The following is a 50,263-nucleotide window of genomic DNA, read 5'->3' on the forward strand; positions in this document are numbered from 1 at the left end:
CGAGTGATGAGACGAAAATTATTCGTGAGGCGTTGCAACGGGGGCAGCTTACCGGAACTGCTCGTTTCATTGAAGAAGTTGAGAGGATTGCAGGCGTTCGTATTGAGCGCCGAGGGCAAGGGCGGCCGAGGTTGGATGGTGGTAAATAAATCTGTCCCCTTTTTGGTCTTTTGCTTTTTGGTCGTCACCCCCTTTTTGGTCGCCCTTTTTGCTCGTCCTGAACGTAACCTACAGGTATCCAATCAAGTGTGTTCAGAAAACCCGAGAGCCTTACACAGGTAAGGTTCTCGGGTTTTTTTTGCCCGTCAGAAATGTTTTCCCTGGCTCCCTCAGCCCGTTCATCCAAGCGATAGGTTCTTTTTTACTGATTTTGCCGGTAACTCCTGACTTCCGGTCTTTGATTGTTGGTTTTTATTTCTTTGCGCAATATTTTTTCGGTTTTTTTGAGCTTTTTGGATTTTTCTTTGGATTTTTTCATTCCGCAAACTCAACAACGCAATTTGTATCAAACTATGTTCGTTTAGTATTGGATCCAATCAGTCGGCATTGCCGGTGGTGTGTCTGACACAAACAAACTGCTGAAAAAGGAGAAACGCCATGATGCTCAAGGACCCTTCCCGCAAATATCGCCACTTCACCACGGTCAACCTGCCGGATCGCACATGGCCCAGCACTGTCCAGGCTGCTGCTCCCACCTGGTGCAGTGTGGATATGCGTGATGGCAACCAGGCTTTGATCGAGCCGATGAATGCCGAGCGCAAGCGGCGTTTCTTCGATTTGCTGGTGAAGGTCGGTTTCAAGCAGATCGAGGTGGGCTTTCCTGCCGCTTCGCAGACCGACTTTGACTATGTCCGTGAGCTGATTGAAAGCGGTTCGATTCCTGATGATGTGACGATTCAGGTCATGACCCAGGCGCGCAGCCACCTCATCGCACGCACGTTTGAGGCGTTGAAGGGCGCGCCTCGCGCCATCGTGCATGTTTACAATGCGACGGCGCCGGTGTTTCGGGACGTTGTCTTCAATGTGGACAAGGCGGGCTGCATCGAGATTGCTACCCAGGCAACACGAGAGATCAAGCAGCACATGGACGCGAACCCCGATACGCAGTGGACGTTCCAGTACTCCCCGGAAACCTTTTGCTTCACCGAGCTGGATTTTGCATTGCAGGTGTGTGAAGCGGTGACGGATACGTTCGGGCCGACCCCGAGCAACAAGATGATCCTGAATCTGCCCACCACCGTGGAGGTGTCTACCGCCAATGTCTTCGCCGACCAGATCGAATGGTTCTGCCGGCACTTCAGTCGCCGTGACAGTGTGGTCATCAGCGTGCATCCGCACAATGATCGGGGCACTGGAGTTTCCACCGCGGAGCAGGCGTGCCTGGCCGGTGCCGAGCGTGTCGAGGGCACGTTGTTCGGTAACGGTGAGCGTACCGGCAACGTCGATATCCTCACGTTGGCGATGAACCTCTACACCAGCGGCATCGATCCGCAGTTGGATTTCTCCGACATCCTGCACGTCCAGCGTGAGGTGGAGTTCTGCAATCAGTTGCCGACCCATCCTCGTCACCCTTACGCCGGTGAGTTGGTGTTTACCGCGTTCTCCGGCTCGCATCAGGACGCGATCAAGAAAGGCTTTGCGGCGCGCCAGGCCAATCCGCAGGGCATGTGGGAAGTGCCGTATCTGCCTATCGATCCTGCCGATATGGGCCGTAGCTATGAAGCGGTGATTCGCGTGAACAGCCAGTCGGGCAAGGGGGGCGTGGCCTATCTGTTGGAGCAGCACGGCATTGTGATGCCGCGTCGCTTGCAGATGGAGTTCAGCAGCCTGGTACAACAGGAAGCCGATGGCTCCGGCCAGGAAATCAGTGGCGAGATGATCCTTGCCTGCTTCACCCGGCATTACCTGGAGCAGGGCAAGCCTTACGCGTTACGAGCCCCCAAACTGGTGAGCGAGGGCGATGTGACTTACCTGGAGGCCACCCTTGAACAAGGTACACAGCGTATCGACTTGAGTGGCGAGGGCAACGGCCCGCTTGCGGCGCTGGTCGATGCGTTTGCCCAGCGTGGCATTCATTTTGATATCGCCGATTACCACGAACATGCCACCCGTGACGGTGCCCAGGCTGAGGCGTTGGCCTATGTGGAAATTCGCGTGGGCAACCAGTTGCTGTTCGGCGCCGCTCGCGATGGCAGTAGCCTGCTCGCTTCCCTCGAAGCGGTCACCAGTGCGGTCAATCGTGCATCGCGCCTGGGCCTGCTCAGCGTGGTGAATGCTGCGGTGCCGTCCTGAGATGAACGCGCATACCGCATTGGCGGCACTTGCCGGTAATTATGGCCACGGTGACATCGTCGCCTCGCATCGACATGACGAAGGCCAACTGGTCTACGCCATCAACGGCGTGATGCTTGTGTCGGTGGAGGAGACCACCTGGGTGGTACCTTCCGGGCATGCCCTGTGGGTGCCTTCAGGTTTGGAACATCAGATCCGCATGACCGGCGAAGTGCGCATGCGCACTTTGTTGATCTCACCGGGAGCGCACCGTCGTTTGACGGAGGAGTGCGAGGTCATCAGGGTTTCACCCTTGCTGCGCGAGCTGATTGTGGCCGCCGGCGATGAGCCTGACAGCCACCCGGCGTCGTTGCGGCATGTACAGATTGTCGAGCTGATTTTCTCGGAACTTGACCGTGCGCAAAGGGTGCTGGCTCACGTGCCGATACCGGACGAGCCGAGGCTCAAGTCACTGTGTGCGGACTTTATCGACAACCCTTCTCAGGAGTCGAAACTTGAGAGTTGGGCGGTGCAACTCAATATGAGTTCACGCACCTTGGCTCGGCTGTTCCAGAAAGAGTTGGGCATGAGTTACGGCGAGTGGCGCAAGCGCACGCGGCTGCTGCTCAGCATGCAGCGGCTGGCCAGTGGTGCCTCCATCCTTGAAGTGGCATTGGAGCATGGTTATCAGAGTCCGAGTGCATTTACCGCGATGTTCAAACGCACCATGGGCTACACCCCGAGTAACTGTCGCTTGGTCTGAATCTGACTGGCGATAGCACCACCTCCTTTTGAACATGGCCCCGCCTCCAGGCAGGGCCATGTTTACCTGTGCCTGGTGTATGGAGCCTGCGGCGCAGAGGGCGCGCCGGCACATTGTCCCAATCGAAACGATGGTTGTCTGGAACTCGGGAGATGCGCAACCCGTTGCTCTCTTACCCTGCGTCTCTACTTGGCATTCTGGATTTCTTCGATGGGTTCGCCTTCTCTTTTCCCACGGCATTGCCGTCTTTCGCTGCTTGGCATGGCGGTGGCGTTATTGGCGGGTTGTTCGTCCTGGGTCGCCCATACACCGGCACAGCCACATCCGGAACGCATCAATGCCCTGAGCCACCTGCCCCAAGGTGTCTCGGACCAAGCGTTACCTGAGCGCTGGTGGCAGTTGTACAACGATCCGCAACTCGACGCGCTGGTGCAACAGGCGTTGCTGCACAACCGCGACCTGGCGGCGGCACAGGCCCATGTGCAAGCGATGCTGGCCGGGATCCAGCAGGCTGATGCCGAGCGCTGGCCGTCCACCCAGGCGTCGCTGGGGGCCGCTTATGGCAAGACGGCCGATGACCAGACGCTGGCCAAGGCCACCGATAGCCATGCGCCGTCAGAGTGGGCATTCAACCCAGGCTTCGAGCTGGCTTATCAAGTGGATGTGTGGGGCCAGGTTCAGCGCACCATTGAACGTGCCCACGTGCAAACCGCAGCGGCGCAGGATGCCGAGGACTTGCTGCGCATCACGGTCGTGGCGCAAACCACTCGCGCCTATGTGAATGCCTGCGCCCTGGGGGCGCGTGCCAAGGTACAGCGCCATTCGTTGGACGTGGTCGGGCATAGCCTGGCGTTGACCGATCGCCAGCGCCAGGCCGGTGTGGTGACAGACCTTGAATACAGCCGCATGCAAGCCCTGCAAGGCGAAACCCAGGCGTTGCTGCCGATGTTGGAGGCGCGTCGACAAGCCGCGCTCTACGAATTGGCCATGCTGACCGGCGTCGCTGAACTGGACCAAGGCTCTGGCGCCGCAACGTGTGAAGTGGTGCCCCAACTCAATGCCGAGTTGCCGGTGGGTGATGGCTGGCAACTATTGGCGCGCCGCCCCGACATACGTCAGGCCGAGCGCGCGTTGCAGGCGGCCACGCTGCAAGTGGATATCGTCCAGGCCGACCTGTACCCCAAGGTGACCTTCGGCGCTTCAGTGTCCTCCTCGGCCAACAAACCCCATGAGCTGGGGGACAGCAGTGCGGTGATGTTCGGCATCGGCCCACTGATTACCTGGCAGTTCCCTAATTGGCAGGCCAACCGCGCGCGGGTCAAGCAGGCACGGGCACTCGAGCAGGTGGAGGTCGCGCAGTTCGAGGCCAGCGTCCTCAAGGCCCTCAAGGAGGTGCGCCAGGCCCTGGCGTTGTACGACGGCGAACGGCAGCGCCACGCGGCCTTGAGCCGGGCGCTGGACAGCAGCCGCCAAGCCTACAAGTTGGCCCAATTCAACTACGACGCCGGTTCTATCGACTTTCTCGACGTGCTGGACAGTGAGCGTGAACTGATCCGCTTGCAGGCCACGCGCGCCGACGCCGATGGCCAGTTACTGCAACGCCAGATCGGCCTATTCCGTGCCCTTGGTGGCGGTTGGCAGTCCGGCGCCGTCGATACCCCGGCCGCTGCGCCCACCCACGCGTCTATCCCTTCTTCCGGTACCCAGCCATGAATATCGCCGTTGATGAAAAAACTGCTGTCCAGGACGAGCAGGAGAATGTGCTCGAGCAACTTATGCATGCGCGTAAGCAACGGCGCAAAAGAAACCTGATCCTGCTGGGCGGCGCCGGGTTGTTGATCGCGGCGGTGGTGTTCGGCGTGTACTGGATGACCGTCGGCCGCTATCTGGAGCAGACCGATGATGCTTATGTGCGGGCCGACTGGATCCCCATCAGCCCGAAAGTCTCAGGCTACGTGGCCGAGGTGATGGTAGAGGATGATCAGCCGGTCAAGGCAGGGGATGTGCTGGTACGCATCGAGGACCGTGACTACCAGGCCCACTTGGCACAAGCCCGCGCAGAACTGGCCGAGACCCAGGCCTCGGTGGCAGCGCAAGAGGCCAACTTGACAGTCACTGACAGCCTGATCGCCCAGCAAAAGGCCGGGGTTGCCCAGGCTGAGGCCCATGCGCGCAGTGTGGCCGCTGAGTTACGCCGCGCAAGCCTCGACCAGCGTCGCTACGAAGGCTTGGTGCGCGAACATGCTGCCAGCGCGCAGCGTCTGGAAACGGCCGCCGCCAGTTACACCCAGGCCAATGCTGCGGTGGAAATTGCCAAGGCGATGCAACGCCAGCAGGAAACCCGCTTGACCGTGGCCATCACCCGCCGTCAACTGGCCCAGGCTTCGCTCCAGCAGCAGATAGCCCGGCGCAGCCAGGCCGAGGCGCAGTTGAACCTGGCGACGCATGCGTTGGAGGACACCTTGATCCGCTCACCCATCGACGGCGTGGTGGGGCAGCGCAAAGTCCGTACCCGCCAATACGTCGCGCCAGGGTTGCCACTGCTGGCGGTGGTGCCTTTGCAGCAGGCTTACGTCGTGGCCAACTACAAAGAAACTCAATTGCGCGATATGCGTGCCGGCCAACCGGTGGATATCAGCGTCGACAGTTATTCGGGGCGCAAGCTCAAAGGCCATGTGGTGAGCTTCTCGCCAGGCTCCGGGGCGGTGTTCGCACTGTTGCCGTCGGACAACGCTACCGGCAACTTCACCAAGATCGTGCAACGCTTTCCAGTCAAGATCGTCATTGATGAGCATGACGAAGGCGGGCCCATCCTGCCGGGCATGTCGGTGATCACCACGGTGGACACCCGCCCAGCTGAGCAGGGCGCTGCACATGACTGAAGCGGCTGAAAAGAGCGTCTCCTTTCGCGCCTGGGTGGCGGTGATCGGGGGGCTGTTCGGCTGTTTCATGGCCGGCATGAACGTGCACGTGACCAGCGCCGCGCTGCCGGAGATCGAAGGCTCCCTGGGCGCGACGTTCGAGGAAGGCTCGTGGATTTCCACCGCCTACCTGGTCGCGGAAATCGTGATGATCCCGCTGACCGCCTGGTTGGTGCAGGTGTTCTCTCTGCGACGTGTGATGCTCGTGGGCTCGTTTGTATTTTTGGTGGCGTCCATTGCCTGCTCCTGGGCGCCCAACCTGGAAGTGATGATCATCATTCGGGTAATCCAGGGCGCTGCCGGCGCAGTGCTGATTCCCTTGTCATTCCAGCTGATCATCACTGAACTGCCGCCCAGCAAGATCGCGATGGGCATGGCGCTGTTCGCGTTGTCCAACAGCGTCGCCCAGGCCGCCGGGCCGTCCATTGGCGGCTGGCTGACCGATGCCTATTCCTGGCGCTGGATCTTCTACCTGCAACTGGCCCCCGGCATTCTCTTGCTGTTGGCGGTGGCATGGTCGATCGATGCCAAGCCCATGCAGTTGAGCCTGCTCAAGCGCGGCGACTGGGGCGGGATCATCGCCATGATCGTCGGCCTGGGTGGCTTGCAGATCGTGCTGGAAGAAGGTGGCCGCAAGGACTGGTTCGGCTCCGATTTCATTGTATGGATGTCACTGATTGCCGGCGTTGCCTTGGTGTACTTCGTGCTGTCGCAGTTGTATGGCAGTCGCTCCTTCATCAACCTGCGCCTGCTCAAGAGCTACAACTTCGGCGTGGCCAGCGCAGCGATGTTCATCTTTGGCGCGGCCACCTTCGGCCTGGTGTTCCTGGTGCCCAATTACCTGTCTCAGTTGCAGGGCTACAACGCCCGGGAGATTGGCATCAGCCTGATCGCCTACGGCATGGTGCAACTGGTACTGGCGCCGTTCATGCCGCGCCTGATGAAGTGGCTCAACCCGAAACTGATGGTTGCCAGTGGCTTTTTCATCATGGCCCTGGGGTGCTATCTCGGCGCGCACCTGGACGTGGACAGCGCCGCCAACGTGATTATTCCGTCCACCGTGGTACGGGGCATCGGGCAGCCGCTGATCATGGTGGCGCTTTCCGTGCTGGCGGTGTCTGGCCTGGCCAAAGATGAAGCCGGCTCGGCCTCGGCCTTGTTTTCCATGCTGCGTAACTTGGGTGGTGCCGTGGGCACGGCGGGCCTGACGCAGATCGTGGCCATGCGCGAGCGCTTTCACTCTGAGCGGGTAGGGGAGTCGATCACCCTGTTTTCCCCGGCCTTTCAGGAGCGCCTGCGCGCCAGCATGGCCGACAGCGAGGCTTTTATCTTCAACCAGCTATTACCCGCTCAACAGCAGGTCCTTGAGGGCTTGATCCACACCGTGCGTCGTGAGGCGTACCTGATGGCCTACAGCGATGCGTTCTATGTGTCCTGTATTGCTTTGATCTTGTGCGGGGTCGCGGCCCTGGCATTGCGCCAATCAGCAAAGAACTGAACTCATTACTGCCCGCAGGTAATACGCGGGCGCTTATCAGCGGTAAGAGGGAACTTGAATGGTAAAAAGGCGAATGGCCGCGTTCATAGACTAGTTAATTGCTAACTTAGCAATTCCATACAGTTTGTTTGCACTCCCTTGAGGGGTGTTAGCCAACTATTGCCTGGCGAAGTTGATTTTATTAACTTCGGTCGGGCTTCTGTTGTTGTGGGTTTTACAACTTGGAAATAAATTGTATTAATTTTCCAAAAAACACTTGCTGATCATCATGAACTTCCTCTAAGTTTCGTCTTGCTTCGACGGCTGACCTTTGGGTCACGGAAGCATAACCCTACAACTTAATTGAATAAGACTCTAGCACTGGCCAAGAACGGCGAGGCAGGCCTGCTTATGCCTGAAAAAAGGTAAGCGGGTATCTCTCGAGTGGTCAGCGTTAACTAAAGCCTGATAAGGAGCGCAACATGGAAGATAAAAAGACGCTGTTGAACGCCAAGAAAGTAGAGCTGGGCAATCATCGGATCTTTGCTGAAATCAATTCGCTGCCGGTCCTACGCGCCTTTATGGAAACCCATGTGTTTGCGGTGTGGGATTTCATGTCCCTGGCCAAGCGCCTGCAACAGGACCTCACCTGTACTCGCCTGCCTTGGCTGCCTCCCGTGGACCCGGCGGCCGCGCACCTGATCAACGAAATCATCCTGGGCGAAGAGTCCGACCAGAACTTGCAAGGCGGTCACTACAGCCACTTCGAACTCTACCTGCATGCCATGCGCGAAGTCGGCGCCAGCACCGACAAGATCGAACACTTTGTCAAACTGATGCGCGAAGGCGTCGATCTGAAAACGGCCTTGAGCCGTTGCGGTGCAGGCCTGGCAGCGTCGGCTTTCGTCACTGACACCATCGAAACCGCCATCAACGCTTCCACCCACAGTGTGGCTGCTGCGTTTTTGCATGGCCGTGAAAGTGTCATCCCGCAGATGTTCCAGCGCATTCTGGACGATTGGGATATCACCGCAGACGACGCGCCAACCTTTCGCTATTACCTGCAGCGCCACATCGAAGTCGACTCGGAAGACCACGGCCCGGCGGCAGAAAGCCTGTTGGCGCGCCTGGTCAATGGCGATGCGCAGCGTCAGGAAGAGGTCTACGTATCGGCTATCGCGGCGGTACAAAGCCGCCTGGCGTTGTGGGACAACCTGCGCGTGGCCATGGGCGAAACGGTCAGTGAGTGCGTGGCATGAACTTCGAAGTGATCGAGGCCGACCAGGCCCAATGGTTTGAGGTGACCTCTGAACGCGGTATCACGCTGACCGTCTTCAAAGACACATTGGACCCTGTTACGAAAACTGGAGTGCGTACACGTCTGGTACGTTTTCACCCTGGGGGCGGCACCCGTGAAATCTATACCCATGATTATCACGAAGAAGTGTATTTGATTGACGGCGACCAGACAGAGCAGGCCAGTGAGGGGCGCCCGGAGAAAACTTACCGCGACGGTAGTTACTTCTTCAGGGCCGCACACACGGAGCACGGGCCGTTTAATTCGAAAGACGGATGCCTGTTGTTTGAAGTGCACTACTACTGAGTATCATGAATAAAGGAAGTAGTCATGAGAGCTGAAGCATATCAATCGTTTTCCGAGTCGTGGGAGGAAAGGGCGACCATTCGGACGCGCCCGAGACGACGCTTGGAAGATGACGAAAAGTTAATATTTCCGACCAGTCGTCAACCATTGGTCATGAGCGCTACCTTTATGCAGAAGTGTAGTCACTTACAGCATTTTGTTCTCGTTCAGAGCTTGTATAAGTTCATTAATGATGTGGTGATTTTCGAAACCGAAATTGTCGACAAGACCGCCAGGAGCATTGCGAAAGATAACTTCGCTATCCGCTTTCCGTTTGCGTGCCGTTACGACGCGATGACCGTGGTCGTCGATGAGGACTATCACGCGCTAGTGGCGATGGACTACATGCAACAGACCATCGAGTTGACGGGCATCGAACCCATCACCTTGCCAGCGGAAATCGAGCTCAGCCGTTCTATCCCCAAGGCATTGGCCATGGCGCCCGCGCACCTCAAGGCTGCTGTCGAGCTGATCTGCGTGGCCATTGCGGAAAACACCCTGACCAACGATGTTGCCGCGTTTGCCCGCGACGACTCGGTCAAGGCATCGGTCAAGGGGTTGATGGCCGACCACTTGGCGGATGAGGGTCGACATTCGGGCTTTTGGGCCAAGTTGACGCGCATTTACTGGAATACCGCGAGCGAAGAGGACAAACGTGTGCTGGCCTCGATCATGCCGGTGTTCTTGGGTGAGTACCTGACCAACGAGATCCAGCAGGGGTTTGATTTCGCGCTGATCGAGCAACTGCCGGTGAACCCCAGCGTCAAGGCGGCGTTGCGTGAAGAGGTCGAAGGCATGAGTTTTCCGATCACGCCGTCTCACCCGCTGGTAGGCAACATCGTCCGATTCTTCAAACACAGCGGCCTGCTCGACGCTCCCTGCATGCAGGAAGCGCTCGCCGATTATCTGCGCTAGAGGACAACTTCGATGAGACATCTTGATATCGTTTTGTGCGGGCGCAGCCATGCGCTCGCCTGCCTTACGCAAGAGTTGGAACAGATGGGGCACACCGCCCGCTTGTTGACCAGCGATAACGCCATTGAGCTTTGCCAGTTATCGGCGCCGGACGTGCTGATAGACGACGCTAGCACGGCGCAACTCCCGCACTATCCGTCGTGTCATCGCCTATCTTTGCGGGCGCAGGCTGACGATGACAGTGATGTTCTCGCGCCACTGCGGGTGGACTGCCTGTGGCGTCCTGGCGATGGCGATTGGATGCTGCTGGGGCGTCGTGAAGTCAGCGCCTCCCTCGCCGGCAACGGTGCCGACCGGGCACGTGAAGCGATAGCGCAAGTGGTAGAGATGGCCAGTGTGCACATCGGGCGTTTCTCACGCAGTGCTGACTATCTTGAGGCGCCCCGTGAGCCGGTGCAGGCGATTGATCGCTTGTCGAGCCTGACCCTGTTGGATGGCCTGGCCTGGCGTCATCGCCACAATGCGAGCGCTAATACCGGCATTCTGGAGGAGGCCAGGCGCCCCTTTGTGCAGCGCTTGGCCGATAGCCTGTTGGCCAACGCCGAGCGCAACGCCCTGAAAGTGCAAGGGCGGGGTATGTCCTATGCGCAACTGCACGCTTATAGCGTTGCGATCCAGGAACGCTTGCAACCCTTGCTTGAAACCTCGACCCCAGGGTTGACGGTGGTCGGCATCTCGTTGCCCAAAGGCACTGCGCTCTATGCAGCGATCCTGGCGGTGATTGGTTGCGGTGCGGTGTACCTGCCGTTGGACCCGAACCATCCTGTCGAACGCCGTGCGGCCATCCTCAAGCATGCCGGTGCCAGCCTGCTGATCCAGGACACCGAGGCAGACAACCCGCTACCGGGCCTGGCTACCCTGGATATTGGCCATCTGGACTTCTTCCACCACGGCGCCAAGGGCTACAGCCGTGTCGCCCTGGCCCCGGATCAGAGCCTGTTGCGCGTAGCGCTGGACGGTTCGGCACCCTGTGTGGCGATCTACACGTCCGGTACCACCGGCCAACCCAAAGGCGTGTTGCTCACAGTCGACAACTTGAGCCACTTCTGTGCGTGGTATGCCCGTTACGTGGAACTGGACCGCCATAGCCGCGCCCTGCAGTTCTCGACCATCAATTTCGATGCATCGCTGCTGGATATCTTCCCGACGCTGATCCAGGGTGGCGAGTTGATCGTGCCCACCGAAGACCAGCGCCGCGACCCGGTGGCGCTTGCTGAATTGATCCAACAGGAGCAGGTCACCCACGCCTTTTTGCCGCCGGCTTTGCTCAGCATCATCCAGCTTGAATCGCTGTACGGCATGCAGCACTTGGTGACGGGCGGCGATGTGTGCGAACCCCACGTGATCGAACAACTGGTGGGCCATTGTGCACTGCACAACATCTATGGCCCCACCGAGACCACGGTGCTCGCCACCTGCCGTACCTTCCAACGGGGGGACAACAATCGCAACCTGGGCGTACCGATTGCCAATACCGCGATTTACCTGCTGGATGAGCACGGCCAACCGGTAGGCGAAAATGACAGCGGTGAAATCCACATCGCCGGGCCAGGGGTAGGCGCCGGTTACCTGGGCGCCTTGCAAATGACGGCCGAACGCTATCGGCTGCACGAGTTGCCCGATGGCCAGTGGGTGCGCCTCTACCGTACCGGTGACCTGGCGCGTTGGACCGAGGAGGGCATCCAGATCATCGGGCGACTGGATAACCAGGTGAAGATCCGCGGTTTTCGGGTGGAGCCGGAAGAGATCGAACACCTGCTGCAATCGAGCCAGTTGTTCCGGCAACTGGCGGTGGTCATCGATCACCAGCGCCGCATCCTGACGTTTTTCTCCCAGCCTCAAGAGGGCGAGGGCCAGGCGGCCAGTGAGCAGTTGCAGGCCTATGCGCTCAAGCATTTGCCCGACTACATGCGCCCCAGCGCCTATTGCCTGCTGGACCGGTTGCCGGCCACGGCCAATGGCAAGGTCGACCGCAAGGCCCTGAGAGACCTGCCGGTCAACTACAAGACGCAAGGGCCGCGCCTGGCTCCCCAGAACGCCACCCAGGCGCAGTTGCTGGAGCTGTGGTCCAGGCTGCTCGACTTGCCTGGGCCGGACATTTCCGTAGATGACAGTTTCTTCAATCTGGGTGGCCATTCGATCCTGTTGTCGCAGATGCTCATGGGGATTCGCGAGGCGTTCGGCAAAGGAGTCTCGATCAACCGTTTTATTGAGCAACCCACCTTGGTCAACCTCGCCAACCTTATTGACCAGGACGTCGAGGCCACTGCTACGGTCAGTCCGCAGGCGCTGCAAGACGCCATGATCCGGCCTGAGCTGGAGGTACTGCCCATCAGTCGATTGGGCAACGTACATAAAGTCATCGTGACCGGTTCCAACGGGTTCCTGGGTGTGCATATCGTCGAGGCCCTGCTGGAACTGGGCAGCACCGAAGTGGCGTGCCTGGTGCGCGAGTCCGGCGGCATGAGCGCGCAAGAGCGCTTCGAGGATGCGCTGATCCAGAACCGCCTCGAACATCTGGACCTGAGCCGGGTCAAGGTCCTGGCGGCGGATATCAGCAAGCCGCGCCTGGGGTTGTCCGAGCAGGACTATGAATGGCTGGATCGTGAATACGGCGTGTTGATCTACAACGCGGCCAACGTCAACCACGTGCTCGACTACGAGTCGCTGGTCAAGGACAACGTCACGCCGGTGCTGGAATGCCTGCAATTGTGTGAAGGGCGCAGCAAGAAAATTTTCAACTTCATTTCCACCCTTTCGGCCTCCAGCACGGTGGACGAGCAGGGCCGGGTATTGGAAGAACCGCCTGCCTTCACGCCGCCCATCTACATCCGCAATGGTTACAACCTCTCCAAATGGGTGGCTGAGCGCATCTTGTGGAACGCCAGTGAGTTGGGGGTGTGGGTCAATCTCTATCGCCCTGGAAACATCGCGTTCAATACGCGAACCGGTGTGTGCCAGCCTCATCAGAACCGTTTGATGCTGATGCTCAAAGGCTCCTTGCAGCTTAAGCAAGTGCCCGAACTGGCGCTCAACTTCGACCTGATGCCGGTGGACTTCCTCGCACGCTTCATTGCGTTTCACGCCAGCCGTCATAACCGCACCAAAGCGGTGTTCAACTTGCACAACCCGCTGCCTTTGACATGGGCTCACTATCTGGAGGCGTTCCGCGCGGCCGGTCACGATTTCCAGATGGTCCCGGTGACACAATGGCAGCAACGCCTGTCGGCCATCGACAGTGATAACGCGTTGTTCGGCGTGGTCGGTTTTTACCTCAATGGGTTTGAAGAAGACATTGGCGATATCTCGATGATCGAGTACCGCAATGCACTCTCAGGCATCCAGAGCATGGGCGAAGACTACCCAGCCAAGAACAGTGAGTTGCTGCAAAAAGGCTGTGACTACCTCAAGCAAATCGATTTCATCTGAGCAAAAAAAAGGAGCTTACCCATGCAACATTTTGAACCCGATACCCTGGTCCGTAATCCAGTCGGCAACCCTGTCGTCGCCAGCGTCAGCGTGAATGGCGATGCTCGCAGTGTGTGGAATGTCGTCGGAGATTTCGCCGGTTTCGCGAAGTTTATTCCGGCCTTGTCCCATATCGAGATGACGGGCGAGGGCGTGCGCTCGGTACGCAAGAAGCTGTTCAAGGACGGCAATGTCGTGATTGAGCAACTCAACAGCCATGACGATCAAACCATGACCATGACCTGGTCGCTGATCTACACCTCGCTGAACATCGGTAACCTGTGGGCGCTGATGGAGGTGGTGCCCCAAGGCCCGAACCAGAGCCTGGCGACCTGGACCATCATTGGCCAGCCCTACACGGGCGGCAAGGAAGACGTACCGGCGTTCGAAGCTTTCCTGCAAGGCTTTGCCGATGACGCGATGAAGAACGTACAGGCGCTCTTCAACTGACATAGGAAGAGCAGGCAGTGGCTGATTCCGTGGCGAGGGAGCTTGCTCCCGTTGGGGCGCGAAGCGACCCTGAGAATAGGACTGCTGCGCAGTCCATCGGGAGCAAGCTCCCTCGCCACAGAAGCGTTCTGCTGTTTTAAGCGTTAGTTGATGGCCTGATCAATCCCCGCCTGCAAGGCCTGGCTTTCACTGTGCCCACCCGCTCGCAGCGGGCCCAGGTTGAAGGCTTGGTCATTGCGTGTGGCGTCGTCGTGTTTCTGGGTCAGTTCGTCCTTGGCACCCAGGGCCAGGTTGACCGGTGACTTCGAAACGTTCAGCCCGACATCGGCGCGGTAGTCGCTGCCGGCCAGTGTGGTTGCCGTCATCTTGGAGCCACCCAGCTCAACCTTGCCATTGGGCGCACTGATCCGCGCGCCCGTAAGCTGGGTATCACCCTTGACCTGCAGGTTGACGCCGTGGCTCGCGCGAATGCCTGACGCCTGGGTGACGCTGTCCTTGGCCACATGGCTGACATCCAGATACAGAGTCGGGGTGTAGCTGGTGTTGCCGCTCTTGTCGCCGAACAACACGCTTTCGGCGGTATTGGCCACCTTGCTGCCGGTGGTGTCTTTGCCACTGACGGTGTAGCTGTCGCTGGTTTTTGGCCAGACCTTATCCTTGAAGCCAGACAAGCGCGTGCCCAGGGCATCGGTCTTGTCTGCCAGGTATGCCTTGGCCTTGTCCACGCGGGTACCGAAGGCGCCACGGGGTTCCGGGTTCACATCGTAGCTGCCACTGCGAGTGAGTTTTTCGCCCAGGCGTTCCTTGGCATTGACCACGCTGTTGACCACGCTGTTCTTGGCCGAAGCCAGGTGCCCGGTGCCTTTGTCGACGACGTTCTCCAGCTTGTCGCGATGCTTGTCGAACGCGCCTTCAGCCTTGGCTTGTACCTTGTCCTTCAATGGGCCGCTGGCTTTGGCCAGCTTATCCACCACCCCCGGCTGGTTTTTCTCGACATCCAGCCTGGCGTCGACATTCACCTGGGTGCTGTTGACCTGGTCCTTGCGGCTTTCGACGACGAGGTCGCCGCCCACCGCGCCATGCACCTTGTCTGCGTCGACACGCGCTCCGGCCAGATGGGTATCGCCGGCACTGTTGAGGGTGACGTCACCCGCCGTGATCAGGCTGTTGTGCTGGGTGGTACCTTGCAAGTGATCCACATCGACCTTGGCCCGCGCATTGATGCCGCGCTGGGTCTTGGGTGTCTCATGTTCACCGGCGTCGGCCAGGGTGGTTTTGCCGACGCTGCCCCCTGCGCCCAGGGTGACGCCCCAGTTACCATGGGTCTGGGTCGATTGCGCAGACTCTTGCAGGATGCCGCCGTTTTGCGCATCCAGGCTAACGCTGGCTGCGCTGACCTGAGTGCCCTGCAAGTGGATGGCATCGGTTGCATCAGCGCCGCTGGCGAGGCTGACCTTGCCGCTGCTGTGCAATTGCCCGACGACGGCGCTCTGGTCGTTTTCCGCCACTTTGCCAATATTGAAATTGGCGCTGAGGCTGCCGGTCTTGCTGCTGCTTTCGGCGCTGCTGGTCTTGCCGGCACCGAGGGTCAGGCCGCCGCCCAGGTTGCTGCCGTTGCTGACGTGGCTATCGGTGGCAGCTTGCAGGTTTAGCTTGCCGCCGGCATTGAGGCTGATATCGCCAGCCTTCGCGCCCGTACTGCCGATCTGCGTGCCTTGCAGGGTCATGTCAGCGCCGCTGCTGAGTTGCACGGGGCCGCTGCCCTGGATGGTTGCGACCTGGGCCTGGCTGTCCTGGGTGTCCAGGCGCTTGTTATCCAACTGCACGCCGGCACCGAGGTTGACGTTGCTGCCATTGGCGCCGGGCGCGGTGCCCACCGTCAGTGAGCCGTTGCCGCGCAGCGTGCTGCTGTTTTTACTCTGGGTGTTGGTGGCCTGGTTGAGCGCCAGCTCACCGCCGGTATTGAGGTTGACCCCGGCCTGGCCGCCGTCGAACTGGCTGCCTTCATAACGGGCATCGCCCTTGGCTTCGATGCTCACGCCTTGGCTGGCCACATAGCTGCCGACCACCGCCGTGCTGCTGGACTCGCGCACATCGCTGCTGCCGCCCAGGCCACTGCCGCGCACATTCAGGTCTTCACCGGTGGTGGTATAGACTCGCACGCCAGCCTTGGCGTCCACGCCTTGCTCGCTGCTGCTGTGGGTGTTGGCCGCTGCGGTAGCAACGTGCTCGCCCGCCTTGATGTTCAGCCCGCCCTCGGTGGCGCGGTACTGGGTGCCCTCGTCCTGCAAGGTGCCGGCCGCATTGACCTGCACCGTGGCGCCACTGAACTGGCTGACCACGGCGGTGCTGTCCTGCGTTGTGCCGGTTTTGTTCGTGTGCCCGACTTCCACATCCAGGCCGACATTGGGTTGCTCGAATGCATCCAGCAAACCGGGCTGATGGAACTTGGCCTGGGCCACGCCCTCGACGGCTTTTTCGATCGGGCGGGTAATGCCTTTGTATTCCACATTGGCGCCGACATCGGCGGTCCAGCCGTTTTCCTTGTGGGTGCTGGTCTCGGTGGAATGGGCCGCCTGGTTGTCGATCTGGCCAGCGTTGACCTGCAGCCCGGCGCCGGCCTTGGCCTGTGCACCCTCGCTGGTGAAGGTGTTGCCAGCGTTGATGGTCAGCTTGCCGGCCGCGGCCACGGTGCTGGTTTGCGCAGTGGTTTTTTCAGCGGTGTCTTGGCTGCTTTGGTGGCTGAACTGAGCGCCACTGCCTGCCCGATCAATGCCGCCGGTGTAGTAGAAACTGCCGCCGGTGGCGGTTTTGTCGACGGCTTCGGTGCGCTTGTCGTGGGCGGCCAACAGCTCGACGTTTTTGCCGCTCAGGCTGGCATCGCCTTCGGTGGCCTGGAGGTTGGACCCGGTGATGCTGACATCGCCTGCGGCGTTAACCGCCACACTGGCGCCTTTAAGGCTGGAAGCCTGTTGTTGCGTGGTGTCGGTCTGGCGGGTTTGCTGCTGGTCTTCATAACTCAGGCCCGCACGGTACTGGCGGCTGACACCCTCGGTTTCCTTGGCGTAGCCATCGAAGCCACGGCTATGGGTGCGAGTGGTGTCGTGGGTGGTGTTCTCGGCGGCAACGACCTTGATATCGCCCTTGGCATCCGCTTGCAGTTCACCCGCGGCGGAGACCTGGGAGCCACTGACGGTGATGTCCTTGGCACTTTGCAGCTTGAGGTTGCTGTCCGAGCGCAGGTTGCTGGCAACCACGGTGCTGTCCTTGAGGTTCTTGCGGCTTTCGTCCTTGGAGATACCGAAGAACTTGCTGTCATTGCTGTAGCGGTTGTCGTGGGAGGTGTCCTGGACGCCGTCGATCACCAGCGAGCCTTTGTCGCTGATGACGCTGGCCTGTTTGCCGCCTCGCGCCTGGCTGCCGCTGATGCGCACGTCGTCGGCCTTGACGATCAGCTTGCCGTCGGCGTTGACCTTGCTACCAGTGTTCGACGTCTTGCCCTGGTTACCGTCGCCTTGCTTGCCGAAGAAGCTGCCACCGGTGAGGTCGCCGGAGTAGGCATTGTCGCTGCTGCTCTGGGTACGGCTGGCGCTGGCGATTTCCACGTGCTGGGCGGCCAGTTGAATATCGCCGGGGGTTTTCAGCTCGGCGCCTTGCAATTGCAGCTTCTGTTGGCTGGTCAGCTCCAGTGTCTTTCCGGCCTTGAGGCTGCTGGTGATGCTGCGCTGTTCGCTGCTGGATTTATCCCAGTTGGCTTTCCACAGGTGTTTGCGATGGTTGCCCTGGTCGCGGGTTTCATGGGTTTCGGTGGCGGCGTTAACGTGCAGGTTGGCACCGCTGTCGACGCGCAGAGTGTTGCCCGCTTCCACATGGCTGGCTTTGATCTCGGTGTTGGCACCGGAAGACAGCGCCGCATCCTGTTGCGCCACAACCTTGTTGCCGTGCTGGCGCGAGTCTTTGTCGCTGGTGGTGCGGTCGTAGGTTTCGTAGGTGAACAGGAAGTTGCTGTTGTTCCACTGTTCACGCTTTTCCTGGAGCTTGCGGCTTTCCAGGCTGCTGAGGGTCAGGTTGCGGCTGGCGTCGAGTTTGACGTTGCGCCCGCTGACGTCGGTGGCGGCCAGGTTCAGGTCCTTGGCGCTGTGCAAGTCGATATCGCCCTGGCGGCTGTGCACGCCAGCGCGAGTGGCGTCGAGGCTGTCGGCGCGCACCTGGCCGCTGATGTCAAGGTCGCCGGCCGAACTGATCTTCACCCCGTCAGTGCCTTGCACCTGCACGCCGCCCACGCGTACACCGGCGCCTTCGGCGGTGCTGATGATGTTGATGCGCCCGGCCTGCATGGCGCCGAACAGGCGCGCGTCGATGCGTTGGTCCTGGGTCTTGCTGGCCGGGTCCACCTGGCGTACCTGCCCGCTGGCGAAATCGACCTGGTTGCTGCCGACGGTGAGGTTCAATTGATCGCGGGCACTGAGGCGACCTTCGCTGTCGATGCGCGGCGCGATCAGGTTGATGGACCCTTCGCGGTTGTGCAGGCCCTGGCCTTGCACTGTCAGTTGGCCGTTGGCATCGCGGGTGCTCAAGGCTTGCAGCTTGCCGTCGTTGAGTTCAGGGCGGCCCACCACCAGGTTGGCATTGGGCGTGTTGATGAAACTGCCGCCATTCACCGAAATACCGTTAGGGTTGGCCAGCACGTAATCGGCCGCCTGGCCGAAAATCTCCTGGGCGCCGTTGAGGGTCGAGGCGTTGCGGCTGATCACTTCGTTGAGGATCACGCTCGCCGCCTGGCCCTGGAACTGCGGGTTGGCCGCCAGTTGCCCGGCAAGTTGGGACTGGCCAGCTTGCAAGGCATTGTTCAACACCAGGCCCTGGCGGTCGACGTTGTAATCCAGGAACTGGTTATGGGACAGGCCACCGGCGTTCGGCGCGACGATGTTGACGATGGGTACGCCGCCCTGGTTTTGCAGCTGCGGCGTACCGCCAGGGCCTTCGACGACGGTCAAGCCTGCGGCGAGCGCGAGCTGCGGCAGCAGGAAGAGACTAGCGATGGCCCAGCGCAGTTTGCCCTGGGGTGAAAGGTGGAAGCTGTGTGAAGTAGTCGGCATAAATAATCTCGCTCTGTGTTGGCTGATCCACGACGCGCGTTGTTCGTTGCAACGCTGCTGGGGTGGTCAGGTACGGCGGTGACTCAGGCTAAAAACAGGTATTGGCTCATCGGTGCACACTCATATCTGCAAGCTAAGGCGCGTCAGCCAGACCTCCGGCTCCTGGCGAAAACCTGTGGGGGTGTTGAGGTTGCGTTGGTAGTCGATGTCGAGCTGTACGTTCTTCCAGCTCAGGTTGAGCCCCGCGCTGGCGCCGCTCAGGCGTTGGCTCTGGGCGCCGTGTTCGTGCTTGACCCAGCCGTTGTCCAGGCCCAGGCGCGGGGTGAGCTTCACCGGCAAGTCAGTGTTGAGCGGCAGGCGCAAGGTGTTGCGCCAGACCGCGCCAATGGCACCGGAACTACTGTTTTCGCGGTAGCCGCGCACGGCCGAGTCGTCGGTGATCAGCAACTGTTCGATGGCGGGCAACGCATCCGGGCTGTACTGCACCGACAACTGGCTCTGCCACTGCCATGGCTGCGCTGCCCATTGGCCGTTGCGCCATTGGGTGAGGTTGGCGCGGTACTTTTGAAACTGCGCCTTGGGCCGGTTTTTCTGCACCTGGTCGGCATCGCGATCGGCGCCGAACCAGGTCAGGCCCTGGGCGTAATTGACGTCCAGGTTCCACACCGCGCTGTTGAGCCAGAACAGGTTCATGCCCGCTTCGGCTACGGTCAGCGTGGGGCTTTGGATGTCCAGGTGTACCTTCTGTAGGTAGCTGTCGACGTCTTTGTAGGCCAGTTGCAGGTTGGCGCTGAGTTGGTGGCCCTGGTCGCGCCACAACACACGGTCGCTACGCAGGCTGACCTGATCGGTGCGGCCACTGTTGTAAAACGTGGTGCGGCTGAGTTTGAACGGCGAGCGGTATTCGGCATGGCTGGCGAACAGGCTGTAGGTCCAGTAACCGTAGGGGATCGAGTAGAACAGGCTGTGGCTGCGGCTGTAGCGCGGCCCATGGTTGAGCGTGTCGCTGAAGCTCAGGTTGAGCGAGTCGTTGATTTGCAGCGGGCTGTCCAGGCTCAAGTTGATCGCATTGCGATCACGCCCGGTGCCGGCGCTGCCGAGGTTATCCACCCCCAGGCCCAGGGCCCAGCGCGAGGCACTGCTGCGCGAGCGCAGGATGATGCGCGACGCGCCCGCGGTGCTGCCTGGGGCGATGTCGGCCGTGAGGTCCACCGAGCGCAGGCGGTTGAGCTGGTCCAGGCCCTGCTCCAGATCTCGCAGGTTCAGTGGCTTGCCGAGCATCCCGGGGAATGCCCCACCCAATGACACCGGCAGGCTCTGGTCGGCCAGTTCGATGGCCTCCAGGTAGCCTTCTTCGACGTGAATATCCAGCGGTTGCCCGGCGGCGGGCGCGCTGATCAGGTAGGGGCGGCTGGCGATATAACCGGCCTCGACATACAGCCGCGTAACCTCGGCCAGCAGGCGGTTGATCTGGGTGACGCCCATGCAAGGCGCCACGTAGGGCTCGATGTGTTTGTCCAACTCGGCACGGCTGAACAGCGTGACCCCGGCCAGGCGCGTACCGCTCAAGGGCCAGCAGCGTTCGTCCTTGGCGATGTCTGTTGGCAAGGCCGGTGTGGCCGCTGGCGTACCGAAACTGCCACGTTGCATCTGGCGTTGGCGCTGCTCCAATTGTAATTGCTGCAGGTCGCGTTGCTGTTGCTGTTGCAAGCGCAGGGCTTCCTGGCCTGGCTGCGGCGCCTCGGCGCCAGCCACGGGCAGCGCCCACAGGCAGAGCAGGGCAATGCCCAGGTTCCGGGTACAACTCAAGTGTCCGGTTGAGAGCTGATTTGGCACTCGACATCCTTAACGTAGAAATACACACGATCCACACCGCACGAGCTAAACCTTGAACTCAGCGCAGACTTGCCCCACTTGAGTGAGTGCTGAACGGTTTGTTACATCGCCGTAGGATTTATTGCACATTCTGTAAGAAAAATCGTGTGATGTAGTGCTCAAATGCACAAATTTAGTGCGCGAATGGGCGTCTCAGCCCAAAAATCCTGATTTTTCAGGAGGCGGGAGGGGGCGGCGCGGTTTTGATTGTTGTCTGGGCTTCACCTAATCGGCGTGCCGCGGCGAGGAACTGAGTACCTTGCCCGGTTGCCAGATTAGGCTTTTGAATCCATTGGATATTCTGTAGCCTTGCGCAGCTTTAAGCTGTACCCGTGCTTGATGAACAAAAACACTTCGTCCGGCGGCGCCCGAAGGGCTCCTGAGCCGGTGGTACACTCGACTTTCGCGCTACTGCGCCTGCAGGTCTTGCGAACATGACGCACATTTCCGAACGCCTACTGGTTCAAGCTCACCTCGACGCCAAGCAGCCCAAGGTTCTCAGCGCTGCCGAAGAGGCGAGCCTGCGAACCGCCATTGCCGCCGAGCTCAAGGCTCAGGACGCGGTGCTGGTTGCCCACTTTTATTGCGACCCGGTGATTCAGGCCCTGGCCGAAGAAACCGGTGGTTGTGTTTCCGATTCCCTGGAGATGGCGCGCTTCGGCGCCGCTCACCCGGCCAAAACCGTACTGGTGGCTGGCGTGCGCTTCATGGGCGAGACCGCCAAGATCCTTACGCCTGAAAAACGCATCCTGATGCCTACCCTGGAAGCCACGTGCTCCCTGGACCTGGGTTGCCCGGTGGATGAGTTTTCCGCGTTCTGCGATCAGCACCCCGAGCGCACCGTGGTGGTCTATGCCAACACCTCGGCGGCGGTCAAAGCTCGGGCGGATTGGGTGGTGACTTCCAGCTGCGCGCTGGAAATTGTCGAAAGCCTGATGGACAACGGCGAGACCATTATCTGGGGTCCGGACAAACACCTGGGCACCTACATCCAGCGCCAGACTGGTGCCGATATGCTGCTGTGGGACGGTGCCTGCATCGTCCACGAAGAATTCAAGTCCAAGCAGCTCGAAGACATGAAGGCGCTGTACCCGGATGCGGCAATCCTGGTGCACCCGGAGTCACCGACTTCGGTGATCGAATTGGCTGACGCGGTGGGTTCCACCAGCCAACTGATCGCTGCGGCGCAACGCTTGCCGAACAAGACCTTTATCGTCGCGACCGACCGCGGCATCTTCTACAAGATGCAGCAGTTGTGCCCGGACAAAGTCTTTGTCGAAGCGCCTACCGCCGGTAACGGTGCAGCCTGTCGCAGTTGCGCGCACTGCCCGTGGATGGCAATGAACACACTGGAGCGTACGTTGCAGTGTTTGCGTGAGGGCAGTAATGAGATCTTCGTGGAGCCGGCGGTGATTCCGCAGGCGGTACGACCGCTCAAGCGTATGTTGGACTTCACCCAGGCCGCACGATTGAAACTGGCCGGCAACGCCTGAACACAAATCAAAATGTGGGAGCTGGCTTGCCTGCGATAGCGGTGTAACAGTTACAGGTGTTTTTGACTGCAACACCGCTATCGCAGGCAAGCCAGCTCCCACAGTTGATCTGTGATGCGCTTGAGTTACTTCTTTTGCTTCGGGATCCGCACCAACTGCGTATCCGAATAGATGTCATGCCAGCTGCGTTTGTGTTTATCGAACAACGACCAGATAAATCCCAACCCCACGCACAGCCATGACGCAATCGACACCACAAAACGCAGCAGTGCCTGCCACAGGCTGATCCGCGACCCGTCGGCGTTCTGCACGCGCACGCCCCACACCTGCATGCCCAGGGTTTGCCCCGAATGAGTCCAGAACTTGGCGAAGAACCCGAAGAGCACGAACAGCAGGATCGTGGACAGCAACGGGTCACCGTCCAGCGCGCCGGATTCGGTGAGCGTGCGCATCTTCGCTTCGCCCACGAAGGCGATCCACACCAGCTTGTAGATAAATGCGGTGACGATCAGCAGTGCGGTACATAAAAGAAAGTCGTAGAACATCGCTGCCAGGCGGCGGCCCAGGCCAACGGCGGGGAATTCGCCCTGGGGGCTCAACAGGGGTTTGGACATGGCAGGGCTCTCTGGAGAAAGCACGCAGTTTACGCAATGGCGCCCATAAAAAAGCCCCTGATGTCATATCAGGGGCTTTTTGTCGCAGGTAAGGATCAGGCTTCTGCGTGGACTTCGTCAGCCTGCATGCCTTTCTGGCCCTGCACAGCGACGAAAGTCACTTTCTGGCCTTCCTTCAGGCTCTTGAAGCCATTGCCCTGAATAGCGCGGAAATGCACGAACAGATCCGGGCCGCTTTCAGGAGTGATAAAACCAAAGCCTTTTTCGTCGTTGAACCACTTGACGGTACCGCTCTGACGCTCAGCCATTTTCTTCTTTCCTTTGACGCTAAAAATTAATGACAGCCCCTTTCAAACGAAAGAGTACTGGGCTGGGTTGCAGGAAAGTAAGAGACGTCGAACGGGTTGTAGCAAACTACTTGAGCTACTGCCCAGGTCCAGGTTCCAAGCGACCCATGCAAACACAGTGGGCAAACTCTACGCCAACTAATATGAAAAAAACAAGCCCTTGTGCAGGCCCTGATTTTACTGGGGCTCATGACACTTTGTTGAATGTTCTGATACTGGCTTATTCGATAGAGTTATTCACTTGTTATAGGGCGTCAGCTATAAAAAGCCTATCGTGAATGCACTGTTTTATGGCGGTTGCGTTACAGTTTAGTGCACGTTAACGCAACCGCGTTACTTATAGAAACAGTCAATCAGCCACGGTAGTAACGTTGCGGAACAAATGGCATTTTACTTACACGCAGTGGCACCTTTTTCCCACGTACCATTGCGCAAACTTCGGTATCCAGTGCGACAAATGCGCTGTCCAGGTAACCCATTGCCAGAGGGCCGCCCAAGGTTGGACCAAAGCCCCCGCTGCAGACGCTGCCGATAACCGTACCTTGTGCATCGACAATTTCAGCGCCTTCACGCACCGGGGTACGCTCCTGCGGCAGCAGGCCTACGCGTTTGCGCGCCACACCGGTTTGCTGCTGAGTGAAGATGCGGTCGGCGCCAGGGAAGCCGCCGGCCCGTGCGCCATCGGCACGCCGAGCCTTGGAAATCGCCCACAGCAGGCTGGCTTCGATTGGCGTGGTGTCGGTGTTCATGTCGTGGCCGTACAAACACAAGCCGGCTTCCAGGCGTAGCGAATCGCGAGCGCCCAGGCCGATCGCCTGCACTTCGGTTTCGGCCAGCAGGCTGCGGGCCAGGCTCTCGGCATTGGCGGCCGGCACGGAGATTTCAAAACCGTCTTCACCGGTGTAGCCGGAGCGGCTGACGTAGCAGTCCACGCCCAGCAAACGCAGGGTGGCGAATTGCATGAAGGTCATCTGAGTGACTTCAGGGGCCAGGCGCGCCAATACTTTCACTGCCGCAGGGCCTTGCAGGGCCAGCAGGGCGCGTTCTTCGAACAGCGGTTCGATGGTGCATTGGTCGCCGATATGTGTACGCAGGTGCGCCAGGTCCTGGTCCTTGCAGGCGGCGTTGACCACCAGGAACAATTCGTCGTTGCCCAGGTTGGCGACCATCAGGTCGTCGAGGATGCCGCCTTGCTCATTGGTGAACATCGCATAGCGCTGCATGCCTACTGGCAGGTCGATGATATCGACGGGCACCAGGGTCTCCAGAGCCTTGGCGGCATTCGCGCCAGTGAGACGAATCTGGCCCATGTGGGAGACGTCGAACAACCCGGCCTGTTCACGGGTATGCAGGTGTTCCTTCATCACGCCCAATGGATACTGCACCGGCATGTCGTAGCCGGCGAAGGGCACCATGCGTGCGCCCAGTTCCAGGTGCAGGGCATGCAATGGGGTTTTCAACAGGGTTTCGGTGGACATATTCAACTCCTGAAAAACGTGCCGACGCGCTTGTGGGCGTCAGCACTCGATAATGTTGACCGCCAAACCGCCACGGGCGGTTTCCTTGTATTTGCTTTTCATGTCGGCGCCCGTTTGGCGCATGGTGCGGATGACCTTGTCGAGGGACACAAAGTGCTGCCCGTCGCCACGCAGGGCCATGCGCACCGCATTGATCGCCTTCACCGAGCCCATGGCATTGCGCTCGATGCACGGCACCTGCACCAGCCCGCCAATTGGGTCGCAGGTCAGGCCGAGGTTGTGTTCCATGCCGATCTCGGCGGCGTTTTCCACTTGGGACACGCTGCCGCCCAGCACTTCGCAGAGTGCGCCTGCGGCCATGGAACAGGCCACGCCGACTTCGCCCTGGCAACCGACTTCGGCGCCTGAGATCGAAGCGTTTTCCTTGTACAAAATGCCGATGGCGGCCGCGGTGAGCAAAAAGCGCACTACGCCGTCTTCGTTCGCGCCGGGGATAAAACGCATGTAGTAATGCAGCACGGCGGGAATGATCCCGGCCGCGCCGTTGGTGGGCGCGGTGACCACGCGCCCGCCATTGGCGTTTTCTTCGTTGACCGCCAGCGCATACAGGTTGACCCAATCGAGCACCGACAGCGGGTCGCGCAGCGCCGACTCCGGGTTCTTGCACAACTGCCTGTGCAAGGCCGCTGCCCGGCGCTTGACCTTCAAGCCTCCGGGCAAGATGCCTTCGTTGCGACAGCCGGCATCGACGCAATCCTGCATGACCTGCCAGATCTTCAACAAACCGCTGCGGGTTTCGGCTTCCGGGCGCCAGGCACTTTCATTGGTCAGCATCACCTGGCTGATAGACAGGCCATAGGTGGTGCAGTGGCCGAGCAAGTCCTTGGCGTGTCTGAACGGGAAGGTCAGGGGGGTAGCGTCTTCGACGATACGGTCGGCGCCCGCCGCGTCTTCATCCACCACGAAACCGCCACCGACCGAGTAGTACTCGCGGCTGCGGGTCTGGATGCCGGCGGCGTCAAAGGCACGAAAGATCATGCCGTTGGGATGATAGGCAAGGGGCTTGCGGATCATCGCCAGGTGTTCTTTCTCGTTGAACGCAATGCTGTGTTCGCCGAGCAGGTTGAGGCGCCCGTCACTGCGCATCTGCGCCAGGCGTGCAGCCACGGTTTCGGTATTCACGGTGTCCGGGTGTTCGCCTTCCAGGCCCAGCAACACAGCCTTGTCGCTGCCGTGGCCTTTGCCGGTGGCGCCCAGTGATCCGTAGAGTTCCACCTTGATGCCGGTGGTGGCCTCCAGCAGGTTGTCACGCTTGAGCCCCTCGACGAATCGAGCGGCGGCACGCATCGGGCCGACGGTGTGGGAACTGGAGGGGCCGATGCCAATCTTGAACAGGTCGAACACGCTAAGGGACATGGTTGTTCTCCGGTTTCTTATTATTTTCTGAAAGCCGACTCGGTCAATGTGGGAACCGGGCTTGCCCGCGATAACGGTGGGTCAGGCAACATCACTGTCGGCTGATACACCGCTATCGCAGGCAAGCCAGCTCTCACACTGGCCGCGTATCTCCCGTCAGATCAGGCGTAGCTCTCGATAGAAGGGCACGCACACACCAGGTTGCGATCGCCAAACACGTTGTCGACCCGGCCAACCGGTGGCCAGTACTTGCTTTCGATCAACGACGCTACCGGGTACACCGCTTGTTCACGGCTGTATGGGTGGCTCCATTCGCCTACCAGTTCCGCAGCCGTGTGCGGCGCGTTCTTGAGGGGGTTGTCGTCTTTGTCGAGGGTGCCGTTTTCTACCGCACGGATCTCTTCGCGGATAGCGATCATGGCGTCGCAGAAGCGGTCCAGCTCTTCCTTGGATTCACTTTCGGTGGGCTCGATCATCAAGGTGCCGGCCACCGGGAACGACATGGTCGGCGCATGGAAACCAAAATCGATCAGGCGCTTGGCCACGTCGTCCACGCTGATGCCGCTGCTGTCTTTCAACGGGCGCAGGTCCAGGATGCATTCGTGGGCCACCAGGCCATTGCTGCCGGTGTACAGCACCGGGTAGTGCTCTTCCAGGCGACGGGAAATGTAGTTGGCATTCAGGATCGCCAACTGCGACGCACGCTTGAGGCCGGCGCCGCCCATCATGCTGATGTACATCCAGGTGATCGGCAGAATGCTCGCGCTGCCGAACGGCGCAGCGCACACCGCGCCTTCCTTGCGTTCCATGGCGGCGTGGCCGGGCAGGAATGGCGTGAGGTGCGACTTGACGCCAATCGGGCCAACGCCCGGGCCGCCACCGCCGTGGGGAATGCAGAAGGTTTTGTGCAGGTTCAGGTGGGACACATCGCCGCCGAACTTGCCCGGTGCGCACAGGCCGACCATGGCGTTCATGTTGGCGCCGTCGATGTACACCTGGCCGCCGTTGTCATGAATGATCCCGCAGATTTCGCGAATACCTTCCTCGAACACGCCGTGGGTAGAGGGGTAGGTGATCATCAGTGCTGCGAGGTGCTCGCGGTGCTCGATGGCCTTGGCGCGCAGGTCTTCGATGTCGACGTTGCCGCGTGCATCGCAAGCGGTGACCACCACGCGCATGCCGGCCATGTTGGCGGTCGCAGGGTTGGTACCGTGGGCTGACGACGGGATCAGGCAGATGTCGCGACGTTCTTCGTCACGGCTCTGGTGATAGGCACGGATGGCCAAGAGGCCGGCGTACTCACCCTGGGAACCGGCGTTGGGTTGCAGGGAGATCGCGTCGTAACCGGTGGCCGCGCAGAGCATGGCTTCCAGTTCGCTGGTCAGTTGCTGGTAGCCGGCGCTTTGCGCGGCGGGGGCGAACGGGTGCAGGGCACCGAATTCGGCCCAGGTCACCGGGATCATTTCGCTGGCGGCGTTGAGCTTCATGGTGCACGAGCCCAGCGGGATCATGGTGCGGTCCAGGGCCAGGTCCTTGTCGGCCAGCTTGCGCAGGTAGCGCATCAGCTCGGTTTCCGAGTGATAACGGTTGAACACCGGGTGGCTGAGGATCGGCGACTGGCGCAGCAATGCGCTCGGCAGCGTGCTTTCGGTTGCAGCAAAGGCTGGCAGGGTTTTGCCGTCGGCGAAGATGGCCCACAAGGCTTGGATATCGGCCTGGGTGGTGGTTTCGTCGACCGACAGGCCAACGCGTTCGCCATCCACCACGCGCAAGTTGATGCGCTGGGCGCGGGCCTTGTCGTGCAGGGCTGCGGTGTGGGCGCCGGTGTGGATTGTCAGGGTGTCGAAGAAGTGTGCCTGCTCGACTTTCTGGCCCAGGGCAGTCAAACCCTTGGCCAGGATCGCGGTCAGTTGGTGAATGCGCTGGGCGATCTGCGTCAGGCCCTTGGGGCCGTGGTACACGGCGTACATGCTGGCGATATTGGCCAGCAGCACTTGCGCGGTGCAGATGTTGCTGGTGGCTTTCTCGCGGCGGATATGTTGCTCGCGGGTTTGCATGGCCAGGCGCAGGGCCGGCTTACCGAAGCGGTCTACCGACACACCGACCAGACGGCCTGGCATGTCGCGCTTGAACGCATCCTTGGTGGAGAAGTACGCCGCGTGCGGGCCACCGAAGCCCAGTGGCACGCCAAAGCGTTGTGCGCTGCCAATGGCGACGTCGGCGCCGAATTCACCCGGCGGCGTCAGCAGGGTCAGGGCCAGCAGGTCGGCGGCCACGGCGACCAGTGCGTTGGCGGCGTGGAAACGTTCGGTCAGTTCGCGATAGTCGAACACATCGCCGTTGCTGGCCGGGTATTGCAGCAGGGCGCCGAAGAACGGGCTGACGTCGGTCAGTTCGCGCTCATCGCCCACTACTACATCGATGCCCAGTGGTTCGGCGCGAGTGCGCAGGACGTCGAGGGTTTGTGGGTGGCTGTGCACCGAAGCGAAGAACGCGTTGCTGCTTTTGTTCTTGCTCAGGCGCTTGCAGAAGGTCATGGCTTCGGCGGCGGCCGTGGCTTCGTCGAGCAGGGAGGCGTTGGCAATCGGCAGGCCGGTGAGGTCGCTGATCAGGGTCTGGAAATTCAGCAGCGCTTCCAGGCGGCCTTGGGAAATCTCGGGTTGATACGGCGTGTAGGCGGTGTACCAGGCCGGGTTTTCCAGCAGGTTGCGCAGGATCGGCGACGGCGTATGGCAGTTGTAGTAGCCCTGGCCGATGTAGGTCTTGAACAATTGGTTCTGGCTGGCGATGGCCTTGATCTTGGCCAGGGCCTGGGCTTCGCTCAGGCCGTCTTCCAGGCCGAGCACGCTGGTGCCCTTGATGCTTTCCGGGATCACGCTGGCGCTCAGGGCTTCGAGGGAATCAAACCCCAGGCTGGCGAGCATTTGCTGCTCATCTTCCTGGCGCGGGCCGATGTGGCGGGCGATGAATTCGTTGGCGGTGGTCAGATTAACGGTCATGGCGCGCTCCTCAGGCTTCAGCGTTGGCTTTGATCAGGCGGTCGTACGCATCCTGATCCAACAGCTTAGCCACTGCATCGGCATCGGCGGGTTTAAAACGGAAGAACCAGCCTTCGCCCATCGGGTCTTCGTTGACCAGTTCCGGGCTGCCATCGAGCTTGTCGTTGACTTCGAGGACTTCACCGTCCAACGGCATGTACACACCACTGGCGGCCTTGACCGACTCCACGGTGGAGGCTTCGGCGCCCTTGGTATAAGCCTGCAACTCTGGCAGTTGCACGAAAACCACATCACCCAGCGCGTTCTGCGCAAAAGCGGTGATACCCACGGTGACGCTGCCATCGGCTTCGGCGCGCAGCCATTCGTGATCTTCAGTGAAACGCAACTCGCTCATGGAAACTCCTCAGGGCCAGAATCGTCTGGTGGACGGGATTGGAATAATGAGGAGTTGCTTAGCAATATCGCGGCCAATGTTATTAAGTCGTTATAGATCAACAGGTTAATAAATTTCGCGAGAAGGTTGGCTGAGTACGCTGTAGCGATTTCGCTACAGTCCGGTGCGTGAAAAAAAGCCTATGTGGATCAAAGCCTTGCATGGCGCGCAAAAAACAGGGTTGTAGCGATATCGTTACGCTGTAGCGCTTTCAGTACACGGAATGTCGTTCTCAGACCAAATCTGTAATGCGGTCTCTGTGGGAGCTGGCTTGCCTGCGATAGCGGTCTACCCGTCACTAAGGCGTTGGATGACCCGACGCTATCGCAGGCAAGCCAGCTCCCACAGTTGAACCGCGTTTATTCCGTCAGGGTTTGTTGGGAATGCCGTATTTGCGCAGGCGATGGGCGATAGCCGTGTGGGAGGTTTGTAGCCGGCTGGCCAGTTGGCGGGTCGAGGGGTAGCGGCTGTAGAGGCTTTCCAGCAGGCTGCGCTCGAAATCTTCCACGGCCTGTTCCAGGCTGTCGACTTCACCATCGCTCTGGCGCGCCACGGAGGTGCCGGCGATGTCCAGGTCACCGATGTCCACCAGGCTGCTTTCGCAGATGGCGGCAGCGCGGAAGATCACGTTTTGCAACTGCCGCACGTTGCCCGGCCAGTGGTTGCCCAGCAGGGCTGGATAGGTACCCGGCGCCAGGCGGCAGACCGGGCGCTGGATCTGCGCGCAGGCTTGCTGCATGAAGTAGCGCGCCAGCAGCAGGATGTCCTGGCCGCGTTCACGCAAGGGCGGCACGGCGACGTTGAGCACGTTGAGGCGGTAAAACAGATCTTCGCGAAAGGTGCCTTCGCTGACCATCTTTTCCAGGTCGCGGTGGGTGGCGCTGAGGATGCGCACATTGACCTTCACTTCGCGGTCGCCACCCACGCGGCGAAAGCTGCCGTCATTGAGAAAACGCAGCAGCTTGGCTTGCAGGTACGGCGACATCTCGCCGATCTCATCGAGGAACACCGTGCCCTGGTTGGCCAGCTCCATCAGCCCTGGTTTGCCACCGCGTTGCGCGCCGGTAAAGGCGCCAGGGGCATAGCCGAACAATTCGCTTTCGGCGAGGTTTTCCGGCAGTGCCGCGCAGTTCAGTGCCAGAAACGGCGCACTGTGGCGCGCACTGATGGCGTGGCAGGCGCGGGCCACCAGCTCTTTGCCGGTACCGGTTTCGCCTTGGATCAGCAGCGGTGCATCCAGTGCCGCCACCCGTTGCGCCCGCGCCTTGAGCGTGCGGATCGCCGGGGACTCGCCCAGCAGCGCATCAAACCCTTCGGCATGGTCATGGTGCAGCGCCGACAGTTGTTCGCCGATGCGGTTGGGCTGGTAGAGGGTGAGCAGGGCGCCGGCGTCGGTGATCGGCGTGGCGCCCAGCAGCAGGGTTTGGCCGTTGACGCTGATCTCGCGCAACGGCAAGCGAAAGCCCTGGTCCAGCAAGGTTTCCAGCAAGGCCGGATCATCGAACAGCTCGGCGATGCTCTCACCAGCCGGTTCACGCCCGTACAAGGCGATCAGCGCCGGATTGGCCAGCAGGATCTTGCCTGCACTGTCCAGGGCCAGCACCGGGTCGGTCATGGCCGCCAGCAGGGCATCGAGTTGCAGGTGGCGACGCTGGCCCGGAAGGATGTCGACGACCTTTACCGCTTGCACGCCGTGCACGCTGAACAACGCGTCGCGCAGTTCTTCGAGCACTTCGGCGCTGAGGGTCGGCGCATCGATATAGACATTGGGCGGCACCATCTCCACCGCATCCAGATTGAGATTGCGCCCACCGAGCAAGGCCAGGACTTCCTGGGTGATGCCGACGCGGTCGATGAAGCTGACGTGGATACGCATGGGGCGGATCTTGATTCTGGAGTGCTGAGGGTGGCCAGTATGCCTTGGAGCCGGTGGAGATCAAAATGTGGGAGCTGGCTTGCCTGCGATGGCGGTGGGTCAGTTACCGAAAATATCGTCTGACACGTCGCTATCGCAGGCAAGCCAGCTCCCACATTCGATTGGGGGGCAGGTTATTCCAGGTGTTCGGGTTTGACCGGGTCGCCGGATTTCATATCCAACTGCTGGCGCACATCCTCAAACATCAGGTCGTAATGCTTGTGCTGTGAACCGACGCTGCTATGGGTCTTGGGAATGCCGTATTTTTCGACAATCTTGGTCACATTGCTGGCGAAGTTATAGGCCTGGTCCTTGGGCAGGAAAAAGGTTTCCTTCATGTCCTTGCCCTGGATGCTGCCATGCAGGGTGAACTGCATGCCTTTGCCTTCGCGGTCATCCGTGACGACTTCGTAGTCCAGGCACAGGTCGTAGCTGACATCGTCCTTGTTCAGCGCGTGTCGCTCGATATGCAAGTGGCCGGGTTCAAAGATAGCCATAGGCGTTTCTCCTCAACTTCACAGGTAGGTGATGCCAGGTTTTGCCGTGCTGATGCGCGTGCCGGCGCTGCCCTGGACGATGGCTTCGATGTCCGAGAGTGAACCGATCACCGCGGTTTTGCCAGTCTGACGGGCGAACTCGCAGGCGGCTTGTACCTTGGGGCCCATGGAGCCGGCGGCGAAGCCGAGTTTTTCCATCTCGTCGGGGTGGGCCTGGCCGATGGCCTTCTGGGTGGGCTTGCCGAAGTCGATAAAGGCGGCGTTGACGTCGGTGGCGATCACCAGCAAATCGGCCTCCAGTTGCGTGGCCAGCAAGGAGGAACACAAGTCTTTGTCGATCACCGCTTCAATGCCGCGCAGCTTGCCGTCTTCGCCATACATGGTTGGGATGCCGCCACCACCGGCGCAGATCACGATGGCTTTTTTCTCCAGCAGCCACTTGATCGGGCGAATTTCAAAGATGCGTTTGGGACGCGGGCTGGCGACTACACGGCGGTATTTGTCGCCGTCGGGCGCGATGGCCCAACCTTTTTCGGCGGCGAGCTTCTCGGCTTCGGCTTTGGCGTACACAGGGCCGATAGGCTTGGTGGGGTTCTGGAAGGCCGGGTCCTTGGCGTCGACTTCGACCTGGGTGAGCAGGGTGGCGAACGGCACTTCGAAGTCCAGCAGGTTGCCCAGTTCCTGTTCAATGATGTAGCCGATCATGCCCTCGGTCTCGGCGCCCAGCACGTCCAGTGGGTAAGGCGAGACGCTGGTGTAGGCCGCTGCCTGCAATGACAGCAGGCCGACTTGCGGGCCGTTGCCGTGGGCGATCACCAACTCGTTGCCGGGGTGGATCTTGGCGATCTGTTCGGTGGCGATGCGGATATTGGCGCGTTGGTTGTCTGCGGTCATGGGTTCACCACGACGCAGGAGGGCGTTGCCGCCCAGGGCTACGACGATGCGCATACAGAATGTCCTTCTAGAATGATCGTTCCCACGCTCTGCGTGGGAATGCCCCACCGGACGCTCTGCGTCCGCTCTTGTGGCGCAGAGCGCCACTGGCTGCATTCCCACGCGGAGCGTGGGAACGATCAGAGTGGGGTTAGATATCCGCCAACGCCGACACCAGAATCGCCTTGATGGTATGCATGCGGTTTTCCGCCTGCTCGAAGGCAATATTGGCCGGCGACTCGAACACCTCTTCGGTCACTTCCACGCCATTGGCCAGGTGCGGATAGCGCGCCGCGATGTCCTTGCCGACCTTGGTTTCACTGTTGTGGAACGCCGGCAGGCAATGCATGAATTTCACCCGAGGGTTGCCCGAGGCTTTCATCATCTTGGCGTTGACCTGGTACGGCAGCAGTTGCTCGATGCGCTCGTCCCACGCTTCCACCGGTTCGCCCATGGATACCCAGATATCGGTGTGGATGAAGTCCACGCCCTTCACGGCTTCTTTCGGGTCTTCGGTGATGGTGATGCGCGCGCCGCTTTCCTCGGCAAAGGCCTGGCATTGCTTGATGAAATCTTCATGGGGCCACAGCGCTTTCGGCGCGCCGATGCGCACGTCCATGCCGAGCTTGGCGCCGATCATCAGCAGCGAGTTGCCCATGTTGTAGCGGGCGTCCCCGAGGTACGCGTAGCTGATGTCATGCAGCGGCTTGTCGCTGTGTTCGCGCATGGTCAAGGTGTCGGCGATCATCTGGGTCGGGTGGAATTCAGCGGTGAGGCCGTTGAACACCGGCACACCGGCGAACTTGGCCAGCTCTTCGACGATTTCCTGCTCAAAACCACGGTACTCGATGGCATCGAACATCCGGCCCAACACGCGGGCGGTGTCTTTCATGCTTTCTTTGTGGCCGATCTGCGACGACACCGGGTCGATGTAGGTGACGTGGGCGCCCTGGTCATGGGCCGCGACTTCGAAGGCGCAGCGAGTGCGGGTCGAGGTTTTTTCGAAGATCAGCGCGATGTTCTTGCCCTGCAAGTGCGGGCGCTCGGTGCCGGTGTATTTGGCGCGTTTGAGGTCGCGGGACAGGTCCAGCAGGTAATGCAGCTCGCGGGTAGTGTGGTGCATCAGCGACAGCAGGCTGCGGTTGCGCATATTGAAAGCCATGATGGAATCTCCTTAATAGTCGATAGGGTCGCGGATGATCGGGCAGGTCATGCAGTGGCCGCCGCCACGGCCACGGCCGAGTTCACCGGCGCTGATGGTGATCACTTCCACACCGGCCTTGCGCAGCAGGGTGTTGGTGTAGGTGTTGCGGTCGTAGCCAATCACCACACCCGGTTCCACGGCCACCACGTTGTTGCCGTCATCCCATTGCTCGCGTTCGGCGGCGAAGCTGTTGCCGCCGGTCTCGACGACACGTAGCGCCTTGAGGTTGAGCGCTGCGGCCACGGTTTCGAGGAAGTTGGTTTTCTCGCGCTGGATGTCGATGCCGTGGGGCTTGCTCTCGTCAGGGCGCAGGGTGAACGGCACGATCTGGTTGACTACTTCGGGGAAGACGGTGACCAGGTCGCGGTCGCAGAAGCTGAACACGGTGTCCAGGTGCATCGCGGCGCGGGATTTGGGCAGGCCGGCAACGATGACGCGTTCCACGGCTTTGTTCTGGAACAGGTTGCGCGCCAGTTGGCCGATGGCCTGGTGGGAGGAGCGCTCACCCATGCCGATCAACACCACGCCATTGCCAATCGGCATCACGTCGCCGCCTTCCAGCGTCGCGGCGCCATGTTCTTGGTCGGGGTCGCCGTACCAGATCTGGAAGTCCGCGTTGGTGAACTCAGGGTGGAATTTATAGATGGCGCTGGTCAGCAGGGTTTCCTGGCGTCGCGCCGGCCAGTACATCGGGTTGAGCGTCACGCCGCCGTAGATCCAGCAGGTGGTGTCGCGGGTGAACTGGGTATTGGGCAGCGGCGGCAGGATGAAACTGGCGTGGCCGAGAAAATCGCGGAACATCTCGATGGTCTTGCCACCGAAGCTGCTCGGCAGGTCGTCGGCCGATACGCCGCCAATCAGGTATTCGCTGATTTTGCGCGGCTCCAGGCTGCGCAGCCACGAGCCGACTTCATCGACCAGGCCCAGGCCTACCGTGTTGGCGGTGATCTTGCGTTCCAGAATCCAGTCCAGCGCTTCGGGGTTGGCGACGATGTCGGTGAGCAGGTTGTGCATTTCCAGCACATCAATGTCCCGCTCGCGCATCTTGGTCACGAAGTCGAAGTGGTCGCGCTTGGCCTGGGCCACCCACAGCACGTCATCGAACAGCAGCTCGTCGCAGTTGTTGGGGGTCAGCCGCTGGTGGGCCAAACCTGGGGAGCACACCATGACTTTGCGCAGTTTGCCGGCTTCGGAATGTACGCCGTACTTCACTTTTTCCGTGGTCATTACAGATCCTCCAGTGAACAACAATTACAGGGTCAGGAAGCCGTCGTAGAGCCCATAGGCCGCCACCAGGGCGCCAATGACCACTGCGGCGAAAATCAGCTTCTCGACGGGGGTGAAAATCGGTTTGCCCAGTTCACGCTTGGCCTTGGCGAACAGGATCGCGCCGGGGGCGTAGAGCAGGGCGGAGAGCAGCAGGTATTTGGTGCCGCCGGCATACAGCAGCCAGATCGCATAGATCAGGGCGATGGCGCCGATGAACAGGTCTTTCCTGCGCTCTTTGAGGGCGTTCTCGTAGGTCTCGCCGCGCACCGCCAGCAGCAGGGCGTAGGCCGCCGACCACAGGTAAGGCACCAGGATCATCGAGGTGGCGAGGTAGATCAGTGACAGGTAAGTGCTGGCGGAAAACAGCGTGATCACCAGGAATATCTGCACCATTGCGTTGGTCAGCCACAGGGCGTTGACCGGCACGTGGTTGGCGTTCTCCTTGCGCAGGAACTCCGGCATGGTGTGGTCCTTGGCGGCGGCGAACATGATCTCCGCACACAGCAGCACCCAGGACAGCAGCGCGCCGAGCAGGGAGATGATCAAGCCCACGCTGATCAGCACCGCGCCCCAGTGGCCCACCACATGCTCCAGCACGGCGGCCATCGACGGGTTTTGCAGCTTGGCCAGTTCCGGCTGGGTCATGATCCCCAGGGACAGCACGTTCACCAGCATCAGGAACAGCAGCACGGTGATAAAGCCGATCACGGTGGCCTTGCCCACGTCGCTGCGTTTCTCGGCACGGGACGAGAAGATGCTCGCGCCTTCGATGCCGATAAACACCCACACGGTGACCAGCATCATGTTGCGCACCTGGTTCATCACACTGCCCAGGTCCGGGTTTTTCACGCCCCAGATGTCGGCGGTGAAGATGTCCAGCTTGAACGCGAACAGCGCGATGAGCACGAACAGCAGCAGCGGCACCACCTTGGCGACGGTGGTTACCAGGTTAATGAACGCGGCTTCCTTGATGCCGCGCAGCACCAGGAAATGCACGGCCCACAACAGCACTGACGCAGCGATCACCGCCGTCGGGGTATTGCCCTCGCCAAAGACCGGGAAGAAATAGCCCAAGGTGCTGAACAGCAAGACGAAGTAGCCGACGTTGCCCAGCCAGGCGCTGATCCAGTAACCCCAGGCAGATGAAAAACCCATGTAGTCGCCGAAACCGGCCTTGGCGTAGGCGTAGACCCCGCCGTCGAGGTCAGGCTTGCGGTTGGCGAGGGTCTGGAACACGAAGGCGAGGGTCAACATGCCGATGGCGGTAATCACCCAGCCGATCAACACCGCACCGACATCGGCGCTGGCGGCCATGTTTTGTGGCAATGAAAAGATACCGCCGCCAATCATCGAGCCGACGACAAGTGCGACCAGGGCGCCTAGTCGAAGTTTTCCGGGAGTTTCAGACATTGCATGACTCCAATGCAGGAGAAGAGAGACCACAGAATAATTCCGTGCGCTAATCAAACAGCTGACTCAGATCACTTCATTGGCACATTCCATTGTGAATTAACGACTTAGGGTGAGGTTTTTGCGGGCGAACAAGTCCCGCAAAGGCGCTTGATAGAGCGCTCTTTGCTTTGTGGTTAATCATTTGGTCGAGGACATGGGTGTTGACGCTAGTTCGTATTTGCGAATGTGCAAATTTTTTGTACGTTGTTTGACTATCGCTTCATAATTAACGTATTTAAATTCTAAATAAGCCTAAACTTCCTACCTTTACATATCCTTATGTTATGACAACGTCATTAATCTGAATTACTTATGTGCGCAGTTGTCGCCCAACCGTTTATTTCGAGGAAGCTGCATGACCCAACCCGCCCAGAAACTTCGGCTCAGTGCCCTGATTGCCCTGGTGGTGGGCTCGATGATTGGCGGCGGCATCTTTTCATTGCCGCAGAACATGGCTTCCCGTGCCGAAGTGGGGGCCATCTTGATCGGCTGGGCGATCACCGCCATCGGCATGCTGACCCTGGCCTTTGTGTTCCAGACGTTGGCGAACCGTAAGCCCGAACTGGACTCCGGGGTGTATGCCTACGCCAAGGCGGGTTTTGGCGATTACATGGGCTTTTCATCCGCCTGGGGTTACTGGATCAGTGCGTGGATGGGCAATGTCGGTTATTTCGTCTTGCTATTTAGCACCCTCGGCTACTTTTTTCCGGCGTTCGGCCAGGGCAATACGCCGCTTGCCATCGGCTGCGCGTCGCTGTTGCTGTGGGCCGTACATTTTCTGGTGATGCGCGGGATCAAAGAGGCAGCGTTCATCAATCAGGTGACGACGGTGGCGAAGATCGTGCCGCTGCTGATGTTTATCGTGATCGCCGCCGTTGCATTCAAGGCGGATATTTTCACCCGCGATATCTGGGGAATGGGTAACCCGCAGATGGGCAGCGTGGTCGAGCAGGTGCGCCACATGATGCTGGTCACGGTGTTTGTGTTTATCGGGATCGAAGGCGCCAGTGTGTATTCGGCGCGGGCGCGGAAACGCTCGGACGTGGGGCGCGCCACTGTGATTGGTTTCGTGGGCGTGCTGGCCTTGCTGGTGCTGGTGAATGTGTTGTCCCTGGGCATCATGAGCCAGCCGGAGCTGGCGCAATTGCAGAACCCGTCTCTGGCCGGTGTGTTGGAGCATATCGTCGGGCCTTGGGGCGCGGTATTGATCAGTATCGGCCTGGCGGTTTCGCTGCTCGGCGCGTTGCTCTCGTGGGCGCTGCTGTGCGCGGAAATCCTCTATGCCACCGCCCAGAACAAGACCATGCCGGCGTTCCTGAAGAAGGAAAACGCCAATCAGGTGCCGGTCAATGCCTTATGGCTGACCAACGTGATGATCCAGGCATTCCTGGTGATCACGCTGTTTTCCGCCAGCACCTACACCACCCTGATCTACCTGGCTTCCTCAATGATCCTGGTGCCTTATTTGTGGTCGGCGGCCTATGCGGTGCTGTTGAGCGCGCGCGGCGAAACCTATGCAGGCTGGCAGCGCCGGCGCATGAAAGATCTGCTGGTGGGGCTGGTTGCCCTCGGCTACGCGATTTGGCTGCTGTATGCGGGGGGCTTGAAGTATTTGCTGCTGTCGGCGTTGCTGTACGCACCGGGTGTGATCCTGTTTGCCCTGGCCAAGCGCGAGCAGGGCCAACCCTTGTTTACCACCGTGGAAAAAGGCATTTTCAGCGGCGTGATCGCGGGCGCCGGGTTAGCCGCGTATGGGCTGTATAGCGGGGTATTGTCACTGTGAGACTGGCGTATCAACCGCCCTACGACTGGGCGGCGATGCTGGGGTTCCTATCGGCGCGGGCGATTACCGGGTTGGAAGCCGTGGACGCCGGGGTGTATCGGCGCAGTATCAGTGTGGCGGGCCGACATGGCTGGGTCAGCCTCGAACCGGGCGTGGGGGATTGGCTGGAGGTGACGGTCGACTTTCCCGAGCCTGCAGCGATGCCTGAGATCGAGCGGCGCTTGCGCAGGATGTTTGATCTGGATGCGGTGCCTGAGGTGATCAACGCGCAATTGTCGCAAGACCCCCTGATGGCGCAACTGGTTGCGGCCCACCCTGGCCTACGGTTGCCAGGCACCTGGGACGGGTTGGAACTGGCGATTCGTGCAGTGCTGGGCCAGCAGATCACCGTGGTGGCGGCGATTCGCCTGGCGGGCAAGTTGGTGGCGCAGTATGGCCAGACCCTGCAAACCCCGCACGCCGGTATTACCCACCTGTTTCCGACACCTGAAGTGTTGGCTGCGGCGGACCTGACTACCCTGGGCATGCCCAAGGCGCGGGGCCGTACGTTGTCTGGTGTGGCCCAGGCGCTGTTGGATGACCCACAGCTTTTCGAACCCAAGGCTAGCCTCCAGGACGGCGTTGCAAGGCTAGTGGCATTGCCGGGGATTGGAGAGTGGACCGCGCAGTACATCGCCATGCGCCAGTTGCGCGAGGCGGATGCGTTTGCGTCGGGGGATATCGGGCTGATCAATGCTTTGGCGGCTTTGGAAGGTGGGCCGGTATCGGCGCGGCAGTTATTGGCGCGTGCCGAGGCGTGGCGGCCGTTGAGGGCGTATGCGGCGCAGCATTTGTGGACAACCCTGTAGGAGCGAGCTTGCTCGCGAAAAACCTGAGAACGCCGCTGTGTATCAGGTTTCCCGCGTTATCGTTGGCGACCTTCGCGAGCAAGCTCGCTCCTACAGGGTATTAGTCACCACTGAGGCCGGTGCGAACCCAGTTCCACCGCCGGAAAATCCCACTGCAACGGCGTGCCACTGATGCTCAGCGGGGCTAGCAGCCGATGAGCCTGGCCCCAGGCTGTCTGCTCCACCACCAGGCCTTGGTCATTGATATCTTCTTCGCGCAATGCCGCTTGCTGTGACACTTGCCCGGCCTCCACCAGCAACTTCGCCGTACGCGCCAACGACAAGCGCGCCGAACCGCCGCGTCCGGAGTCCAGGCGCTCGGCCAACGCCCGGATCGCACTGGCGGCCATCAAATAGCCGGTGGCGTGATCCAGCGCCTGCACCGGCAGCGGCAGCGGTTTATCCGTCTGTTTCCAGGCCATGCCCGCCTCGGCAATCCCGCTGCTCATCTGCACCAGGCTGTCAAAGCCACGCCGATTACGCCATGGGCCGCTCCAGCCGTAGGCGTTGAGGCTGACGTCGATCAGTCCGGGGGCGATGTGCTGACGTTCGCCAAGGGTATAACCGAGTTGCTCCAAGGCATCGGCGCGGTAACCGTGGAACAGGATGTCGGCGTCCTTGAGCAACGCTTCGAACACTTGCCGGTCGTCGTGGCTCGTTAGATCCAGGCGGGCGCAGCGTTTACCCAGGGTCATTTCCGGGACGACGCCAGGTTCGTTCCAGGTGGGCGAGTCGATGCGCAGTACGCTGGCACCCAAGCCGGCGAGGAAACGACTGGCCACCGGGCCGGCCAGCACCCGGGTCAAATCCAGCACCTTGATGCCGGCCAGTGGGCGCGCTGCGGAACCGAGCCAGGGTTTGTCGGTGCCGCGTTCGAAGACCTGACGCTGGATCAACGCTTCGGCGTTTACCGCCAAGCCTTGGGGATGCTGCTGCCAGGCTTGCCAGCTACGCATCTGCGCCGCACAACCGCCCGCATCGACAACCGCCTGTTCCAGTTCGGCGGCTTTCCAGGTCGCGACTCTACTCGCCATGGCTGCGCGATCAGCGGCAGGCCCCAATACCCGCTCGGCCGCTGCGCGGTGATGGGGCGCGTTGGTGTGCAGACGGATCCAGCCATCCACGCTGGCGTAATCACCCGCTACCGGGTCCCACAAAGGCGGCACTTGCCACCCCACGGGACGAATCGACGAGGAGAACCACAACGAGGCCAGGCGCCGATCCACGCTGACGCTGGGCAGGCGCCCGGTTTGTTGCTCAATCAACTGGGCGACGGCCTGGCCCGCGGCGCCGATGCTGGCGGCCGCCAGGTCTGTCACGGCGAAGGTCGAGGGCAAGGCGCCGGCCTGGGTCTGGGGCAGTGGGGCGTGCGGTAAAGCGAGTGCGGCTTGGATGGGAGTCAGCAGGTCTGTCATCAAAGGCCCTCCGTAAGAGAAGGGCCACTATAGAAGATCATCCCACCGGTGTGGCAACCCCAGGGATCAAGGGCAGTTCGATGCTGGCGATAAAGCCGCCATCGGGATGGTTGGCCAGGATCAGGTTACCGCCATGGCGCTCGGCGGCGCGACGGGCGATGGCCAGGCCCAGGCCATGGCCTTGGGCGGTCTGGCCTGGCGCCCGGTAGAACGGCTCGCCCAATTGGCTCAGGTGCTCGGCTTCAACGCCGGGGCCGTGGTCGCGTACGCTGATCAGAATGCGCCCGCCTTGATGCTGGGCCTGCAATTCAATCGGTTCGCCCACCGGGTTGAAGCGCTGGGCATTGCGCAGCAGGTTGTCCACGGCGCGTTCGATCATGGTCGGCCAGCCTTTAAGCTGCAAGTCATTGGCAGTCGTCAGTTGCACCACTTGCTCGGGGGCACTGAGTTGGGCGTCCTTTTGCAGCGTTTTAAGCAACGGGGTGAGGTCGATGTCTTCGGCGCTGGCGTTGTCGGCGTCGACCCGCGCCAATACCAGGATCTCGCTGATCAAGGCCTCCAGTCGATCGCATTCGCGGGTCAGGCGCGGCCAGAGTTTTTCCCGTTCTTCGGGGCTGGCGCGTTCGGCCAGGGCCAGGGCGATACGCAAGCGCGCCAACGGCGAGCGCAGTTCGTGGGACACGTCGCGCAGCAACTGGCGCTGGCTGCCGATCAGGCTTTGCAGGCGTGCGCCCATGCGGTTGAAGTCGTTGGCCAGCACGCCGAACTCGTCGCGCCGATTGGCCAGTTGCGCCAGGCTGTTCTGTTGATAAGTGGTTTGCCCCAGATCATGCACCGCGCCGCGCAAACGGCTGAGTGGGCGGGTGATGGACAAGGTCACCAGCAGGCTGAACAGGGTCAGCACCACCAGGGTAATCGCCAATGCACTGAGCGGCCACAGCAGGCTGCTGCGGTGCCAGGCGTCCAGCTCCGGGTGAGGAATACGGTAGATCAATAGGTAGGTGTCGCCGGTTTTGGCGCTGGTGTACTCGGCGGTCAGGCGTCGCCACGGCAGGTGGCCGTCCTGGCTGTCGTTCTGGCGGGCTTCGAACGCGGCGGCGCGGCGCGGGAAGGTGCCGCGCACCACCGGGTCGCCGCTTTCGTTAAGCACTTGCACGTCGATGTGGTACTGGCGTTTGCGCTGCTGCAGCAACTCCTGGGCGGCGTCTTCGCCCTGGGTTTCGTAGAGCTGCGTCCACTCTTGGGCCAGGTTGTTGAGGCCAGGGTGGCGGCTGAGAATCCAGGCATCCTGGTTGAGCATGTGCCCAAGCAGGATCGACAAACCGGCAACCAGGGCGATGGCCAGCCAGAAACTCGCCAGGATACGCCAGAACAATGAACGCACAGGAAACCCTCAAACAGGAAAAGCCCAGCGGCGCGAACCACTGGGCTGGGGTGAAGCTAGGTCATTATTGCGCTTTTTGCGCTTGCTGGGCTTTCCAGGCCTGGAACTCTTTCCATTCGGCGCGGCGTTCGGCTTGTTTCTTGACGATTTCGTCGTACTTCTTCTGCTGGTCGGGCTTGAGCACGGCACGGATATCGGTCTGGGTTTTCTGCTTGCCGGCGGCGATTTCGTCCTGCATCGCCTTCTGGTCAGCGGCTGGCAGTTTGTCCAGGTACTTTTTGACCAGGTCTTTGCGGGCGTGCCATTGGTCACCCATCAGCTTGCGGATCTGCTCGCGCTGTTCCTTGCTCAAGTCCAGCTGGCTGAACGGGCCGCCTTTGCCACGCGGACCGTGTTCACCGTGGCCTGGGCCGCCCATCATGTGGCTTTCAGGACCACCCATCGGGCCTGGGCCTTCCGGCATTGCCATGGCAACGGTGGGCAGGGCAGTGGCGAACATCAAAGCGATAAGGGTCTTGCGCATGGTGATTCTCCTGTCTCTATTCCGGTGAGTCCGGATGTGAGTAGGTTACGCAGCGCAAGGTCAGCGGCGGTCAGGGGAGGGTAAAGCTTCGGTAAAGACGGGTTTGATAGGAACTGACAAAACCCTCGAGGCTGATGAGAACGCGGGTGGGAGCTGGCTTGCCTGCGATAGCGGTGTGTCAGTCACCCTCATGCTAACTGGCCCACCACTATCGCAGGCAAGCCAGCTCCCCCAGGGTTGAGCGTGATGTTTAGAGGCTGTAGTAGTAACCACGACTACGCAGCGCCACGATCCGTGGCCGGCCATCGGGGTGTGGGCCGATCTTTTTACGCAGGTTGCTGACGTGCATATCCAGGCTGCGGTCATACAGGGTCAGCTTGCGGCCCAGGGCGATCTGCGCCAGTTCCTGTTTATCCAGGGGCTCGCCGGGCTGACGCAGCAATGCTTCGAGCAGGCGGCTTTCGGAGACGGTGAGGGCGAACTCCTGTTCATCGATGCTGACCACGCCGCGCACCGGGCTGAAGCACAGGTCCCCCAGTTCCAGCTGGGTCGATACCGCGGCCGGGTGGCTGCGGCGTAATACGGCGCGCAGGCGCGCCGTCAGTTCGCGTGGGTCGCAAGGCTTGGCCAGGTAATCGTCGGCGCCCAGTTCCAGGCCGAGGATGCGGTCCAGGGGTTCGCCCCGGGCCGAGAGCATCAGCACCGGCAGCTCCGGGTGGTCGTTGCGCAATTGCTTGAGCAGCTCCAGGCCGCTGCCGTCGGGCAGCATAACATCCAGTACGACGGCCGCCGGCGCACTGTCGGCCAGGGCTTTTCGGGCACTCAAGCCGTCATGGCAGGCGCGTACCTGGAAACCTTCCTGGCTCAACCAACTGGTCAGCAGCTCACAGAGCTCCTGGTCATCATCTATCAGTAACAGCTCGCTCATGACTCACTCAATTTAGCCATTGTCGGCGGCGAAGGCCCCACCGGTGACGCCGTGAGCCATTAGGAGTGCGCCGAAACGATTAGGTTCGACGCAGCCAGGCTCAAGGCAAGACTTGCTTGAACGGCTTGACCACTACATCGGCGTAGACGCCTGCTGCGACATAAGGGTCAGCCTTGGCCCAGGCCTGGGCGTCGGCCAGGGAGGCGAACTCGGCGACGATCAGGCTTCCGCTGAAACCCGCGTCGCCTGGGTCGTTGCTGTCGACGGCCGGGTGCGGGCCGGCCAGTACCATGCGGCCTTCGGCTTGCAGCTGTTTGAGGCGCTCGACGTGGGCCGGGCGTACGCTCAGGCGTTTTTCCAGGGAGTTGGCAACGTCGGTGGCAATGATGGCGTAGAGCATGTCAGTCCTCGGTTTTCGGTGTGGTGTCATGCAGGTGGCGTGACAGGTAGATGCCCTGGCCGATCAAAAACAATACGGTCATGCCCAGGCTGCCAAACACTTTGAAGTCGACCCAGTAGTCCTGGAAGGTGAAGGCCACGAACAGGTTGGCGGCGCCGCAGAACAGGAAGAACACGATCCAGGCCACGTTCAGGCGCCCCCACACCGGCTCCGGCAAGGTCAGCGCATGGCCCATGATCCGCTTGATCAGCAGGCGGTCACCGATGAAGTGGCTGCCGATAAACACCAGGGCGAACAGCCAGTTGACCACCGGGGCTTTCCATTTAAGGAAGGTTTCGCTGTGGAAGGCCAGGGTGAGGCCGCCGAACACCAGGCAGGCGACGAGGGTGAGCCATTGGCTTTTTTCCAGCTTGCGCTGCGAGATGAAGATGGCGCCGTACACTACGATAGAGCTGATGATCAGTACGGCAGTGGCACTGTAGATGCCCCCGAACGACAGCTCGTGGCCGGCGATTTCGATGACCCTGGGGTCGAGTTTGGTAACGATGAAAAACAGCAACAGCGGGATGAAGTCGATGAATTGTTTCACAGTAAGAGCCAGAAGCTGGATGTGTCGGCATAATAACAAACATCCTTGGTTGCGATAGCGCCAGCTGACTTGAGGTTACACACCCCCGTGAATGTTGATTTGCACTGCCACAGCACGGCCTCCGACGGCGCCCTGGCGCCCGCGGTACTGGTTGCGCGTGCGTTTGAAAAAGGCGTGCGAGTTTTGGCATTGACCGACCATGACACCCTTGAAGGCCTCGACGAAGCCCGCCAGGCCGCGCACTCCCTGGGTATGCAGTTGGTCAACGGCGTGGAATTGTCCTGCACCTGGGGCGGCGCCACCATCCACGTGCTGGGCTACGGTTTTGATCAAAAGGCCCCGCCCTTGGTGGCGGCGATTGCCCAATTGCACGATGGCCGCTGGCTGCGGTCCGAAGAAATAAGCCGCAAGCTCAGCCTTAAAGGCATGCCAGGTGCCCTCGACGGTGCCCGTGCTATCCAGCAGGAATTGGGCGACAGCGGCAACGCACCGGCCCGTCCGCACTTTGCCGACTGGATGGTGCGTGAAGGCTATGTGAAGGATCGCGCCGAGGCCTTTCGCAAATGGCTGGGCGCCGGCAAGTTGGGCGATGTGAAGCTGCACTGGCCAACCCTGGAAGACACCGTCCAGACCCTGCGGGCCTCCGGGGCCTGGGTGAGCCTGGCGCATCCCTGGCATTACGATTTCACCCGCAGCAAGCGCCGCAAGCTGATCAGCGACTATATTGGAGCGGGTGGTCACGCCATCGAGGTGGTCAACGGGCATCAACCCGCCGAACAGGTCGGCAGCCTGGCGATCCTCGCCCGCGAATTTGGTCTGCTGGTCAGTGCCGGCAGTGACTTTCATGGCCCAGGCGGCTGGTCCGAGATTGGCGAATATCGCCAGGTCCCGGAAGATCTGCCGCTGTTGTGGGGGCGATTCAAGCATGACCCCATTATTGCCACCGTCTGAACAGGTAGAGCACGTGAGCCAATTCTTCCAGATTCATCCGGAAAACCCTCAGGCGCGCCTGATCAAACAGGCCGTGGAGATCATCCGTGCCGGCGGCGTGGTGATCTATCCGACTGATTCGTCCTACGCCATTGGCTGCCAGATCGGCGACAAGGGCGCGGTGGAGCGAGTAAGACGCCTGCGCCAGCTGGACGACAAGCACAACTTTGCGCTGATCTGCAGCGACTTGTCCCAGCTCGGGCTGTTCGCCAAGGTCGACACCGGCACCTTCCGCCTGCTCAAGGCCCACACGCCGGGGCCCTACACCTTCATCCTCAACGCCACCCGCGAAGTGCCGCGCCTGTTGCTGCACCCGAAGAAGCGCACCATTGGCCTGCGCGTGCCGGAACACCCGATTGCCCTGGCGCTGCTGGCCGAATTGGGCGAACCGCTGATGAGCGTGTCGTTGATCCTGCCCGGCGAAACCGAGCCGTTGTACGACCCTTACGAAATGCGCCGTTTGCTGGAAAAGCACGTCGACCTGATCATCGACGGCGGCTACGGTGGCAACAAGGCCTCCACGGTGATCAACCTGGCCGATGGCGAGCCAGAAGTGGTGCGTGTGGGTTGTGGCGATCCGGCTCCGTTCATGGTCGAGGCCTGAATGTCAGCCGTGGAAGCCGCTGATCCCCAGGCTGGCGCCCAGCAGGAACTGCCGTTTGCCATGGTGTATGGCCAGGCGGTCATGGAAATGCCCCTGGACCTGTACATCCCGCCGGACGCCCTGGAGGTGTTCCTTGAAGCCTTCGAAGGCCCGCTGGACTTGCTGCTGTACCTGATCCGCAAGCAGAACATCAACATCCTTGACATTCCGGTGGCAGAAATTACCCGCCAATACATGGGCTATGTCGAGCTGATGCAGTCGGTGCGCCTGGAACTGGCCGCCGAGTACCTGGTGATGGCGGCCATGCTCGCCGAGATCAAGTCGCGCATGCTGTTGCCGCGCTCGGAGACGGTGGAAGCCGAAGAGGATGACCCGCGCGCCGAGCTGATCCGCCGCCTGCAGGAGTACGAACGCTTCAAGGCCGCCGCCGAAGGCATCGACGGCCTGAGCCGTGTGGGCCGTGATGTGGTGGTGCCCAAGCTCGACGCTCCCGAGGCGCGCGCGCGCAAGTTGCTGCCGGACGTGAGTCTGGAAGAATTGCTGATGTCCATGGCCGAAGTACTGCGCCGCGGCGATATGTTCGAGAGCCACCAGGTCAGCCGTGAAGCGCTGTCCACCCGCGAGCGCATGAGCGATGTGCTGGAACGTCTCAAGGGCGGTGGGTTTGTGCCCTTTGTCGAGTTGTTTACTGCCGAAGAGGGCCGACTGGGCGTGGTGGTGACCTTTATGGCGATCCTTGAGCTGGTGAAGGAGTCCTTGGTCGAGCTGGTGCAGAATGAGCCTTTTGCGGCTATCCACGTGCGGGCGCGAGCCGAATAACGAGCTGAATCGATGAATCTGACTGAACCCCGCGAACTGGCCCCTTTGCTGGAGGCCTTTCTTTTGGCCTCGGGCAAACCGCAATCTCTGGAGCGCCTGTTCGAACTCTTTGAAGAGGCCGAACGCCCGGAGCCGCCGGTCTTCAAGAAGGCCTTGGAGATCCTGCGCAAATCCTGCGAGGGCCGTGCCTTTGAACTGCGTGAAGTGGCGTCGGGTTACCGCCTGCAGATCCGTGAGAAGTTTTCACCGTGGGTCGGGCGTTTGTGGGAAGAACGCCCGCAGCGCTACTCCCGGGCGATGCTGGAGACCATGGCGCTGATCGCCTATCGCCAGCCCATCACCCGGGGCGAGATCGAAGATGTGCGTGGTGTGGCGGTCAACAGCCATATCGTCAAGACCCTGCTGGAACGTGAGTGGATCCGCATTGTTGGCTACCGCGATGTGCCGGGCAAACCAGCCATGTTCGCCACCACCAAGGTGTTTCTCGATCACTTCAACCTGAAAAACCTTGACGATTTGCCGCCCCTGGCCGAGCTGCGCGAAATGGAGGCCGAGCCGGTGCTCGACTTCGACGACGCACCGGTGCCGCAAAGCCTGCAGGAACTGGCCGACGCCAGCGCCGAGCCGGAGGAGCCCAAGGACGAAACCAGTTTCCATACGTTGTTGCTGGAGCTGGACGACATGGAGCAGGGGATCAAGACCGACTTCGACGATTTGCTGCGTGATGGTGCGGCGGAGCCAGAAACCCAGGTGAACGTTGAATCCGAGCCTGAGGTCGAAGCCGAAGACGATGTGCTTGGCGTGGCCCAAGCCCGGGAAAAGCTCCTGGCCGCCGTCGCCGCCCTCGAACAGCCGCCCCTGAGTGACGAAGAAGACGAAGCTCGGGCGCTGGCCGAGGCCATCGAGAACGAACGCCGTCAGCTCGAAGACTGACCGGCTCTGACGTTCACCGCGCAACCCATGTGGGAGCTGGCTTGCCTGCGATGCAGACGCCTCGGTCTCTCAGATGCAAGGAGGTGATGCCATCGCAGGCAAGCCAGCTCCCACAGAGGATCGACCATGAGTGCCATGAAAGACCCGTGCATCAGCATCTGCAAATTCAACGATGACATCTGCGTCGGCTGTGGCCGCAGCAAGCGTGAAATCCGTGCCTGGAAGAAGCTCGATAAAGCCGACAAGCGCACGGTGCTGGCCGAAGCCGAGCTGCGATTGCTGGCCCTGGGGGCCACCGGTCGGCGGAAAAGCAAATGAGCTGGGCGTTATCGACTAGTCTGTGATGCGCAACACGCGCCATGCGCGTATGATTCGCGGCCCCTTGCCGACCTATTCGGCCAAGGCCCCGCTTTCAATACCCTCAGGCCACGCCTGAATCGACCCACCGGGAGGTGCTTACGATGAATGACCAAGACCAGAAAGACCAGGAAATCGGCCCAGCAGGCGAAAAACTGCAAAAAGTGCTGGCGCGTATCGGTGTGGGCTCGCGCCGCGACGTCGAAGCCTGGATCACCCAGAAGCGCATCAAGGTCAACGGCGTCGAGGCAACCCTCGGCCAGCGCGTCGACCTGCACGATGCAATCACCATTGATGGCAAGGTCATCAAGCGTGAAGAGGCCGCCGAATCGGTGCGCCGCGTGATCATGTACAACAAGCCCGACGGCGAGATCTGCACCCGTGACGACCCGGAAGGCCGTCCGACCGTGTTCGACAAGATGCCCAAGCCTAAAGAGGGCCGCTGGATCAACATCGGTCGCCTGGACATCAACACCACCGGCTTGCTGATGTTCACCACTGACGGTGAGTTGGCCAACCGCCTGATGCACCCGTCCTACGAGATGGACCGTGAATACGCCGTGCGTGTACGTGGTGAAGTCGATGACGAGATGATCGAACGCCTCAAGGCGGGCGTGGTGCTCGAAGACGGCCCGGCCAAGTTCACCGACATCAAGCAGGCGCCGGGTGGCGAAGGTTTCAACCACTGGTACCACTGCGTGGTGATGGAAGGCCGTAACCGTGAAGTGCGTCGCCTGTGGGAGTCCCAGGGCCTGGTGGTCAGCCGCCTCAAGCGCGTGCGTTTTGGTCCGGTGTTCCTGAACTCCGACCTGCCGATGGGCCGCTGGCGCGAAATGAGCCAGTACGAAGTCGATATCCTCAGCGCCGAAGTGGGCCTGACGCCGGTTGCCATGCCGCAGATGAACGCCAAGAGCAAAGACAAGCTTGAGCGTATGCAGCGTAAATCGTCGCGCCCAGTGCCACGTACCGAACGTGTTGCTCGCACCCTGCGCCCTGCGCTGGATGCACCGGCCACCGGCGGTCGTATCTCGCGTCAGCCGCACATTGAAGGTGAACGCCGCCCCACCACACCATCGCGTCAAGAAGGCGAGCGTGCGCCACGTACGCCGCGTCCTGCTCCGGCGGGTGGTCGCAGCAACCGTGGTGAAGCGGATCGCCCGGCCGACAACGCCAGCACCAAGCGTCCAGCCAAGCCAGCGGCGAACAAGCGCCCTGGCCCGAAACTGGTCGCCGATGAGCCGTCGGGCAAGCGCCGTGGCGCACCGGCCGGTTCCGGTCAGCGCCCTGGTTTTGGTCGCAAGAAGCCGCAGTGATGCGCTAAGTGCTGCGCGAAAACGCCAACCCTAGGGTTGGCGTTTTTTTTGCGATCTACATTCGAAATGCAATCAACTGTGGCAGCTGGCTTGCCTGTGATAGCGGTGGGCAAGCCCTAATGCCAGTCAGTTAAGACAGAATCGGCAACTGTGGCGAGGGAGCTTGCTCCCGCTGGGGCGCGAAGCGGCCCCAAAAAAGGGACTGCTACGCAGTCCAGCGGGAGCAAGCTCCCTCGCCACCAATCACATGGGGTCGGCTCTAGCTCCTTACTGCTGTCTCTTATATCAATCTGGCGCTGCCGACGATATCTTGTTTGTGGTGGTGTCTGTGTGTGTCGGGCGTCTTT

39 protein-coding genes and 1 pseudogene are annotated in these 50,263 nt (G+C 60.7%); 20 read left to right on the top strand and 20 right to left on the bottom strand.

The features are described from left to right. The 11 genes and pseudogenes from GIV26_RS23320 to GIV26_RS23370 form a co-directional block, all read left to right on the top strand. A pseudogene (locus GIV26_RS23320) lies at positions 1 to 149 on the top strand (transposase); the annotation flags it as partial. Positions 150 to 597: 448 nt separating this feature from the next. After that, positions 598 to 2,292 carry a 2-isopropylmalate synthase gene (gene leuA, locus GIV26_RS23325; protein WP_034128567.1) on the top strand — a complete coding sequence of 565 codons (1,695 nt, stop codon included), beginning with the start codon at positions 598 to 600 and terminating at the stop codon, positions 2,290 to 2,292. 1 nt (position 2,293) lies between these two features. After that, on the top strand, positions 2,294 to 3,034 hold the full coding sequence (locus GIV26_RS23330; RefSeq protein WP_054899116.1) for an AraC family transcriptional regulator: 741 nt from the start codon (positions 2,294 to 2,296) through the stop codon (positions 3,032 to 3,034). A gap of 210 nt (positions 3,035 to 3,244) precedes the next feature. Beyond that, on the top strand, positions 3,245 to 4,747 hold the full coding sequence (locus GIV26_RS23335; RefSeq protein WP_236282391.1) for an efflux transporter outer membrane subunit: 1,503 nt from the start codon (positions 3,245 to 3,247) through the stop codon (positions 4,745 to 4,747). Next, on the top strand, positions 4,744 to 5,916 hold the full coding sequence (locus GIV26_RS23340) for an HlyD family secretion protein (protein WP_096144807.1): 1,173 nt from the start codon (positions 4,744 to 4,746) through the stop codon (positions 5,914 to 5,916). The genes GIV26_RS23335 and GIV26_RS23340 overlap by 4 nt, the downstream gene beginning before the upstream one ends. After that, positions 5,909 to 7,453, top strand: coding sequence for an MDR family MFS transporter (locus GIV26_RS23345; RefSeq protein ID WP_054918466.1), 1,545 nt, complete (start codon positions 5,909 to 5,911; stop codon positions 7,451 to 7,453). The genes GIV26_RS23340 and GIV26_RS23345 overlap by 8 nt, the downstream gene beginning before the upstream one ends. A gap of 461 nt (positions 7,454 to 7,914) precedes the next feature. Next, positions 7,915 to 8,691, top strand: coding sequence for a DUF3050 domain-containing protein (locus tag GIV26_RS23350; protein ID WP_054898387.1), 777 nt, complete (start codon positions 7,915 to 7,917; stop codon positions 8,689 to 8,691). Next, the gene (locus GIV26_RS23355; protein ID WP_089042406.1) at positions 8,688 to 9,035 is read left to right on the top strand and encodes a DUF4437 domain-containing protein; all 348 of its coding nucleotides are present in this window, start codon (positions 8,688 to 8,690) and stop codon (positions 9,033 to 9,035) included. Before GIV26_RS23350 ends, GIV26_RS23355 begins: the two co-directional genes overlap by 4 nt. A gap of 24 nt (positions 9,036 to 9,059) precedes the next feature. Beyond that, complete coding sequence (locus tag GIV26_RS23360; RefSeq protein ID WP_072448457.1) at positions 9,060 to 9,989, top strand: diiron oxygenase; 930 nt, start codon at positions 9,060 to 9,062, stop codon at positions 9,987 to 9,989. A 12-nt stretch (positions 9,990 to 10,001) separates the two neighbouring features. Further along, positions 10,002 to 13,478: an amino acid adenylation domain-containing protein gene (locus GIV26_RS23365; RefSeq protein ID WP_236282393.1), complete on the top strand. Its 3,477-nt coding sequence runs from the start codon at positions 10,002 to 10,004 to the stop codon at positions 13,476 to 13,478. 21 nt (positions 13,479 to 13,499) lie between these two features. Continuing rightward, on the top strand, positions 13,500 to 13,967 hold the full coding sequence (locus GIV26_RS23370; protein ID WP_236282395.1) for an SRPBCC family protein: 468 nt from the start codon (positions 13,500 to 13,502) through the stop codon (positions 13,965 to 13,967). A 143-nt stretch (positions 13,968 to 14,110) separates the two neighbouring features. Here the strand turns inward: GIV26_RS23370 and GIV26_RS23375 are convergent, their stop codons facing one another. Further along, positions 14,111 to 19,066, bottom strand: a complete 4,956-nt coding sequence (locus tag GIV26_RS23375; protein ID WP_236282397.1) for a hemagglutinin repeat-containing protein — start codon at positions 19,064 to 19,066, stop codon at positions 14,111 to 14,113. A 120-nt stretch (positions 19,067 to 19,186) separates the two neighbouring features. Then, a complete protein-coding gene (locus GIV26_RS23380) occupies positions 19,187 to 20,902 on the bottom strand; it encodes a ShlB/FhaC/HecB family hemolysin secretion/activation protein (RefSeq protein ID WP_198790641.1) in 1,716 nt (571 codons plus the stop codon). A 473-nt stretch (positions 20,903 to 21,375) separates the two neighbouring features. On the opposite strand from GIV26_RS23380, the gene nadA reads away from it, so the two are divergent. After that, positions 21,376 to 22,434, top strand: a complete 1,059-nt coding sequence (gene nadA / locus GIV26_RS23385) for a quinolinate synthase NadA (protein ID WP_003193840.1) — start codon at positions 21,376 to 21,378, stop codon at positions 22,432 to 22,434. 125 nt (positions 22,435 to 22,559) lie between these two features. On the opposite strand, the gene GIV26_RS23390 is transcribed toward nadA, so the two are convergent. The 12 genes from GIV26_RS23390 to arcD (GIV26_RS23445) form a co-directional block, all read right to left on the bottom strand. Next, positions 22,560 to 23,048, bottom strand: a complete 489-nt coding sequence (locus GIV26_RS23390; protein ID WP_034128556.1) for an RDD family protein — start codon at positions 23,046 to 23,048, stop codon at positions 22,560 to 22,562. 95 nt (positions 23,049 to 23,143) lie between these two features. Continuing rightward, the gene (locus GIV26_RS23395; protein WP_034128555.1) at positions 23,144 to 23,356 is read right to left on the bottom strand and encodes a cold-shock protein; all 213 of its coding nucleotides are present in this window, start codon (positions 23,354 to 23,356) and stop codon (positions 23,144 to 23,146) included. A gap of 392 nt (positions 23,357 to 23,748) precedes the next feature. Continuing rightward, entirely contained in the window at positions 23,749 to 24,873 is a 1,125-nt protein-coding gene (gene gcvT / locus GIV26_RS23400; RefSeq protein WP_054898393.1) for a glycine cleavage system aminomethyltransferase GcvT, read from the bottom strand. A 39-nt stretch (positions 24,874 to 24,912) separates the two neighbouring features. Next, on the bottom strand, positions 24,913 to 26,289 hold the full coding sequence (locus GIV26_RS23405) for an L-serine ammonia-lyase (RefSeq protein ID WP_236282399.1): 1,377 nt from the start codon (positions 26,287 to 26,289) through the stop codon (positions 24,913 to 24,915). A gap of 161 nt (positions 26,290 to 26,450) precedes the next feature. After that, positions 26,451 to 29,288: an aminomethyl-transferring glycine dehydrogenase gene (gene gcvP, locus GIV26_RS23410; RefSeq protein WP_236282401.1), complete on the bottom strand. Its 2,838-nt coding sequence runs from the start codon at positions 29,286 to 29,288 to the stop codon at positions 26,451 to 26,453. Positions 29,289 to 29,298: 10 nt separating this feature from the next. Continuing rightward, positions 29,299 to 29,682, bottom strand: coding sequence for a glycine cleavage system protein GcvH (gene gcvH, locus GIV26_RS23415; protein ID WP_014719698.1), 384 nt, complete (start codon positions 29,680 to 29,682; stop codon positions 29,299 to 29,301). 406 nt (positions 29,683 to 30,088) lie between these two features. Further along, positions 30,089 to 31,597 carry a sigma-54-dependent transcriptional regulator gene (locus tag GIV26_RS23420; RefSeq protein ID WP_003193823.1) on the bottom strand — a complete coding sequence of 503 codons (1,509 nt, stop codon included), beginning with the start codon at positions 31,595 to 31,597 and terminating at the stop codon, positions 30,089 to 30,091. Positions 31,598 to 31,770: 173 nt separating this feature from the next. Next, entirely contained in the window at positions 31,771 to 32,133 is a 363-nt protein-coding gene (locus GIV26_RS23425; RefSeq protein ID WP_057975114.1) for a DUF5064 family protein, read from the bottom strand. An 18-nt stretch (positions 32,134 to 32,151) separates the two neighbouring features. Then, on the bottom strand, positions 32,152 to 33,081 hold the full coding sequence (gene arcC, locus GIV26_RS23430; protein ID WP_186527757.1) for a carbamate kinase: 930 nt from the start codon (positions 33,079 to 33,081) through the stop codon (positions 32,152 to 32,154). Positions 33,082 to 33,217: 136 nt separating this feature from the next. Further along, the gene (locus GIV26_RS23435) at positions 33,218 to 34,228 is read right to left on the bottom strand and encodes an ornithine carbamoyltransferase (protein WP_014719695.1); all 1,011 of its coding nucleotides are present in this window, start codon (positions 34,226 to 34,228) and stop codon (positions 33,218 to 33,220) included. A 12-nt stretch (positions 34,229 to 34,240) separates the two neighbouring features. Next, entirely contained in the window at positions 34,241 to 35,497 is a 1,257-nt protein-coding gene (gene arcA, locus GIV26_RS23440; RefSeq protein WP_014719694.1) for an arginine deiminase, read from the bottom strand. 24 nt (positions 35,498 to 35,521) lie between these two features. Then, entirely contained in the window at positions 35,522 to 36,949 is a 1,428-nt protein-coding gene (gene arcD / locus GIV26_RS23445; protein WP_014719693.1) for an arginine-ornithine antiporter, read from the bottom strand. Positions 36,950 to 37,346: 397 nt separating this feature from the next. On the opposite strand from arcD (GIV26_RS23445), the gene arcD (GIV26_RS23450) reads away from it, so the two are divergent. Beyond that, positions 37,347 to 38,774, top strand: coding sequence for an arginine-ornithine antiporter (gene arcD / locus GIV26_RS23450; protein WP_236282403.1), 1,428 nt, complete (start codon positions 37,347 to 37,349; stop codon positions 38,772 to 38,774). After that, entirely contained in the window at positions 38,771 to 39,622 is an 852-nt protein-coding gene (locus tag GIV26_RS23455; protein ID WP_200583308.1) for a DNA-3-methyladenine glycosylase family protein, read from the top strand. The genes arcD (GIV26_RS23450) and GIV26_RS23455 overlap by 4 nt, the downstream gene beginning before the upstream one ends. A 104-nt stretch (positions 39,623 to 39,726) precedes the next feature. On the opposite strand, the gene GIV26_RS23460 is transcribed toward GIV26_RS23455, so the two are convergent. The 6 genes from GIV26_RS23460 to GIV26_RS23485 form a co-directional block, all read right to left on the bottom strand. Beyond that, a complete protein-coding gene (locus tag GIV26_RS23460) occupies positions 39,727 to 41,076 on the bottom strand; it encodes a CoA transferase (protein WP_057975118.1) in 1,350 nt (449 codons plus the stop codon). 37 nt (positions 41,077 to 41,113) lie between these two features. Next, positions 41,114 to 42,460, bottom strand: coding sequence for a sensor histidine kinase (locus tag GIV26_RS23465; RefSeq protein WP_054898400.1), 1,347 nt, complete (start codon positions 42,458 to 42,460; stop codon positions 41,114 to 41,116). Between the two features lie 64 nt (positions 42,461 to 42,524). Then, on the bottom strand, positions 42,525 to 42,983 hold the full coding sequence (locus GIV26_RS23470; protein WP_034128544.1) for an LTXXQ domain protein: 459 nt from the start codon (positions 42,981 to 42,983) through the stop codon (positions 42,525 to 42,527). Positions 42,984 to 43,233: 250 nt separating this feature from the next. Continuing rightward, entirely contained in the window at positions 43,234 to 43,911 is a 678-nt protein-coding gene (locus tag GIV26_RS23475; protein ID WP_003193803.1) for a response regulator transcription factor, read from the bottom strand. A gap of 100 nt (positions 43,912 to 44,011) precedes the next feature. Next, positions 44,012 to 44,311: a YciI family protein gene (locus GIV26_RS23480; protein ID WP_034128543.1), complete on the bottom strand. Its 300-nt coding sequence runs from the start codon at positions 44,309 to 44,311 to the stop codon at positions 44,012 to 44,014. 1 nt (position 44,312) lies between these two features. Continuing rightward, a complete protein-coding gene (locus tag GIV26_RS23485) occupies positions 44,313 to 44,900 on the bottom strand; it encodes a septation protein A (protein WP_054898401.1) in 588 nt (195 codons plus the stop codon). 87 nt (positions 44,901 to 44,987) lie between these two features. Here GIV26_RS23485 and GIV26_RS23490 point away from each other — a divergent pair, with 87 nt between their 5' ends. The 6 genes from GIV26_RS23490 (at position 44,988) to rluB (ending at position 49,916) form a co-directional block, all read left to right on the top strand. Then, positions 44,988 to 45,851 carry a PHP domain-containing protein gene (locus GIV26_RS23490; protein WP_003193798.1) on the top strand — a complete coding sequence of 288 codons (864 nt, stop codon included), beginning with the start codon at positions 44,988 to 44,990 and terminating at the stop codon, positions 45,849 to 45,851. Between the two features lie 13 nt (positions 45,852 to 45,864). Beyond that, positions 45,865 to 46,494, top strand: a complete 630-nt coding sequence (locus tag GIV26_RS23495; protein WP_003193796.1) for an L-threonylcarbamoyladenylate synthase — start codon at positions 45,865 to 45,867, stop codon at positions 46,492 to 46,494. A gap of 120 nt (positions 46,495 to 46,614) precedes the next feature. After that, positions 46,615 to 47,313 carry a segregation and condensation protein A gene (locus tag GIV26_RS23500; RefSeq protein ID WP_164365898.1) on the top strand — a complete coding sequence of 233 codons (699 nt, stop codon included), beginning with the start codon at positions 46,615 to 46,617 and terminating at the stop codon, positions 47,311 to 47,313. Between the two features lie 12 nt (positions 47,314 to 47,325). Continuing rightward, entirely contained in the window at positions 47,326 to 48,246 is a 921-nt protein-coding gene (gene scpB / locus GIV26_RS23505) for an SMC-Scp complex subunit ScpB (protein WP_003193794.1), read from the top strand. 126 nt (positions 48,247 to 48,372) lie between these two features. Continuing rightward, the gene (locus GIV26_RS23510; protein WP_034128540.1) at positions 48,373 to 48,564 is read left to right on the top strand and encodes a DUF1289 domain-containing protein; all 192 of its coding nucleotides are present in this window, start codon (positions 48,373 to 48,375) and stop codon (positions 48,562 to 48,564) included. Positions 48,565 to 48,707: 143 nt separating this feature from the next. Next, positions 48,708 to 49,916 (top strand): 23S rRNA pseudouridine(2605) synthase RluB, encoded by a 1,209-nt coding sequence (gene rluB, locus GIV26_RS23515; protein ID WP_014719681.1) that lies wholly within the window; start codon positions 48,708 to 48,710, stop codon positions 49,914 to 49,916. Positions 49,917 to 50,263 lie beyond the last annotated feature (347 nt).

The organism is Pseudomonas sp. PA-1-3F, from assembly GCF_021609665.1.
In the GTDB taxonomy this organism is placed as follows: domain Bacteria; phylum Pseudomonadota; class Gammaproteobacteria; order Pseudomonadales; family Pseudomonadaceae; genus Aquipseudomonas; species Aquipseudomonas paracarnis.

Bases quoted from the DNA above. Each gene is read 5' to 3' on its own strand.
- gcvT (WP_054898393.1), bottom strand. From the start codon at position 24,873: ATGTCCACCGAAACCCTGTTGAAAACCCCATTGCATGCCCTGCACCTG.
- GIV26_RS23470 (WP_034128544.1), bottom strand. From the start codon at position 42,983: ATGCGCAAGACCCTTATCGCTTTGATGTTCGCCACTGCCCTGCCCACC.
- GIV26_RS23480 (WP_034128543.1), bottom strand. From the start codon at position 44,311: ATGCTCTACGCCATCATTGCCACCGACGTTGCCAACTCCCTGGAAAAA.
- GIV26_RS23355 (WP_089042406.1), top strand. From the start codon at position 8,688: ATGAACTTCGAAGTGATCGAGGCCGACCAGGCCCAATGGTTTGAGGTG.
- gcvP (WP_236282401.1), bottom strand. From the start codon at position 29,288: ATGACCGTTAATCTGACCACCGCCAACGAATTCATCGCCCGCCACATC.
- GIV26_RS23340 (WP_096144807.1), top strand. From the start codon at position 4,744: ATGAATATCGCCGTTGATGAAAAAACTGCTGTCCAGGACGAGCAGGAG.
- leuA (WP_034128567.1), top strand. From the start codon at position 598: ATGATGCTCAAGGACCCTTCCCGCAAATATCGCCACTTCACCACGGTC.
- GIV26_RS23510 (WP_034128540.1), top strand. From the start codon at position 48,373: ATGAGTGCCATGAAAGACCCGTGCATCAGCATCTGCAAATTCAACGAT.
- arcD (WP_014719693.1), bottom strand. From the start codon at position 36,949: ATGTCTGAAACTCCCGGAAAACTTCGACTAGGCGCCCTGGTCGCACTT.
- GIV26_RS23460 (WP_057975118.1), bottom strand. From the start codon at position 41,076: ATGACAGACCTGCTGACTCCCATCCAAGCCGCACTCGCTTTACCGCAC.
- GIV26_RS23435 (WP_014719695.1), bottom strand. From the start codon at position 34,228: ATGGCTTTCAATATGCGCAACCGCAGCCTGCTGTCGCTGATGCACCAC.
- GIV26_RS23425 (WP_057975114.1), bottom strand. From the start codon at position 32,133: ATGGCTATCTTTGAACCCGGCCACTTGCATATCGAGCGACACGCGCTG.
- GIV26_RS23390 (WP_034128556.1), bottom strand. From the start codon at position 23,048: ATGTCCAAACCCCTGTTGAGCCCCCAGGGCGAATTCCCCGCCGTTGGC.
- GIV26_RS23330 (WP_054899116.1), top strand. From the start codon at position 2,294: ATGAACGCGCATACCGCATTGGCGGCACTTGCCGGTAATTATGGCCAC.
- GIV26_RS23335 (WP_236282391.1), top strand. From the start codon at position 3,245: ATGGGTTCGCCTTCTCTTTTCCCACGGCATTGCCGTCTTTCGCTGCTT.
- arcC (WP_186527757.1), bottom strand. From the start codon at position 33,081: ATGCGCATCGTCGTAGCCCTGGGCGGCAACGCCCTCCTGCGTCGTGGT.
- nadA (WP_003193840.1), top strand. From the start codon at position 21,376: ATGACGCACATTTCCGAACGCCTACTGGTTCAAGCTCACCTCGACGCC.
- scpB (WP_003193794.1), top strand. From the start codon at position 47,326: ATGAATCTGACTGAACCCCGCGAACTGGCCCCTTTGCTGGAGGCCTTT.
- rluB (WP_014719681.1), top strand. From the start codon at position 48,708: ATGAATGACCAAGACCAGAAAGACCAGGAAATCGGCCCAGCAGGCGAA.
- gcvH (WP_014719698.1), bottom strand. From the start codon at position 29,682: ATGAGCGAGTTGCGTTTCACTGAAGATCACGAATGGCTGCGCGCCGAA.
- GIV26_RS23475 (WP_003193803.1), bottom strand. From the start codon at position 43,911: ATGAGCGAGCTGTTACTGATAGATGATGACCAGGAGCTCTGTGAGCTG.
- GIV26_RS23365 (WP_236282393.1), top strand. From the start codon at position 10,002: ATGAGACATCTTGATATCGTTTTGTGCGGGCGCAGCCATGCGCTCGCC.
- arcD (WP_236282403.1), top strand. From the start codon at position 37,347: ATGACCCAACCCGCCCAGAAACTTCGGCTCAGTGCCCTGATTGCCCTG.
- GIV26_RS23420 (WP_003193823.1), bottom strand. From the start codon at position 31,597: ATGCGTATCCACGTCAGCTTCATCGACCGCGTCGGCATCACCCAGGAA.
- arcA (WP_014719694.1), bottom strand. From the start codon at position 35,497: ATGACCACGGAAAAAGTGAAGTACGGCGTACATTCCGAAGCCGGCAAA.
- GIV26_RS23375 (WP_236282397.1), bottom strand. From the start codon at position 19,066: ATGCCGACTACTTCACACAGCTTCCACCTTTCACCCCAGGGCAAACTG.
- GIV26_RS23360 (WP_072448457.1), top strand. From the start codon at position 9,060: ATGAGAGCTGAAGCATATCAATCGTTTTCCGAGTCGTGGGAGGAAAGG.
- GIV26_RS23350 (WP_054898387.1), top strand. From the start codon at position 7,915: ATGGAAGATAAAAAGACGCTGTTGAACGCCAAGAAAGTAGAGCTGGGC.
- GIV26_RS23405 (WP_236282399.1), bottom strand. From the start codon at position 26,289: ATGTCCCTTAGCGTGTTCGACCTGTTCAAGATTGGCATCGGCCCCTCC.
- GIV26_RS23345 (WP_054918466.1), top strand. From the start codon at position 5,909: ATGACTGAAGCGGCTGAAAAGAGCGTCTCCTTTCGCGCCTGGGTGGCG.
- GIV26_RS23370 (WP_236282395.1), top strand. From the start codon at position 13,500: ATGCAACATTTTGAACCCGATACCCTGGTCCGTAATCCAGTCGGCAAC.
- GIV26_RS23395 (WP_034128555.1), bottom strand. From the start codon at position 23,356: ATGGCTGAGCGTCAGAGCGGTACCGTCAAGTGGTTCAACGACGAAAAA.